General features: G+C 71.6%; 45 protein-coding genes (1 of these 45 cut by a window edge). 32 read left to right on the top strand and 13 right to left on the bottom strand.

Translation table 11 applies throughout. The features are described 5' to 3' along the window. The 3 genes in view from OG607_RS12315 to OG607_RS12305 are tightly spaced (at most 19 nt apart) and all read right to left on the bottom strand, a layout consistent with a single transcriptional unit that may run on beyond the window. Nucleotides 1–672, bottom strand: partial view of an aminoglycoside phosphotransferase family protein gene (locus OG607_RS12315; RefSeq protein ID WP_405722476.1) — the 5' portion only. It extends 240 nt beyond the left edge of the window; 672 of the gene's 912 nt are visible here — the first part of the coding sequence; it begins with the start codon at nucleotides 670–672; its stop codon lies beyond the left edge, outside the window. A gap of 19 nt (nucleotides 673–691) precedes the next feature. Next, nucleotides 692–1,183 (bottom strand): ferritin-like domain-containing protein, encoded by a 492-nt coding sequence (locus OG607_RS12310; RefSeq protein WP_405722475.1) that lies wholly within the window; start codon nucleotides 1,181–1,183, stop codon nucleotides 692–694. Between the two features lie 8 nt (nucleotides 1,184–1,191). Continuing rightward, nucleotides 1,192–1,677, bottom strand: coding sequence for a hypothetical protein (locus tag OG607_RS12305; protein WP_405722473.1), 486 nt, complete (start codon nucleotides 1,675–1,677; stop codon nucleotides 1,192–1,194). Between the two features lie 396 nt (nucleotides 1,678–2,073). Here OG607_RS12305 and rimP point away from each other — a divergent pair, with 396 nt between their 5' ends. The 9 genes from rimP to OG607_RS12260 all read left to right on the top strand — a co-directional run bounded on the left by rimP (nucleotide 2,074) and on the right by OG607_RS12260 (nucleotide 14,189). Next, on the top strand, nucleotides 2,074–2,622 hold the full coding sequence (gene rimP, locus OG607_RS12300) for a ribosome maturation factor RimP (protein WP_405722471.1): 549 nt from the start codon (nucleotides 2,074–2,076) through the stop codon (nucleotides 2,620–2,622). 2 nt (nucleotides 2,623–2,624) lie between these two features. Beyond that, the gene (gene nusA / locus OG607_RS12295; RefSeq protein WP_405722470.1) at nucleotides 2,625–3,620 is read left to right on the top strand and encodes a transcription termination factor NusA; all 996 of its coding nucleotides are present in this window, start codon (nucleotides 2,625–2,627) and stop codon (nucleotides 3,618–3,620) included. 66 nt (nucleotides 3,621–3,686) lie between these two features. After that, nucleotides 3,687–3,965, top strand: coding sequence for a YlxR family protein (locus OG607_RS12290; protein ID WP_405722468.1), 279 nt, complete (start codon nucleotides 3,687–3,689; stop codon nucleotides 3,963–3,965). 157 nt (nucleotides 3,966–4,122) lie between these two features. Beyond that, nucleotides 4,123–7,317 (top strand): translation initiation factor IF-2, encoded by a 3,195-nt coding sequence (gene infB / locus OG607_RS12285; protein WP_405722465.1) that lies wholly within the window; start codon nucleotides 4,123–4,125, stop codon nucleotides 7,315–7,317. Nucleotides 7,318–7,467: 150 nt separating this feature from the next. Beyond that, entirely contained in the window at nucleotides 7,468–7,764 is a 297-nt protein-coding gene (locus OG607_RS12280; protein WP_329311782.1) for a DUF503 domain-containing protein, read from the top strand. Between the two features lie 14 nt (nucleotides 7,765–7,778). Next, nucleotides 7,779–8,249, top strand: coding sequence for a 30S ribosome-binding factor RbfA (rbfA, locus tag OG607_RS12275; protein WP_405722462.1), 471 nt, complete (start codon nucleotides 7,779–7,781; stop codon nucleotides 8,247–8,249). Continuing rightward, nucleotides 8,246–9,112 carry a tRNA pseudouridine(55) synthase TruB gene (gene truB, locus OG607_RS12270; protein ID WP_405722460.1) on the top strand — a complete coding sequence of 289 codons (867 nt, stop codon included), beginning with the start codon at nucleotides 8,246–8,248 and terminating at the stop codon, nucleotides 9,110–9,112. The genes rbfA and truB overlap by 4 nt, the downstream gene beginning before the upstream one ends. A 404-nt stretch (nucleotides 9,113–9,516) precedes the next feature. Further along, entirely contained in the window at nucleotides 9,517–13,134 is a 3,618-nt protein-coding gene (locus tag OG607_RS12265; protein ID WP_405722459.1) for a trypsin-like peptidase domain-containing protein, read from the top strand. 98 nt (nucleotides 13,135–13,232) lie between these two features. Further along, nucleotides 13,233–14,189 (top strand): bifunctional riboflavin kinase/FAD synthetase, encoded by a 957-nt coding sequence (locus OG607_RS12260; RefSeq protein ID WP_405722456.1) that lies wholly within the window; start codon nucleotides 13,233–13,235, stop codon nucleotides 14,187–14,189. Between the two features lie 83 nt (nucleotides 14,190–14,272). Here OG607_RS12260 and OG607_RS12255 read toward each other — a convergent pair whose 3' ends face one another. From OG607_RS12255 to eccE, 3 genes are all read right to left on the bottom strand, one after another. Further along, nucleotides 14,273–16,423 carry a MinD/ParA family protein gene (locus OG607_RS12255; RefSeq protein ID WP_405722455.1) on the bottom strand — a complete coding sequence of 717 codons (2,151 nt, stop codon included), beginning with the start codon at nucleotides 16,421–16,423 and terminating at the stop codon, nucleotides 14,273–14,275. A gap of 376 nt (nucleotides 16,424–16,799) precedes the next feature. After that, on the bottom strand, nucleotides 16,800–17,675 hold the full coding sequence (locus OG607_RS12250; RefSeq protein ID WP_405722453.1) for a hypothetical protein: 876 nt from the start codon (nucleotides 17,673–17,675) through the stop codon (nucleotides 16,800–16,802). Beyond that, entirely contained in the window at nucleotides 17,675–19,024 is a 1,350-nt protein-coding gene (gene eccE, locus OG607_RS12245) for a type VII secretion protein EccE (RefSeq protein WP_405722451.1), read from the bottom strand. Before eccE ends, OG607_RS12250 begins: the two co-directional genes overlap by 1 nt. Before the next feature lie 223 nt (nucleotides 19,025–19,247). Here eccE and eccB point away from each other — a divergent pair, with 223 nt between their 5' ends. The 7 genes from eccB to OG607_RS12210 all read left to right on the top strand — a co-directional run bounded on the left by eccB (nucleotide 19,248) and on the right by OG607_RS12210 (nucleotide 26,633). After that, complete coding sequence (eccB, locus tag OG607_RS12240; protein WP_405722450.1) at nucleotides 19,248–20,882, top strand: type VII secretion protein EccB; 1,635 nt, start codon at nucleotides 19,248–19,250, stop codon at nucleotides 20,880–20,882. Nucleotides 20,883–21,093: 211 nt separating this feature from the next. Next, the gene (locus OG607_RS12235) at nucleotides 21,094–21,417 is read left to right on the top strand and encodes a WXG100 family type VII secretion target (RefSeq protein WP_405722448.1); all 324 of its coding nucleotides are present in this window, start codon (nucleotides 21,094–21,096) and stop codon (nucleotides 21,415–21,417) included. 86 nt (nucleotides 21,418–21,503) lie between these two features. Further along, complete coding sequence (locus OG607_RS12230; protein ID WP_329311768.1) at nucleotides 21,504–21,797, top strand: WXG100 family type VII secretion target; 294 nt, start codon at nucleotides 21,504–21,506, stop codon at nucleotides 21,795–21,797. Nucleotides 21,798–21,939: 142 nt separating this feature from the next. Then, nucleotides 21,940–23,199 carry a type VII secretion-associated serine protease mycosin gene (gene mycP, locus OG607_RS12225; RefSeq protein WP_405722446.1) on the top strand — a complete coding sequence of 420 codons (1,260 nt, stop codon included), beginning with the start codon at nucleotides 21,940–21,942 and terminating at the stop codon, nucleotides 23,197–23,199. A gap of 20 nt (nucleotides 23,200–23,219) precedes the next feature. Then, nucleotides 23,220–23,537: a hypothetical protein gene (locus OG607_RS12220; RefSeq protein ID WP_405722444.1), complete on the top strand. Its 318-nt coding sequence runs from the start codon at nucleotides 23,220–23,222 to the stop codon at nucleotides 23,535–23,537. A 165-nt stretch (nucleotides 23,538–23,702) separates the two neighbouring features. Continuing rightward, the gene (locus OG607_RS12215) at nucleotides 23,703–25,184 is read left to right on the top strand and encodes a hypothetical protein (RefSeq protein WP_405722442.1); all 1,482 of its coding nucleotides are present in this window, start codon (nucleotides 23,703–23,705) and stop codon (nucleotides 25,182–25,184) included. Between the two features lie 90 nt (nucleotides 25,185–25,274). Continuing rightward, the gene (locus OG607_RS12210; protein ID WP_405722441.1) at nucleotides 25,275–26,633 is read left to right on the top strand and encodes a S8 family serine peptidase; all 1,359 of its coding nucleotides are present in this window, start codon (nucleotides 25,275–25,277) and stop codon (nucleotides 26,631–26,633) included. A 139-nt stretch (nucleotides 26,634–26,772) separates the two neighbouring features. Here the strand turns inward: OG607_RS12210 and OG607_RS12205 are convergent, their stop codons facing one another. Further along, the gene (locus OG607_RS12205) at nucleotides 26,773–27,075 is read right to left on the bottom strand and encodes a hypothetical protein (RefSeq protein ID WP_405722439.1); all 303 of its coding nucleotides are present in this window, start codon (nucleotides 27,073–27,075) and stop codon (nucleotides 26,773–26,775) included. A 117-nt stretch (nucleotides 27,076–27,192) separates the two neighbouring features. Between OG607_RS12205 and OG607_RS12200 the strand changes: the two genes are divergently transcribed. Continuing rightward, complete coding sequence (locus OG607_RS12200; protein WP_405722437.1) at nucleotides 27,193–27,759, top strand: dihydrofolate reductase family protein; 567 nt, start codon at nucleotides 27,193–27,195, stop codon at nucleotides 27,757–27,759. 48 nt (nucleotides 27,760–27,807) lie between these two features. Then, nucleotides 27,808–28,125: a hypothetical protein gene (locus OG607_RS12195; protein WP_405722436.1), complete on the top strand. Its 318-nt coding sequence runs from the start codon at nucleotides 27,808–27,810 to the stop codon at nucleotides 28,123–28,125. 23 nt (nucleotides 28,126–28,148) lie between these two features. Here the strand turns inward: OG607_RS12195 and OG607_RS12190 are convergent, their stop codons facing one another. Both OG607_RS12190 and OG607_RS12185 read right to left on the bottom strand, forming a co-directional pair. Beyond that, nucleotides 28,149–29,477, bottom strand: coding sequence for an SUKH-4 family immunity protein (locus OG607_RS12190; RefSeq protein ID WP_405722434.1), 1,329 nt, complete (start codon nucleotides 29,475–29,477; stop codon nucleotides 28,149–28,151). 26 nt (nucleotides 29,478–29,503) lie between these two features. Continuing rightward, the gene (locus tag OG607_RS12185; RefSeq protein ID WP_405722432.1) at nucleotides 29,504–31,486 is read right to left on the bottom strand and encodes an ATP-binding protein; all 1,983 of its coding nucleotides are present in this window, start codon (nucleotides 31,484–31,486) and stop codon (nucleotides 29,504–29,506) included. 180 nt (nucleotides 31,487–31,666) lie between these two features. Here OG607_RS12185 and OG607_RS12180 point away from each other — a divergent pair, with 180 nt between their 5' ends. The 4 genes from OG607_RS12180 to OG607_RS12165 all read left to right on the top strand — a co-directional run bounded on the left by OG607_RS12180 (nucleotide 31,667) and on the right by OG607_RS12165 (nucleotide 39,467). Next, entirely contained in the window at nucleotides 31,667–32,077 is a 411-nt protein-coding gene (locus OG607_RS12180; RefSeq protein WP_405722430.1) for a hypothetical protein, read from the top strand. 111 nt (nucleotides 32,078–32,188) lie between these two features. Continuing rightward, a complete protein-coding gene (locus tag OG607_RS12175; RefSeq protein ID WP_405722428.1) occupies nucleotides 32,189–32,578 on the top strand; it encodes a hypothetical protein in 390 nt (129 codons plus the stop codon). 58 nt (nucleotides 32,579–32,636) lie between these two features. After that, entirely contained in the window at nucleotides 32,637–37,235 is a 4,599-nt protein-coding gene (locus OG607_RS12170) for a toxin glutamine deamidase domain-containing protein (protein WP_405722426.1), read from the top strand. A gap of 51 nt (nucleotides 37,236–37,286) precedes the next feature. Next, the gene (locus OG607_RS12165) at nucleotides 37,287–39,467 is read left to right on the top strand and encodes an SUKH-4 family immunity protein (protein ID WP_405722423.1); all 2,181 of its coding nucleotides are present in this window, start codon (nucleotides 37,287–37,289) and stop codon (nucleotides 39,465–39,467) included. A 20-nt stretch (nucleotides 39,468–39,487) separates the two neighbouring features. On the opposite strand, the gene OG607_RS12160 is transcribed toward OG607_RS12165, so the two are convergent. Further along, the gene (locus OG607_RS12160; protein WP_405722421.1) at nucleotides 39,488–40,537 is read right to left on the bottom strand and encodes a hypothetical protein; all 1,050 of its coding nucleotides are present in this window, start codon (nucleotides 40,535–40,537) and stop codon (nucleotides 39,488–39,490) included. 147 nt (nucleotides 40,538–40,684) lie between these two features. On the opposite strand from OG607_RS12160, the gene OG607_RS12155 reads away from it, so the two are divergent. Beyond that, complete coding sequence (locus OG607_RS12155) at nucleotides 40,685–42,019, top strand: TerD family protein (protein ID WP_405722420.1); 1,335 nt, start codon at nucleotides 40,685–40,687, stop codon at nucleotides 42,017–42,019. A 3-nt stretch (nucleotides 42,020–42,022) separates the two neighbouring features. On the opposite strand, the gene OG607_RS12150 is transcribed toward OG607_RS12155, so the two are convergent. Continuing rightward, nucleotides 42,023–42,865: a pentapeptide repeat-containing protein gene (locus OG607_RS12150; protein ID WP_405722418.1), complete on the bottom strand. Its 843-nt coding sequence runs from the start codon at nucleotides 42,863–42,865 to the stop codon at nucleotides 42,023–42,025. Between the two features lie 121 nt (nucleotides 42,866–42,986). Between OG607_RS12150 and OG607_RS12145 the strand changes: the two genes are divergently transcribed. Continuing rightward, complete coding sequence (locus tag OG607_RS12145; RefSeq protein WP_405722417.1) at nucleotides 42,987–43,577, top strand: WXG100 family type VII secretion target; 591 nt, start codon at nucleotides 42,987–42,989, stop codon at nucleotides 43,575–43,577. An 82-nt stretch (nucleotides 43,578–43,659) separates the two neighbouring features. Here the strand turns inward: OG607_RS12145 and eccCa are convergent, their stop codons facing one another. Beyond that, complete coding sequence (gene eccCa, locus OG607_RS12140) at nucleotides 43,660–47,604, bottom strand: type VII secretion protein EccCa (RefSeq protein ID WP_405722415.1); 3,945 nt, start codon at nucleotides 47,602–47,604, stop codon at nucleotides 43,660–43,662. Between the two features lie 273 nt (nucleotides 47,605–47,877). Between eccCa and eccD the strand changes: the two genes are divergently transcribed. From eccD to OG607_RS12110, 6 genes are all read left to right on the top strand, one after another. After that, nucleotides 47,878–49,362 carry a type VII secretion integral membrane protein EccD gene (gene eccD, locus OG607_RS12135; protein ID WP_405722413.1) on the top strand — a complete coding sequence of 495 codons (1,485 nt, stop codon included), beginning with the start codon at nucleotides 47,878–47,880 and terminating at the stop codon, nucleotides 49,360–49,362. Nucleotides 49,363–49,661: 299 nt separating this feature from the next. Then, entirely contained in the window at nucleotides 49,662–49,949 is a 288-nt protein-coding gene (gene rpsO / locus OG607_RS12130) for a 30S ribosomal protein S15 (protein WP_329311744.1), read from the top strand. A gap of 304 nt (nucleotides 49,950–50,253) precedes the next feature. Further along, the gene (locus tag OG607_RS12125; protein ID WP_405722411.1) at nucleotides 50,254–52,470 is read left to right on the top strand and encodes a polyribonucleotide nucleotidyltransferase; all 2,217 of its coding nucleotides are present in this window, start codon (nucleotides 50,254–50,256) and stop codon (nucleotides 52,468–52,470) included. Next, the gene (locus OG607_RS12120; RefSeq protein WP_405722409.1) at nucleotides 52,467–53,846 is read left to right on the top strand and encodes a M16 family metallopeptidase; all 1,380 of its coding nucleotides are present in this window, start codon (nucleotides 52,467–52,469) and stop codon (nucleotides 53,844–53,846) included. Before OG607_RS12125 ends, OG607_RS12120 begins: the two co-directional genes overlap by 4 nt. 16 nt (nucleotides 53,847–53,862) lie before the next feature. Continuing rightward, a complete protein-coding gene (dapB, locus tag OG607_RS12115; RefSeq protein WP_405722408.1) occupies nucleotides 53,863–54,618 on the top strand; it encodes a 4-hydroxy-tetrahydrodipicolinate reductase in 756 nt (251 codons plus the stop codon). Nucleotides 54,619–54,623: 5 nt separating this feature from the next. Next, nucleotides 54,624–55,076: a hypothetical protein gene (locus OG607_RS12110; protein ID WP_405722406.1), complete on the top strand. Its 453-nt coding sequence runs from the start codon at nucleotides 54,624–54,626 to the stop codon at nucleotides 55,074–55,076. A gap of 3 nt (nucleotides 55,077–55,079) precedes the next feature. Here the strand turns inward: OG607_RS12110 and OG607_RS12105 are convergent, their stop codons facing one another. Beyond that, the gene (locus OG607_RS12105) at nucleotides 55,080–55,610 is read right to left on the bottom strand and encodes a hypothetical protein (RefSeq protein ID WP_405722403.1); all 531 of its coding nucleotides are present in this window, start codon (nucleotides 55,608–55,610) and stop codon (nucleotides 55,080–55,082) included. 171 nt (nucleotides 55,611–55,781) lie between these two features. Between OG607_RS12105 and thyX the strand changes: the two genes are divergently transcribed. Continuing rightward, entirely contained in the window at nucleotides 55,782–56,519 is a 738-nt protein-coding gene (gene thyX / locus OG607_RS12100; RefSeq protein WP_405722401.1) for an FAD-dependent thymidylate synthase, read from the top strand. A gap of 169 nt (nucleotides 56,520–56,688) precedes the next feature. Further along, complete coding sequence (gene dapA, locus OG607_RS12095; protein ID WP_405722400.1) at nucleotides 56,689–57,588, top strand: 4-hydroxy-tetrahydrodipicolinate synthase; 900 nt, start codon at nucleotides 56,689–56,691, stop codon at nucleotides 57,586–57,588. Nucleotides 57,589–57,671: the final 83 nt, after the last annotated feature.

Genomic DNA, 57,671 nt, shown 5'->3' with positions numbered 1-57,671 from the left:
GCCGACGAGGGGTTTGGGGTCGATGGCGAGCCAGGGCGTGCGGTCGGCGGCGAGGACGTTGCCGTGGTGGTAGTCGCCGTGCAGCAGCACGTCCGTGACGGGCTCGGAGAGCGCGCGCTCCCGCGCGTCGAGCGCTTCGTCGATCAGTTGGCGGACGTCGGCCGCCCACGCCTGCTCGCGCCGGGCGCGCAGCGTGGTGGTGAGCCGGGCCGTGTGGTCGGCGACCGAGTCGAAGGGGTGGTCGTCGCCCGGCGGCACCCACAGCCGCTGGAGGAGGGCGGAAGCCTCCAGCATGGCCTTCTGCTCGGGCAGTGACCGCAGGGAGACGTCACCCTGCAGTCGCTCCAGGAGCAGGACGCCGTCCGCCGGATCGGCGTCGAGCAGACGCACCGCGCCGCGGCCGTCCCAGCGGGCGAGGGCGGCGTGTTCGTGCCGGGTCTCGGCGTTGACCATGCCGGCCTTGAGGACGGCGGGCGTGCCGTCGGCCCGCCGGACGAGCACGATCATGCTGATGTGGCCGCCCGGGTTGAAGACCCGCTCGGCCCGCAGCTCCCACCGCCCGAGGTGGTCCGCGACGCGTCCGGGGAGGGCTTCGAGCCAGGCTCGGCCGGCCTCGCCCTCCCAGGCGCTGACGGTGCGGACCAGTCGCTCCGGCGGCTGAAGTTGCGTCATCGTGGCTGTCTTCCCTCCATCAGGCCGGGGACGGGGACGGGGTCGGGGACGGGGCCACGGCCGACGGCGAGGCCGATACCGGGTCCGCCGCCCGTTCGGCCAGCCCCGGGAAGGCTACGCTCTCGCCCCGCCAGCGGACAGCCCGGACAGCGGCCTCGCGCAGCCACCCGGCCGCGTCCCGCCGCAGGTCCGCGGTGGCGGCGCGGACCAGGTCGGCGTAGACGGCCGCGACCCGGTCCTCCAGGTCCGCCGCCAGGCGTACGGCCGCCGCGGAGCCCGGCACCGCGAAGGGCAGCGTGTAGGCGGCCGCCGCCGCGACCGGCGTGCCGCCGAGGTCGGTGGCCGTACGGCGCAGGGTGTCGCGCCGGGCGCGGTGGGCGTCGTACGCCGCGCGCGCCTCGGCCTCGCGGGCGGCCGAGATGCGGGCGCCGACGACGCCGTAGCCGTAGACGGCGGCATGCTCGGCGGCGAGTGCGGCCTGCACGGCCGCGAGCGGCTTCTGCTCTGCCATGCGGGTGTTCAGCCTTCCTTGAGCAGAGTCACGTGCGCGGCGCCGGCCGCCGCCACCGAGGCCAGCAGCCGGGCCAGCTCCGGCGGCGCGTCCAGCAGCGCGGTGGTGCGGGCGTCCGCGAGCGACTTCTCCGCGGAGGCGAGGGCCGCGACGGTGTCCGCGGCGGTGGTGGGCGCCTCGGGCGAGGCGGACACCGGGTGCTCCTGCGCGCCGAACGCCTGCGCGTGCCGGGCGACATCGTCCCGCAGCGGTTCGAGCAGCCGGGCGAGTGCGGGGTGCGCGGCGAGGGCGGCGTCGTACAGGGCCAGCAGCCGTACGCTGTCGCGGCCTGCGGTCGCGCGCAGCGCGGCGCCGTCGGGCGAGGCGGCGCGCGTCGTCGCGCCGACCTTGCGCACGGCGGGTTCGGAGCAGCCACCGAGCAGCGCGGCGGCGGCCGCTGGCATGGCGAGCAGGGCGCGCCTGCGTGGGCCCGCCGGATTCGTTGCGCTGATCATCACAGGTGAGCGTACCTGCGCCCCGCCCTCGTGGGTGGTTGCGGGTGCGCGAGGGCCTGTCTTGTGGATCTCCGTGGCGTCGCGTGCCCTGGCACCAGCGCTCGCGGCCTTGTCGTCGGTCGACAACGTCCCCCAGCTAGACGCTGGGAGGTGCCCCCACCGCGTTGCCTCCCTCCTCCGTCTTGCGACCGCAGGCACCGCAGAGACATCAGCCGCTGGCGCGGCGGGCACCGCTCCTTCTCCCACGGAGATCCACAAGACAGGCCCTGGGCCATCGGCGGGCACGCGGGTGGCCGAAAGGCCCGAATCGCGGTCGCGCTGCCGGAACCGATAGGCTTTGGGCCGACACGCGACGTTCCCCACTACAACAGCACACGCGGCCGAGGAGTCACCCGGATGAGCACCACCCAGAGCGAGAGGCTGCGCGGGCTGCTGGAGCCGCTCGCCGCCAAGGCGGGACTGGATCTGGAAGAGGTCAGGGTGACGTCGGCCGGCAAGCGCCGGCAGCTGCTGGTCGTGGTGGATTCCGACGAGGGCGTGCAGCTGGACGCGGTGGCGGAGCTGAGCCGGGAGATCTCGCAGGCGCTGGACGCCTCGGACGCGATGGGCGACGGGGAGTACCTGCTGGAGGTCAGCTCACCGGGGCTGGACCGGCCGCTGACCGAGCCGCGGCACTTCCGCCGCAACGAGGGCCGGCTGGTCAAGTTCACGCTGAGCGCCGGGGGCGACCTGGTCGCGCGGATGCTCGCGGTGGACGAAGAAGGGATCGATCTGGAGATCCCGGGGGTCAAGGGGCGCAAGCCCAAGCCGGGACGGATCACGTTCCCGGAGATCACCCGCGCGCGCATCGAGATCGAGTTCAACCGCAAGGACATGGAAGACGACGGCGCGGAGGACACGGCTGACGCCGGCACCGACGGCGACGAGAGCACTGAGGAGGCGTAGTCGTGGACATCGACATGAGTGCCCTGCGGGGACTGGTACGGGAGAAGGAGATCTCGTTCGACCTCCTGGTCGAGGCGATCGAGTCGGCTCTCCTCATCGCGTACCACCGGGAGCCGGGCAGCCGCCGGAACGCCCGGGTGGAGCTGGACCGCACCAACGGCCATGTGACCGTGTGGGCGAAGGAAGAGGCGTCGGAGACCCCGGACGGGGAGGCGCCGCGCGAGTTCGACGACACCCCGGGCGGCTTCGGGCGGATCGCGGCCACGACGGCCAAGCAGGTCATCCTGCAGCGGCTGCGGGACGCGGAGGACGAGATCACCTTCGGTGAGTTCGCCGGCCGCGAGGGCGACATCGTCACGGGCATCGTCCAGCAGGGCAAGGACCCCAAGAACGTGCTGGTCGACATCGGCCGGCTGGAGGCGATCCTGCCGGTGCAGGAGCAGGTGCCGGGCGAGGAGTACAAGCACGGCATCCGGCTGCGCTCGTACGTCGTCCGGGTGGCCAAGGGCGTACGCGGCCCTTCGGTGACGCTGTCCCGCACACACCCGAACCTGGTGAAGAAGCTCTTCGCGCTCGAGGTGCCGGAGATCGCGGACGGGTCGGTGGAGATCTCGGCGATCGCGCGCGAGGCCGGGCACCGTACGAAGATCGCGGTGCGGTCGACGCGGTCCGGGCTGAACGCCAAGGGCGCCTGCATCGGCCCGATGGGCGCCCGGGTGCGGGCGGTCATGGCGGAGCTGCACGGCGAGAAGATCGACATCGTCGACTGGTCGGACGACCCCGCGGAGATGGTGGCGAACGCGCTGTCACCCGCACGGGTGAGCAAGGTCGAGGTCGTGGACCTGGGCGCGAGGTCGGCCCGGGTGACGGTGCCGGACTACCAGCTGTCGCTGGCGATCGGCAAGGAGGGCCAGAACGCCCGCTTGGCCGCGCGGCTGACCGGCTGGCGGATCGACATCCGGCCGGACACCGAGCAGGCCGACCAGTCCGGGCAGTAACCATCGAATAACCGTGCGTCGAATAACCCGAAGGGGTGAGACCGGCGCGGGGAGGTAGACTTAACAGTGTCTGGCCGGACGCACAGCCCTGCATGCCCGGAGCGCACCTGCATCGGTTGCCGGGAGCGAACGGCCAAGAAGGATCTGCTGCGTGTGGTGGTGATCGGGGATGAACTGGTCCCTGATGATCGCGGTACGCTGCCCGGTCGGGGTGCCTATGTGCACCCTGCCACCGCCTGTCTCGACCTGGCGGTCCGCCGCCGGGCGTTCCCACGGGCCCTACGGGTCCAGGGGACGCTCGAAACCGCGGACTTGCGACGGCACGTCGAGCAGGCAACACCGTAAGAGAGCACGGAACGCACGGATACACCGTGCGGTCAGGTACCCCGCGAGTTGGAAGTAGGTCGAGATTGCGATGAGCACTCGATGAGCACGCGATGAGTACGCCCATGAAGTAGCGACGGTCCGGCGGACGACCACCCCGGACCTCAGAAGGAGCGAAGTGGCTAAGGTCCGGGTATACGAACTCGCCAAGGAGTTCGGAGTTGAGAGCAAGGTCGTCATGGCCAAGCTCCAAGAACTTGGCGAATTCGTCCGTTCGGCGTCCTCGACGATCGAGGCGCCGGTTGTTCGCAAGCTGACTGACGCATTGCAGGGTCCTGGCGGCGGTTCCGCCGGCAAGCCCTCTGCTGCCAAGCCCGGGGCTCCGCGCCCCGCAAGGCCGGGCGCCCCCACTCCGGGCGCGCCGGCTCGTCCTGCTGCCCCGGGCCCCAAGCCCGCGGCCGCCTCACCCGTCACCCCGGCGGCCGGTCCGCGTCCCGCGGGCTCCGCGCCCGCCCCGGGCCCGCGTCCGGGTCCCAAGCCGGCCCCGGCGGCTCCCGCCGCCCCGGTCACCCCGGCTCCGGCTCCGGCTCCGGCCGCGCAGGCTCCGGCTCCGGCCAGGCCCGCCCCGGTCACCCCGGTGCCGCAGGCGGAGTTCTCCGCCCCGGCTCCGGCGCAGCCCTCGGCGCCCTCCGCGCCGTCCGCCCCGCGCTCCGGCGCGACCCCCGGTCCGCGTCCGGCCCGTCCGGCCCCGGCCGGCGGCCAGCAGGGCGGCGACCGCCGCGAAGGCGGCCGTCCCGGCCAGGGCGCCCCGCGCCCCGGCGGCGCTCGTCCGGCGGGTCCCCGTCCGGGCAACAACCCGTTCACGTCCTCCGGCTCCACCGGTATGCAGCGCCCCGGTGGCGCCCCGCGTCCCGGCGGCGACCGTCGTGACGGCGGCGCTCCCGGCGAGCGTCCCCCGCGTCCCGGCGGCCAGGGTGCTCCCGGCGGTATGCCCCGTCCCGGTGGCGCCCGTCCCGGTGCCGGTGGCCCCGGCGGCGCTCCGCGTCCCGGTGGTGCCCCGCGTCCGGGCGGCGACCGTCCGAGCCCCGGCGGCATGCCCCGTCCGCAGTCCTCGGGCCCGCGTCCCAACCCGGGCATGATGCCGCAGCGTCCCGCTGCCGGCGGTGCCCCCGGTCGTCCCGGCGGCGGCCCCGGCGGCCGTCCCGGCGGTCCGGGCGCGCGTCCCGGCGGTCCCGGTGGCGGCGGTGCCGGTCGTCCCGGCGGCGGTGGCGGCGGCTTCGCCGGCCGTCCCGGCGGTGGCGGTGGCGGCGGCGGTCGTCCCGGTGGCGGCGGCGGCTTCGGCGGCCCCCGTCCGGGTGGCGGCGCTCCCGGCGGTGGCGGTGGCTTCGGTCCCCGTCCCGGCGGCTTCGGCGGCCGTCCCGGCGGCCCGGGTGCCCGTGGTGGCACGCAGGGTGCCTTCGGCCGTGGCCCCGGTGGCCGTCCGGCCCGTGGGCGCAAGAGCAAGCGTCAGAGGCGCCAGGAGTACGAGGCCATGCAGGCCCCGTCCGTGGGCGGCGTGCTGCTGCCCCGTGGCAACGGTGCCGCTGTGCGCCTGCGCCGTGGCTCCTCGCTGACCGACTTCGCCGAGAAGATCGGCGCCAACCCGGCGTCGCTCGTCCAGGTGATGCTCAACCTCGGCGAGATGGTCACCGCGACGCAGTCCGTGTCCGACGACACGCTGCAGCTGCTGGCGACCGAGATGAACTACGTCCTGGAGATCGTCAGCCCGGAGGAGGAGGACCGCGAGCTGCTCGAGTCCTTCGACATCGAGTTCGGCGAGGACGAGGGCGGCGAGGAAGCACTCGTCTCCCGTCCGCCGGTCGTGACCGTCATGGGTCACGTCGACCACGGTAAGACCCGCCTGCTCGACGCGATCCGCAAGACCAATGTGGTCGCGGGCGAGGCCGGTGGCATCACCCAGCACATCGGTGCCTACCAGGTCGCTGCCGAGGTCAACGGCGAAGAGCGCAAGATCACCTTCATCGACACCCCGGGCCACGAGGCGTTCACCGCCATGCGTGCCCGTGGTGCCAAGTCCACCGACATCGCGATCCTGGTGGTCGCGGCCAACGACGGCGTGATGCCGCAGACGATCGAGGCGCTCAACCACGCCAAGGCCGCCGGCGTCCCGATCGTGGTCGCGGTCAACAAGATCGACGTCGAGGGCGCGGACCCGGTGAAGGTGCGCGGTCAGCTGACCGAGTTCGGCCTGGTGGCCGAGGAGTACGGCGGCGACACCATGTTCGTCGACATCTCCGCCAAGCAGGGCCTGCACATCGACAGCCTGCTGGAGGCCGTGGTCCTCACCGCCGACGCCTCGCTCGACCTGCGGGCCAACCCGGAGCAGGACGCACAGGGCATCGCCATCGAGGCCCACCTCGACCGCGGCCGCGGCGCCGTGGCCACCGTGCTCGTCCAGCGCGGCACCCTGCGGGTCGGCGACACGATGGTCGTCGGCGACGCGTACGGCCGTGTCCGGGCCATGCTCGACGACAACGGCAACAACGTCGAAGAGGCCACCCCCTCGACCCCGGTCCTGGTGCTCGGTCTGACCAACGTGCCGGGCGCCGGCGACAACTTCCTGGTTGTCGACGAGGACCGCACGGCCCGTCAGATCGCCGAGAAGCGCGCGGCGCGCGAGCGCAACGCGGCCTTCGCCCGCAAGGGCGTCCGGTTCTCCCTGGAGAACCTGGACGAGGCGCTCAAGGCCGGCGAGGTGCAGCAGCTCAACCTCATCATCAAGGGCGACGCGTCCGGTTCGGTGGAGGCTCTCGAGTCCTCGCTGCTCCAGCTCGACGTCGGCGACGAGGTCGACATCCGCATCCTGCACCGCGGTGTGGGTGCGGTCACCGAGTCCGACATCAACCTGGCGGCGGGTTCCGACGCCATCGTGATCGGCTTCAACGTGCGCGCCGAAGGCCGCGCCACGCAGATGGCCGACCGCGAGGGTGTCGACATCCGCTACTACTCGGTGATCTACCAGGCCATCGAGGAGATCGAGGCGGCCCTCAAGGGTCTGCTCAAGCCGGAGTACGAGGAGGTGGAGCTCGGCACCGCCGAGATCCGCGAGATCTTCCGCTCCAGCAAGCTCGGCAACATCGCCGGTGTCCTCATCCGCTCCGGCGAGGTCAAGCGCAACACCAAGGCGCGCCTCATCCGTGACGGCAAGGTCATCGCGGAGAGCCTCAACATCGAGGGTCTGCGCCGCTTCAAGGACGACGTCACCGAGATTCGTGAGGGTTACGAGGGCGGTATCAACCTCGGCAACTTCAACGACATCAAGATCGACGACGTCATCGCGACGTACGAGATGCGCGAGAAGTCGCGCGGCTGATCCAGCCCGCAGCTTCAGGCCGCAGTTTCAGGCCGGGGCCGGTCGGCGGAGTAAATTCCGTCGATCGGCCCCGGCCGTTGCCCGTACTGTTGTGATTGCAGTTCATGCTGTTCACGACGAGGCCTCACAGGGCGGCTTGCCCTGATGCCCATGTATGTAGGGACACTGTCCTTCGACCTGCTTCTCGGCGACGTACGGTCGCTGAAGGAGAAGCGATCCGTCGTCCGCCCGATAGTCGCCGAGCTGCACCGCAGGTTCTCGGTGAGCGTGGCGGAGATCGACGGTCAGGATCTGTACCGTCGCGCCGAGATCGGCGTGGCGGTGGTGTCCGGGGACCTCGGGCACATCAAGGACGTACTCGACCGGTGCGAGCGCTGGATGGCCGCCCGGCCCGAGGTGGACCTGCTGTCGGTTCGGCACAGGCTCCACGGCGACGAAGACGAGTAGAGAGAAGAGCACGCATGACCGACACCGCGCGGGCGCGCAAGCTGGCGGACCGCATCCGGGTCGTGGTCGCCGAGACCCTCCAGCGCCGGATCAAGGATCCGCGCCTGGGGTACGTCACGATCACCGACACCCGGGTCACCGGTGACCTGCGGGAGGCGACCGTCTTCTACACGGTCTTCGGCTCCGACGAGGAGCGGGCCGCCTCGGCGGCCGCCCTGGAGAGCGCCAAGGGCGTTCTGCGCTCCGAGGTCGGACGGCAGACCGGGGTGCGCTTCACCCCGACCCTGACGTTCGTCGCCGACGCGATCCCCGAGAACGCGCGCACGATCGAGGACCTGCTGGCCAAGGCCCGCTCGATCGACGAAGAGGTGCGCAAGGTCGCCACCGACAAGACCTACGCCGGCGACGCGGACCCGTACCGCAAGCCGGAGGACGACGACGACCTCGTCGACGACGAGGACGAAGAAGAGGACGACAAGGCATGAAGGACGGCCTTGTCATCGTCGACAAGCCGGCCGGCCTGACCTCGCACGGCGTCGTGTCCCGCATGCGCCGACTCGCCGGAACCCGGCGGGTCGGCCATGCCGGCACGCTCGATCCGATGGCGACCGGTGTCCTGGTCATCGGTGTCGAGAAGGCCACCCGGCTCCTCGGCCACCTCGCCCTCACCCGTAAGGAGTACGTCGCCACGATCCGGCTCGGCCAGACCACGGTCACGGACGACGCCGAGGGGGAGGTCACGGCGACCGCTTCGGCGGACGCGGTCACCCGGGAGGCGGTGGACGCCGGGATCTCCGAGCTGACGGGTGACATCCTCCAGGTCCCGTCCAAGGTCAGCGCCATCAAGGTCAACGGCGTACGGTCCTATGCGCGGGTGCGCGGCGGCGAGGACTTCGAGCTGCCCGCCCGGCCGGTCACGGTCTCCTCCTTCACCGTCCAGGACCTGCGGCGCGAGGGCGACCTCGTCGACCTCGACGTCACCGTCGAGTGCTCCTCCGGCACCTACATCAGGGCCCTCGCCCGCGACCTCGGCGCCGGCCTCGGCACCGGCGGCCACCTCACCGCTCTGCGGCGCACCCGGGTGGGGCCGTACGGGATCGGCCTGGCCCGCACGCTGGAGCAGCTCGAGGACTCCCTCGACATCCTGCCGATCGGCGATGCCGCTGCCGCGGCGTTCCCCCGGTGGGACGTCGACGCGGAGCAGGCGGGGCTGCTCTCGCACGGCCGGCGGCTGCCGGCACCCGGCCTGGGCGCCGGCCCGACGGCCGTGTTCGGTCCGGACGACCGTTTCCTGGCGTTGGTGGAAGGCAAGGACGGCGAGTCGAAGATCCTCGCCAACTTCGCCTGACGGGCTGGCCGTTGGCTGCGGTGGGAGGTGCTTCCCCCACCCTGCCCCTTCCCGACCCCAGCCGATTTGCGGCTGGCGCCGCGTGGGGGGGCTCCGCCCCCGGACCCCCGGTCCTCAATCGCTCGGACGGGCTGAAAAATCAGCCCAGCCGAGCGCAGCGAAAACGCATCGATACCGTCCAGCGCGGGCCCGCCCTCCCCCTTGCGACCGGCCCGCGCCGCACGATTCCCCTCCTCCGCTTGTCCCTATCCACATGCCGGGGGCAATTCACCCCATCGGACGGGCGCTCGGAGTGAATTGAGTGGTGCAGGGGGGCGCGTTCGCCGGGAGATCTGTTGTGACGATCACCGGACCTCTACGGTCGATACGGGCGTAACGGGCACTGTGTCGGGGAGGGTGCGCGGATGACGGGGCGTGCCACCGATGTCGACGAAGCGCTGGTCCGGATCTGTGACCTGGCCGGACGGCCGCGCGGCACAGGCTTTCTCGCCGACGGCGCGGGGACGCTGCTGACGAGCCATGAGGCCGTGGACGGGCTGCCCAGGCTCGTGCTGCACGCGCACGGCGACCAGACGATCCTGGTCGACGCCACCGCCGTCACGCCGCTGCCGGAGTTGGGGCTCGCGCTGGTGGCCACGGAGGGGCTCGCGGTGCCGCCGCTGCCGGTGGCCGGGTCGGGGCCCGCGCATCCGGAGGGGAGGGTGCGGTTGCGGGGGCGTACGTGGACGGACGCGGTGGTCGTGGGCAGCACCCCGGTGACGTACACCGCGACGGACCGCTTCCATCTGCTCGAAGAGGCGTACGAGCTGACGCTGGAACAGCCACTGCACCCGCAGGCCTCGGGGACGCCGGTGCTGGACGCCGAGACGGGCGCGGTGCTGGGAGTGGTCGCGACGGCGCTGCAGGCGGGGCACAGGGCGAGCGGGTTCGCGCTGCGGCTGCGGGGGAGCGGGGGGCCGCTGGGGGAGCTGCTGGCGTGCAACGCGGCCACGGTCCCGGCGTACGGGAGGCACCTCAACCTCGCGGGGGCGCTGCAGCTGACGGCTACCTCGGTGGGCTCGGCGGGGGCGCCGCGGGAGTGGTGCGAGCCGGTGGCGCGGCCCGGGACGGCGGAGGAGCTGGAGCGGTTCCTGGCCGCGGGGGCGGGGGAGCCGCTGGTGCTCGGGCTGGTCGGGGACCCGGGCTGCGGGCGTACGACGGAGCTGACCGCGCTCGCCGCCCGACGCGCGGTGGGGGCCCGGCCGGAGCCGACCATGTGGCTGCGGGGGGCCGAACTGCGGCCGGGGGACGGGGGAGTGAAGGACGCGGTGGAACGGTCGCTGCGCACCGCCGCCCGCATCGTGCACGCCGCGGCGGGCGGGACCGGGGAGCCGCCGGCCGCCTCGCCGGATGCCGTCGCCCATCTGGCGCGGGCGTCCGGGCGGCCGCTGCTCGTGCTGCTGGACGGGCCCGAGGAGATGCCGTCCCTGCTGGCGCACGCGCTGCCCGACTGGACCGCCGGGACGGCGAGCTGGCTGCGGGCGGCCGGGGTGCGGCTGGTCGTGGCGTGCCGGCCGGAGTACTGGGAGCGGGCGGGTTCGCTGTTCCCGCGCGGGATGCTGCACGGCGGCGGCGCAGGCGACCGGGGACCTGCCGCGAGCCGGGCGCTGCCGGACTGCGTACGCCTCGGAGATCTGCCCCCGGCGCAGGCCGAGCGCGCCCGGGCCCGGTACGGGATCCCGGCCGGCGCCCTGGCGGAGCAGGACGCGGCCCACCCGCTGGCGCTGCGGCTGCTCTCGGAGGTGCGGGCGGCGCTGCCGGACACCTCGGCGGTGGGAGAGCCGGACCGGGCCGAGGTCTTCTCGGCCTACCTGGACCTGGTGTGCCTGCGGATCGCGGTACGGCTGGCGGCGGGCGGTCCCGTACGGGGCCCGGCGGTGCGGCGGCTGGCCGCCCGCGTGGCGGGGCAGGCGCACGAGGCGGCGCGGCGGTGTCTGGGGCCGGGGCAGGGGGAGCTGGACCGGGAGTCGTTCGAGGAGCTGTTCCCGTGGCGGGAGGGGTGGGCGTCGGCGGTGCTCACCGAGGGCCTGGTGGTGCCGGCGGGGGCCGGATACCGGTTCGCGCACGAGGAGTTCGCGGACTGGCTGCAGGGCCGCCACCTCGACCTGGACGCGGCCCTGGACGCCCTGGTCCACCGCTGGTTCGCCGCCGCCCCCGCGCCGGACGACGAGGAAGCTCCCGTCCGGCTGCCCTCGCGCCGGGCCTCGCCCGCCCGGCACGCCCCCGGCCCGCCGGTCCCGCCCGCCCCGCCGGTGGCGCCGCCCGCCGGGCCCCGGTCGCTGCCGGTGCCCCGGCACCGGATCGGGCCGGTCGTCCAGTCGCTGCTGCTCATGGCCCGCGAATCCGGGTCCATCGAACTGGCCCGCCGCCTGGCGGAGTTGGTCCGGGTCCTGGACCGGGACCGGGAGCCCGGGCCTGCCGAGCCCCGGCAGAGCGATGCCGTCTGGTGGGCGGCGCACCTGCTGGGCGAAGTGCTGCTGAGGGTCCCGGACGCGATGCCGTACTGGGGTGTCCTGCGGCTCCTCGCCCAGCGGATCACCGCCCGCTCCATCGAACGCGGCGGCTTCCAGGACAGCAGTGCCTTCGGCGGACTCGGCCGGTTCGGCCCCTGGTTCTGGCTACGGCTCGCCGTCCCGCTCCCGGACCGCCTGGACCTCCTGCGCCTGCTGCTGCCGGCCGACCCGCCCCCGAACAGCCCCGCCGGGCAACGGTTCCTGACCACCGTCGCCGAGCTGGTCGGCGACCGGCCGCGCGTGGCGATGCCCGCCGTCTGCGGCTGGTTCGACGACGAGCGGCCCCTCCAGACCGCGGCACAGGCCCCGGTCCAGACCGCGGCACAGGCCCCGGCACAGGCCCCGGCACAGGCCCCGGCCGTCACGGTGGCCACCGCCGCCCAGGCACTGCTCCACACCCACCGCCAGCGCGCCGTGGACGACCTCACCGAGGTGCTGGTCGCCGCCGCACATCCCCGCGCCGACGAGCTGCTGGCCGCCCTGGCCGAGGACGAGCCCTCCGCCGTCTGCCGCGCCGTGGACCGCTGGGCCCATGAGGAGCGGCCCGAACGGCATGTCGCGGCGATCTCCTACGGGCTCCGGGCCGCCCCGCACGTCACCTCGGCCGCCGACCGCGAACTGCTGCGCTACGCCGCCCTCGCCGTCCTCGCCCGCCCCGCCGACTGCACCCTGCACGGCGGCGCCCTCGGCCTCCTCGTACGCGACCCGGTCACCCGCTCCCGCCATCTCCCGGACGCGCTGCGGCACTTCGCCGCCGGTGACCCGCAACTGCCGGTGAGCGCCCTGGTCACCGCCCTCACCGCACACCCGGAACCGGTGTTCGCCGCCGTCCAGGCCCGGCTGCGCGAGCCCGGCGAGGGCGCCGGCGAGGTGCTGCGGGAGCTGGCGGAGGTCACCACCCCCGCCCTGGCCCGCCGGGTCGCCACCCTCGTACGCGACCACCTGGAGCACCGGCCCGAAGGGGCCTCACACGTGGCCGCGTACCTCGACCGGCGCCTGGAGCACGGGCCCGCCGCCCGTTCCGTGCTCTTCCCGCTCACCATCGGCCTGCTGCGCGAGCACCCGCCCGAGGTGCGGCGCGCCCTCGCGCCCGTACTCGCCGCGCCCGGCACCCACACCTCCCGCCCGCTGCGCCAGGAGCTCCTCGACGACCTGCTGGACCACGAGCGCGACCCCGGCGTCCTCGACACCCTCCTCCAGGCCGCCGCCGACGGCTGCGCCCGCCGCCCCGCGCCCATGACCCGTGACCTCGTCCACCGGATCGGCCTGCTCCTGGGCCGTACGGCGGAGGGCGCCGCCTCCTTCGACCTCAGGCTCGTCCAGCTGGCCTCCGGCTCGCCCGGCTTCGCCCGCCAGGTGCGCGGCTGGCTCGCCGCGCCCGGCGGCGGCTGGGACGCCGTGATCGGGCCGAGCACCCGCCGCACGTTCGAGCAACTCGATCCGGGTCCGCCTGCCGCGTTAGCGCTGTGACGGTCGGCGCACTGCGGTGGTCGGTTCCCGGCGGGAGGCGGCGGCATGGCAGTCTTGGACCTGCAGATTGCCGAATGGAATGGCGAGGAGCGGTCACAGTGCAGCGCTGGCGGGGCTTGGAGGACGTTCCCAGGGACTGGGGACGCAGCGTCGTCACCATCGGCTCGTACGACGGTGTCCACCGCGGACACCAGCTGATCATCGGGCGGGCGGTCGAACGCGCCCGTGAGCTGGGCCTCAAATCGGTCGTCGTCACCTTCGACCCGCACCCCAGCGAGGTCGTACGTCCCGGCAGCCACCCCCCGCTGCTCGCCGCCCACCACCGGCGCGCAGAGCTCATGGAGGCGCTCGGCGTCGACGCGCTGCTGATCCTCCCCTTCACCGCCGAGTTCTCCCAGCTCACCGCCGGCGAGTTCATCGGCACCGTGCTCGTCGACGCCCTGCACGCCAAACTCGTCGTCGAGGGCCCCAACTTCCGCTTCGGCCACAAGGCCGCCGGCGATGTCGGCTTCCTCTCCGCCATGGGCCTCACCCACGACTACGAGGTCGACATCATCGACCTCTACGTCACCGGCGACGCCGGCGACGGCAGCCCCTTCTCCTCCACCCTCGCCCGCCGCCTCATCGCCGAAGGCGACGTCGAGGGCGCCATGGAGATCCTCGGCCGCCCCCACCGCGTCGAAGGCGTCGTCGTCCGCGGCGCCCAGCGCGGCCGCGACCTCGGCTACCCCACCGCCAACGTCGAGACCCTCCCGCACACCGCCATCCCCGCCGACGGCGTCTACGCCGGCTGGCTCCACGTCGAGGGCGAGGCCATGCCGGCCGCCATCTCCGTCGGCACCAACCCCCACTTCGACGGCACCGCCCGCACCGTCGAGGCGTACGCCATCGACCGCGTCGGCCTCGACCTCTACGGACTGCACGTCGCCGTCGACTTCCTCACCTACCTGCGCGGCATGGAGAAGTTCGACTCGATCGACGCCCTGCTGGAACGGATGGCCGACGACGTGAAGCGGGCCCGCGAACTGGTCGACGCGTACGACGCGGCAGGCTGACTCAGCCCTGCCCGCAAAGCGTTCAGGGGGTCCGGGGGCAGCGCCCCCGGACCCCCTGCGGTTGCTCAGTTTCCTCGGGTTCCTCAGACCGGCGGCGGAGCCGGCGGGTAGCCCTGTCCCGGCGGGGGCTCCGGCGCAGGGGCCTGCTGCCAGCCGGGGGGCGGCTGCTGGCCGTAGCCGGGCTGGGGCTGGGGGTCCTGCGGCGGCTGCTGCTGGTGCGGGGGCGGGGGCTGCTGGCCCCAGCCCTGCTGCTGCTCGTAGGGCTGCGGTTGGGGCTGCTGCGGCGGGTACCCCTGGTGCTGCGGCGGGGGCTGGCCGTAGGGGTCGTACGCCTGTTGTCCGTACAGGCCCTGGGCCTGCTGGGCGCGGAGCATGTCCTCGGCGACCAGGGCGGAGAGAGTGAAGTAGGCCTCGCGGGTCTTGGGACGCATCATGTCGAGGTCGACTTCGGCGCCGGCGGCGAGGTGTTCGTCGAAGGGGACGACGATGACGCCGCGGCAGCGGGTCTCGAAGTGGGCGACGATGTCGTCGACCTTGATCATCTTGCCGGTCTCGCGGACGCCGGAGATGACGGTGATGCTGCGCTGGACGAGGTCGGCGTAGCCGTGCGCGCTGAGCCAGTCCAGGGTGGTGCTGGCGCTGCTGGCACCGTCGACCGACGGGGTGGAGACGACGATGAGCTGGTCGGCGAGGTCCAGGACACCGCGCATGGCGCTGTAGAGGAGACCGGTGCCCGAGTCGGTGAGGATGATCGGGTACTGGCGGCCGAGCAGGTCGATGACGCGGCGGTAGTCCTCGTCGTTGAAGGTCGTGGAGACCGCCGGGTCGACGTCGTTGGCGATGATCTCCAGGCCGGAGGACGCCTGCGAGGTGAAGCGGCGGATGTCCATGTAGCTGTGCAGGTTGGGGAGATTCTGCACAAGGTCACGGATGGTCGCGCCGGTCTCGCGGCGGACCCGGCGGCCCAGGGTGCCGGCGTCGGGGTTGGCGTCGATCGCGAGGATCTTGTCCTGGCGCTCCGAGGCCAGCGTGGAGCCGAGGGCGGTGGTGGTCGTGGTCTTGCCGACGCCGCCCTTGAGGCTGATCACCGCGATCCGGTAGCAGGACATCACCGGCGTACGGATCAGCGCCAGCTTGCGCTCGCGCTCCTCCATCTCCTTCTTCCCGCCGAGCTTGAACCGGCTGGGCTGCGCGTTCGCCCCGGGCTTGCGGGCCTTGGGCTGGTTGCGGATCAGCCGGTCGGACGACAGCTCGACGGCCGCCGTGTAGCCGAGCGGTGCCCCGGCCACGCCGCGGTGCTGGCCCTGGTCCGGCACCGTCGGCCAGCCGCCGCTGCGCGGGTCCACGGGCTGCGGGGGACCGGCGACGGGCTGGGGCGGCTGGGGCTGCGGCGGCTGAGGGGCGTGCTGCTGCTGCGGGATGGGCGCGCCGGGCTGGGGGTAGCCGTAGCCCGGCGGCGGCTGTTGCTGCGGCTGGCCCTGCGGAGGCTGCTGCTGGGGGTACGGCTGCGGCTGCTGCGGGTAGCCGTAACCGGGCGGCGGCTGCTGCTGGGGCTGCTGCTGCCACGCCGTACCGGGCGCGGGCTGAGCGGGCTGGGGGTAGCCGTAACCGGGCGGCGGCTGGCCCTCGGGCTGGGGCTGGGGCTGCTGGGGATACGGCTGCTGCGGATAGGGCTGCTGCTCGGCGGGCTGGTATCCCGGCGGCAGCGGCGGCTGTCCCTGAGGGGGGCCTTGCGGGGGGCCCTGCGGGGGCGGTCCCCAGGGGGCCGCGCCACTGGGCGGGGCGGACTGCGGCGAGGGAGGGCCCGGCCACGGGGCGCCCTGGGCCTGCGGTGCTTGCGGAGCCTGCGGCGGCATGGGCGCGGCCTGCGGCATCGGCGCGGGCTCGGCGGCCGGCTCCGGGGCGGCCTCGGCCACGGGCGCCACCGGGGCGGCCGGCTGCGGGGCGGGCTCGGGGGCGGCCTCGGGCTCGGGCTGCGGCGTCTCCTCGGCCGCGGGCTCCTCGTCGTCCGAGGCGCCCCAGACCGATGCGGCCGGATCCGGCGCCGGGGCGGCCGGAGCGGGCCCCGGAACGGGTGCGGGCGCGGGAGCGGCAGGCGGCTCCTCCGCCGCGTTCGGCCGCAGCATCGGGAACCCGGGCGCACCGGCCGACGGCGTCGCGGGCGGAGCCGGCGCGGGCACCGGGGCCGGCTCCGGGGTGGCCGGCGCGGCCGGGGCGACTCCGGTCAGCGGCACCGGCTGGCTACCGCTCAGGGGCACCGGCTGTGACGCCGGCGGCGGACTCGGCGTGGGTGCGGCAGGCGGCGAGGAGGAGCCGGTATCGCCGCCTCCGCTCGCCTGCGTGTACCAAGCCGGAGGCGTGAAATCGATGCTGAACTCGCTCGTAAGCGGCTCTTCTCCCCGCTCGTCATCGGGCACGTTCACGTCCCGGTCGCTGCTCACTACGCCTCCTGGTCAACACTTGCGTACTCCCGGGATCCCGGGGCGTGAACCCCGAACCCGTACCCCGGTCCCCCGTCATGAGCCTAATCGTGCGGCGTGCCGTCCGGGTTGGGGCAGGACGTCCACCGTGTGGAACGCCTGCACACAACCCTGCCAGCCCGCGGCGCCGTCAGTCCATGCGGCGTGGAGCGCCCAGCAGCCCGGTCTCCGCGTCCGTCGGCTGCGTCATGACGAACTGCTGCCGGTCCTTCGTGCACCAGAGCAACACGTTGTCGCCCAGCGTCGGCAGCGCCGCCGCGACCTGCCGGGGCAGCCGCAGCACGCGCGTGACGACCTCGGTCTCCTCCGGCGACAGCCGCTGCAGGCCGATCAGATCGGCCCGCCCGAGCAGCCGGGGCGCGTCCGGTCCGAGGAAGGGAAGCAGCGTGAGCAGGGACTGCCAGGGGCTGGGCGCCAGCAGGCTGCGCGGCGGGCGGGCGCCGCAGTCGCGTACGACGAGGACCGGGCTGGTCACCGAGGGGCCCTGCGGCGCGAGCTGGCGCACCTCATGGACCGTCACCGACTGCTGGCCGCCGCCCGCGGCCTGCGCCATGGGCGCCCAGGCCGGGGGCCGGGCCGTCTCGACGGCGACGCGGGCGCCGACGGCGACCGTACGCAGGGCGACGAGCTGGGCGATCCACATGCTGCCGACGACGACCACATCGAGCGGGGTCGGCCGGGCGATGCCCAGGACGGCGGGATGGTTCTGCGGGTCGACGCCGATGACGACGCCGTCGTCGCCGACCGGGACGGAGAGCGCGCCCAGCGAATCGGCCGGCAGCACATGCCGGTCGCGACGCGGGCCGCGCAGCCCGAAGCCGGGGCGCAGCCGACGGGGCGGGCCCTGCAGCTGCTCGTCGGGGCCGGGGCCCTGGCTGGGCAGGTGCGAGGGCCGGCCGGGCATCTGGCCCGGCGTCTGGCCGGGGAACTGCCCTGGCCCGGGGCCCTGCTGGCCCGGGCCCTGGTTCCAGCCGCCACCCGCCGGGGCGTACGTGGGCGTGGACATCAGCGCGTACCTCCGAGGGGGAGCGTGGCCAGCAGGCCGGGAAGCTGCTCGCGGTCAAGGCGTACGAGACCGGCGCGGGCGGTGCCGCTGCGGCTCTCCAGGACGCGCCGGGCGGCGACGAGTTCGTTCTCGCTGCGGGCCGCCAGCCGTACGTACCCGGTCAGCGCGGGGGAGTTGAGCGCACCGCGCGAGGCGGTCAGCGCGAAGGTGGTCGCCATCACCGGCGTCGAGGTCAGCAGCGCCGTCAGATCGGCCAACTGCACCGCCCCCGGGCCCATTTGCGGCCAGTTGCCGACCCAGTACGTGGTGTGCCAGCGGTCGTCGCAACGCCAGGCCCGCACCGACTCCTGGGTGCGCCGGGCCGCCCGCCCGTCGCGGGCCGCCGCACCTCCGTTGTTGGCGCGAGGGTTGACGCAGGAGGCGATGCCCACCGCTGTCACGATCTCCCGCTCGTCCAGCACGCTCGCCCGGAATCCCAGCCCCGTCAGCCTGCTGGCCAGCTGGTCGGCCGCCCGCAGCAGCGCCCGCTGGGCGCCGCCGACCCCGCCGCCGCGCGCCGCCACGGCCTCCGCGCACAGCTCCGGGTCGAGCTTGAGCGCGACCCAGGTCAGCCGGACCGCCGGCGTCTGCGACTGGGCCTGGATCGGCGCGTAGGAGCGTACGGAGACGGCCTGTTCGGGCACATGCGGGGCCGGGGCGGGCTGGGTGTACTGCACCAGCTGCACCGACTCCAGGTGGATGTCCTCGACGTCCATCGCCGCGTGCAGCAGGTCCAGCGGCAGCGGCCGCGTCCCGCGCTGCGGGCGCAGCGGCTCGTCGGGCGCCTCCACCTGCACGATCGCGGTCAGGAAGGTCCCGTCGCCGACGAAGCCCACGGTCCGCTCGTCGCGGTCGGCGTAGGCGTACGTACGCAGCGCCGGATCACACTCCACGGCCGGTGCGAACGCCGGGTCCGTGCCGTGCGGCGCCGGCTCCGCGTACCCCCTCTTGCGCCGCTTCATGGCCTGCACGGTGGCCATCCACTCCGGCATGGGGCGCTTGCGGCGCCGGCCGAGCCCGAAGACCAGCAGCCCGACCGCGACAACGGCGGTGACCCCGAGGGCGATCGGGTGGATCACCCAGCCCACCAGCAGCAGCGCCGCCGCCAGCTCCACGTACACGAGCTGCTGCACCCGCATCCCGCCGACACTGCCGGCGCGCGTGCGCAGCCTGGGAGCCACCGGCCCGACGCGGGCCGGCTGCTGACCCGGCTGCCGCTGCTGTGGCACCTGCTGCTGCCCCTGATGTGCTGTTTCCCGTGCCGCCTGCTGCCTGCCGTTGCGGCTTCGGGCCCTGGTAGCGCTGGACATCCCCCGGTTTGCTCCTCTGCTGTTCGGCCGCGCGCGATATGTGGTGGCCGTGAAGTCCTGCTCGGCTGGCGGACGCGCTCGCGGTACCCGTACCGTACGGGTCGATCACCACAGGGCATAGTAGAGGGCCGCCCGTTGCCGCAATGGCCGAGGGCGGGCCCGGAATTGGCCGGGGTGGCACCGAGAAAACGGGCATTACGGGATACGGGGAGACAAGGCAGCAATGGCAGCACGACGGGATGAACTCAATGCCTACACATTCGCCCGCAAGCGGACGGTTGCCGCGTTCCTGAAGCCGCAGCAGAACGGCTCGGCCGAGGACGCGCCCCGCCCGATGAAGGCGGTCATGCCCAGCCTCATCGTCGGGGCGCTGATACTCGTGGGCTTCGGCGGCTACGGCATGATCAAGCCCAGCGCGCCCAGCGGCTGGAACACCCCGGGCGCCAATGTCCTTGTCGGCAGCAAGTCCACCACCCGTTACGTCTACCTGGACTCGGGCAAGAAGGACAAGGCCGGCAAGGAGATCGACCTCCTGCACCCGGTCCTGAACCTCGCGTCCGCCCGACTCCTGCTCAGCCCCGACAAGTACCAGGTGCTCAAGGTCGACGAGTCCGTCCTGGACAACCCCAAGATCCTGCACGGCCCCACCATCGGCATCCCGTACGCCCCCGACCGCCTGCCGGAGAAGGACGAGGCGGCCAAGCCCAAGGTCTGGGCGCTGTGCGAGCAGCCGATCGGCGGCAGCAGCGGCAGCAGCGGGAGTGGCAGCAGCGGCAGTGGCAGCGGCGGCAGTGGCGACACGTCGAACACCGAGAAGATGGTCTTCGTGCTCGGCGGCGAGGACAAGAAGGACGTCGAGGAGAGCAAGAACCAGCTCAAGCCCAACGAGGGGCTGTTCGTCGAGGCGCCCGGCGGCGGCTGGTACCTCGTCGACAACCAGGGCAAGGCCTACGCCATCGGCGCGATCCCCGGCACGGACGCCCGCGGCAACCCCGTGCCGCTGACGGCTGACGAGAAAGCCGTGCGTATCAAGCTGAGCCAGGCCCTGTTCGGGGCCTCCCCCACGCCGCAGGACGTCACCTCGGACTTCATGGGCACGCTCAAGCAGGGCGCGCCCATCGCCTTCCCCCAGCTCGACGGCGTGGGCACCCCTTCCTCCGCCGCGGGCGTGCCGGCCAAGCACAAGACCATCGGCATGGTCATCCGGGTCGTCACCGGCGACGGCCCCCAGCTGTACGTCGTCCTGAAGGACCGGCTCGCCCCGATCACCGACTTCACCTCCCGGCTGCTCCTCCAGGGCCCCGACGCGACCACCGTGTACGGGAACGCGAAGGCCGAGCCGCTGACGGACAACCTCGCCGACATCGAGATCGGTGCCCGCTACGACGACAAGAAGTGGCCCGCGGCCGGCCCCACGCAGGTCAACACCCCCGGCGGTCGCAAGGTCTCCTGCAGCGTCTTCAACGGCACCGCGGACAGCGGCGGCAACGCCGTCCAGAGCACCTGGGCCGGCACGAACTACCCCGAGGAAGTCTCCGAGGGCGGTACGAGCGCGTACGTCACCCCCGGCAGCGGCCTCCTGCTGCGCCGCGTCTCGTCCCTGAACAACACCATCGGCTCGGTCTTCCTCGTCACCGACACCGGTCTGCGCTACTCGGTGCCCTCCAACGGCGACAGCGACAAGGCCGCCGCCGACACCGCGTCGGCCGACCCCAACCAGGCCGCCGACGACGGCCCCCAGAAGCGGCTCGGCTACGACGGCGTCACCCCCGTCTCCGTCCCCAACGCCTGGGCCGATCTGCTGGCGGCGGGGCCGACGCTGGACACCACGAGCGCCAAGCAGCCACAGAACCAGTGACGTTGGCTGATTCCGGGCGGTCGTTGGCGAGTTCTGTGAAGGCTTGTTGTGGCTCTGTCACAAATGGGTTCCCCCATTGGGTCTTGTCACAGCGGATCGCTAGAGTGGCTTAAGGCATCAGACGTAGATGTCGGCCGTACGTGCGGTTCCCGCGCTTGCCGGGAGAGCCTGTACGGACACGGGTAACGAGTCTCATGGGGGACGCTGGCTTATGGCTGGACAGCAGTACACGACGACCGAGGAGGAGATGGTTGCGTTCAGCAACAAGATCTCCACGGTCAACGGACAGATCCAGGGTGAGATCAGCCGTCTGCAGACGGTGATTGACACGATCACCTCGGGCTGGAAGGGCGCGGCCGCCACCTCGTACAACAACCTGCAGTCGCAGGTGAACGAGGACGCGACCAAGCTCAACCAGATCCTGGGCGAGATCAAGGACGCGATCGACACCACGACCAAGAACTACTCGTCCTCGGAAGAGGAGCAGGCGGCGTCGATCAGTCAGGTCTCGGCGCAGTCCTCGCCCTTCGGATGATGCGGCCCGCGCACGTCCGCGTGCGCGTGCGCTGAACCACCCAGGACCCGCAGGACCAGATCACACCAACTCCCCGAGGAGACACCATGTCCGGCCAGATCCTCGTCAATTTCACGACGATCTCCCAGGCCGCCTCTGATGTTCGGACGACGGCCGGCAATGTGCGCAGCCAGCTCGACGACCTTGAGGCCGGCGTCAAGCAGATCGCGCAGAGCTGGGAAGGCGCGGCCCAGGAGGGCTACCAGGCCAAGCAGGCCGAGTGGGACAAGCGTGCGGCTTCCCTGCACGCCACCCTCGAGGCCATCGCCAAGGCCCTCGACACCGCCGCCCAGAACTACCAGAGCACGGAGCGTCAGAACGCCTCCATCTGGAACACCTGACCGAGCCGCCGTACCACCGGCACTCCGTATGAACATCAAGGGTGGGCGCGCCGCTTCAAGGTGCGCCCACCCTTACGCGTCACCCGCATTACCAGTCGTATCCGCACGCATCTGTACGCATGTAAACAGGGGGAACCAACCCGTGGGATCTCGCGCCGCACAGTCCGCCGCGACAGCGCTCTGTGCCCTGAGTCTCGTCGGCCTGTCAGGCCTGGCCGTCGCCACGCCCGCCGCCGCGGACACCGCCGCCGACGACCCGAGCATTCCGATCGCCAACGCCTCCTGCAACTTCGCCGGCGCCAACATCGCGGGCACCCCCTGGTCACTGCAGCGCCTCCTCCTCGACGAGATGTGGGAGAACTCCCGCGGCGCCGGCGTCAAGGTCGCCGTCATCGACACCGGCGTCGACAACGACAACACCCAGCTCCGGCAGGCCATCGACCCCGACGTCCGCGGCAAGGACTACATCACTCCCGGCGGTGACGGCACCGACGACCCCGTCGGCCACGGCACCAAGGTCGCCGGCATCATCGCCGCCCGCCCCATCGCCGGCACCGGCTTCGTCGGCATCGCCCCCCAGGCCACCATCATCCCCATCCGCCAGAACGACGCCGAGGGCAGCGGCACCGCCGGCACCATGGCCGATGCCATCGACTACGCCGCCGAGCACGGCGCCGACGTCATCAACATCTCCCAGGACACCTCCCAGGCCCTCCAGCCGGGCTCGGACCTGGAGAAATCCGTCGAGGACGCCATCAACGAAGGCGTCGTCGTGGTCGCCGCCGCCGGCAACGACGGTGCCTCCGGCCAGAAGAAGCTGACCTACCCCGCCTCCTTCCCCGGTGTCCTCGCCGTCGCCGCCTCCGACCGCAACAACGAGCGCGCCTCCTTCTCCCAGCCCGGCGACTTCGTCGGCGTGGCCGCCCCCGGCGTCGACATGGTCTCCACCGTCCCCAAGGGCGGCCAGTGCATCGACAACGGCACCTCCTTCGCCGCCCCCTACGTCGCCGGCGTCGTCGCCCTCGTCCGCTCCAAATACCCCAAGTGGACCCCGGCCCAGGTCATCGCCCGCATCGAACAGACCGCCGAGCGCACCGAAGCCGGCCACAACGCCCTGGTCGGCTGGGGCGTCGTCGACCCGGTAGCCGCCCTCACCGACGATGCCCCGCCCAGCGACAAGGCCACCGAGGACCCCCAGTCCACCCAGATCCAGAATGCCGGCAACTCCATCGTCCCCGGCGTCCTGACCATCGGTGAGACGGCGGAGGAGCGGAACACCCGCTACGGGATATACGTCGTCGGCGGCGGGGTCCTGATCATCGCCGTCGTCGTCGGCTCCGGCATCGCGATGCGCGACTGGCGCCGCAAGCATCCAATCAACACACACGGGGAGGCCCTGTAATGGCCGCTAGCCAATACGGCGTGGATCTGAGCGCCCTGGACGAGGTCATCACCGCCTTGAACAACGTCCTGCGGGACATGGGCGGCACGAAAGGCAAAGCCGCGAACAACACGTACCTTCCGGCAGGCGCATTGGGCAAGAACTTCTCCGAGGAAGAAGAACTGCGCAATGCCCACGCCGTGATGAAGGACTACATCGAGAACACCATTCTTGCTCAGATCGAAGGCCTGGTCGACGACTTCGGCAAGAAGACCAAGAAGGCCAAGGATCAGTACGAGGAAGCCGAGCACGCAAGTACCGTCACTTCCGCTTCCGGCGGCTCGAGCATGGGAGTCTGAGCGGTGACTGGCGTAGAACCGATGGGTATTGGGGGCTAGCGGATGTTGGCAGCAGATGGCGGTGGCGGTGGCGGCAGCTCCAGCAGGCTCAAGCCGGACACTCCTTTCAATCAAAAGGGGCTGAAGGACCTCAAGGAGATGCTGGAGGACGCCAGCGTCCAGACAGTGGAGGACGTCGCCCAGAACTGGCTTGACGTCCATGACCTGTTGGTGGGCACTGACGGCACCGGCGGAATCCTGAAGCAGTTCACGGATGCCGTGAACAAGGTTCTGGAAACTTGGCATGGCGAGTCCGCCATGGGATTCGCCTCTCAGGCGAATGTCATCGCGCAGAACTTCAGCAACGGTGCTCCGTACGCGAAGAACGTCTCAGATGTGATGTTCAGCTCCGCGAAGAGCCTGCAGGACGCCTACGGCCAGGTCATGGCGATCCAGGAACCCAGCTTCCTAGACAGCAGCCTGGACTTCATCGGAAACACCGCGACCTCCGGCGCGGGAGCGCTGGGCCTCGTCTCCAACACCATCCTCCCGGGAAGCGGCGGCGTCACCGCGGCCATCGGCGGCATGTTCGGCCTGAGCACCGGCCGTGACGAGACCCAGCTCAACGCGGACCTGGCCAACCCCAACATCAGCACCGCCCAGGCGCTGGAGAACAACAGGGGTGAGATCTCCGAGGAGAAGGAACGCTCGCTCGAAGCGGCGATCCCGATGGAGCAGCTGGCGCTCACCTACAAGAGCAACGCGTCACGGCTGGTTTCGCCCAAGTCCGTCGGTGTCGATGAGAAGCTTCCTGATCAGGGAAGCAACGGCGACGGCAACGGCAACGGCAACGCAAATGTCGGGGCCATCGCGGCAGTGCCGACCGCAGTCACTACCCCGAGTTCCAGTTCCTACAAGGGTTCTACGTCCTCGACCGGGTCCAGTTCGAAGTACACCCCCATCACGGACCAGTCGCCCCGATCCGACGGCTTCACCGGTGGTATCGGCAGCAGCGAATCGTCGAGGCCGTTGACCGGCTCCAATCTCACTTCTCCCTCCACCGGCAGCTCAATCGGAACGGGTCTGGACGGCTACACCTCAGGCTCCACCACATCGGCGGGCACGGGCCTCGGTTCCGGAACCGGTACGAGCGGCAGCTATGGCGGGACCGGATCCCTGGGCGGGACGGGCTCCAGCAGCCTGGGGGCCACGGGCAGTGGAACCTCCGGGACTTCCGGAATCGCCGGCGCCTCGGCGTCGAACCTCGGCAGCGGAGCCGCAGGCCGCACCGGTTCCGGCATGGGACGCTCCGGCATGCCTGGCGCAGCCGGGGCGGGTGGCGCAGGTAAGGGCGCGGGCGGCGCCGGTGCGACCGGCCGTGGCGCCCTCGCCCGGCAGAAGGGCGGCGTCGTCGGCGGCGCGGGTGCCAAGGGCGGCAAGACCGGCGGCGGATCCCAAGGCGGATCCGGCCTCCACCGCAGTCGCGGCGGTTCGCAAGCGGGCACGACCGGCAGCAAGAGCGGCCGGGGCATGGCAGGCGCGCCCGGCTCGCACGGTCGCGGCCGGGGCGAGGAGGAAGGTCGCGAGGGTCAGCGTCCGGACTACCTGATCGAGGATGAGGAGACCTGGACTCCCGAGCGTAATGTGGCTCCCCGAGTCATCGAGTAGGCCGATGCCGAGTCTGTGACCGGCGGAAGCGCGAAGGGGCCCGCAGTCTCCGGGCTGCGGGCCCCGTTCACGTAGGAGAGGTGTAACAGCATGAGCTTCACGCGGACGCTGCGTGCGGTGGGCGGCGCGGTGGTGGCGGGAGCGCTGCTCTTCGGAACCGCGCCGGTCGCTTCGGCAGACAGCATCAGGCAGAGTCAGTGGCCGCTGACTGCCTTCGACGCCGACAAGGTGTGGGAGCAGTCAACGGGCAAGGGCGTGACCGTAGCCGTGATCGATCACGCAGTGGACGGTACCCATCCAGACCTTGCCGGGAATGTACTGCCCGGCAAAAGCTTTGTCACCGGTGGGACGGCGAACCGCAATGTGAAAACACCGGACGCCGATAGCCACGGCACTGCGATGGCATCGCTCATCGCGGGACACGGTCACGGAGCTGGCGATTCTGAGGGAGTAAAAGGTCTCGCTCCCGACGCCAAGATTCTTCCGGTTGAAATCGACATGGACACGTCGACCGGTGGCGGTACGGAATGGGCTGATGCGCTGCGGTATGCCGTGGACCAAGGTGCCTCGGTAGTGAACATGTCTTTCGATCATGGCATCGTCTATACCGATGACGAGAAGCAGGCCGTGGCCTATGCGGCCGAGAAGGATGTCCTCCTCGTCGGTGGTGCAGGAAACACCGGCGCCAGCAGGGTGTCCTTTCCTGCCGGCGCGCCAGGGGTCGTCGCTGTTGGGGCTGTCGGCGAGGACGGAGTGGTGTGGGAACGCTCCAACTACGGTTCCGCGCTGATGCTCACGGCCCCCGGCGAGTACATCAGGTCAGCGGGTAACGGCGGTGGTTATCGCCTGGCTGAGGGAACCTCTGACTCCACCGCCTACGTCTCCGCCACCGCGGCTCTCCTTCGCTCCAAATACCCGGACCTCACCGCTGGCCAGATCGCCAACAGGCTTGTGAAGACGGCGGGTCTGCCTTCTTCCAAGAGCGGCATCTCCCTTCCGGACAAGCACTACGGTTACGGCTTCATCCGCCCCTACCACGCTCTGGTAGACGACATCCCGGCCGGCTCCAAGCAGGGTCCGCTCAAGTCGACCGGTGCCGACTCCTCGGCGTCCGACTCTCCCTCGTCCGCCGCCACGTCGGGGGGATCGGACGCGGCCAACTCCTCCGCGTCGTCGGACTCCTCGGGCCTCAGTTTTGGTGTCCTCCTCGCCATCGGTGCCGTCGTCCTCGTCATCGTGATCATCCTGCTCATCGTCCTGTCCAAGCGCGGCGGTCGCCGTAACGGGCCGGGGTCCGGTCCCATGCCGCCGCCGGGTGGCGGCTGGCAGCAGCAGCCGCCGGCGGGCTATCCGCCGCACCCGGGCCAGGCTCCTGGGCCGAACCCGTACCAGCAGCAGAATCCGTACGCCTCGCAGCAGCAGCCACCGAACCAGTGGCCCAATCAGTAAGACGTACCGCATGAGTGGTGAGGGGCCGCAGTCTTCGGACTGCGGCCCCTCGCTTAGTGCCGGGGAGCAACTGGCGCGCTCTGCACGGAGGAACGGGTGGGGCTGGCGCGGAGGGGCGATCAGGTCCCTCAGGGCCGGGTCAGGGCAGTAGCAGCCAGTCCGTGGCCAGCGCTGCGGCGACGCCGAGGACGAGGAGCCAGGTGCCGAGGCGGGTACGGCCGTTGCGGCTCAGCTGGATGACGGTGCCGCAGAGGGCGAGGGCGAGGCCGTAGTCGGCGACGACCAGGAAAGAGGTGCTGGCCGCGAGGCGGATCACCAGGAGGACCGCCATCACGGCCATGAGTACGGAGGCCAGGATGACGCGGATGCGTCGCGCCTGCCGGGGAGTGAGCCCGGTTCGGGGTTGGGTGGTGATGTCGGGCTCGGTGTCGGGGCCGCTCATGTGCGGGATCGTAACCGGCCGGGGGAGCTCGCCTGCGAGGGAGGGTCCTTTTCGAGCCCGACGGCGAACAGGACAGCGGACAGGACAGCGAACCTGACGAACCTTGCGAGGACCGTGATGAGAAAGATCATCCTGATGATGTCGGTGTCCCTGGACGGGTTCATCGAGGGGCCGGAGCGCGAGATCGACTGGCACCTCGTCGACGAAGAGCTGCACAGCCACTTCAACGAGGAGCTCGGGGCGATGGGCGGCTTCCTCAGCGGACGCGTCACCCATGAGCTGATGGCGGAGTTCTGGCCGACCGCGGACGCCGACCCGTCGATCACCGGGCCGATGGCCGAGTTCGCCGGTATCTGGCGGGAGATGCCCAAGACCGTGTACTCCCGGACGCTGCCGGCGGGGCGGGCCGGGTGGAACACCACGGTCGTGCGGGAGGTCGTCGTCGAGGAGGTCATGGCGCTCAAGGCGCAGCCGGGCGGGGATCTGGCGCTCGGGGGCGCGGATCTCGCGGCGGCGTTCATGGAGCACGGGCTGGTCGACGAGTACCGGGTGTACGTCCATCCGGTGCTGATCGGGCGGGGCAAGGCGCTGTTCCCGGCGGCGGACGCACGGACGGCTCTGGAGCTCGCCGGTACCCGGGCTTTCGGCAACGGGGTGGTGCTGCTCCGCTACGCCCGCCCGTGACTTGTAGGGTGGTCACCCGCGACAACGGGGAAAGTACGGGGATATCTCATGTCCGACGGATTCGGTATCAGCCACGCGGAGGTCGCGAAGCTCGGCAGGAGTTTCGCGACGCACGCGTACGACCTGGAGCAGTACGCCAGGACCTTCGAGGCAGCGGCGGGCTTCAGCGAAGCGCCCGAGGCGCGCGAAGCGGCAGCGGATTACGCCGAGTTGGCCGAGCACGCGATGTCGGCTCTCGAAGGCGTCCACCGCCGCCTCGACGCGATGGGCGGCGCGCTCGTCAGCAGCGCCCGGGACAGCGAGGCCACGGACGACGCCCTGGCCCGGCTGTTCGCCCCGGAAGGTGCTGACGGGGAGGGCAGCTGAGCCAGGGCGTCGGCTGAAGCGGGTCAGAACAGCCCGTGCCACATCTGCTCGACCACGACCGTCCACCAGTTCTCGACATCGCCCAGGGCCGTCGGGTCCAGGGCGGCGAGCTTCTCCTGGAAGGCGGCGACGGCGGCGCCCGCCTCGGCGGGGTTCATGCCGTCCATCGCCTCCCGGGTCTCGACGAGCAGGGCCAGCGAGCGGTCGAAGGCGGAGACGGACCGGTTGATGAAGCGGCCGGTGCCGGAACGCGGGTGGACGGCCCAGACGGAGCCGACCCAGCGTTCGGAGCCGCGGCACTGGACGGTGATGGCGCAGAGGCCGTCGGAGCCGATGCGGACGTGCCCGGCCAGGGTCTCCAGGGCCTTGGCCGAGGCCTCGGTGCCGCGCTCGCGCAGATGCGTGGCGGCGTCCGTGAAGAGCCCGCCGGGCGGGGGCGCGTCGGGGCGGTCGGCGGCGAAGAAGAACGGGATGTCGGCGGGCAGGCCCGCCCAGGTGAGGGTGGCGACGGCGGGCTCGGGGAGCTCGGTGCCGGCGAGATCGTCGGCGTCGTAGCGGCGTACGCCGTCGGGGCCGAGAGCCTCGACGAGCTCGCGGCCGAGAGCGACATCGCGTACGGGCTCCGCCGCGGCGACGTCCGACGGCACGGGGAGGCGGTGCGGGCGGGGAGGGGGCTGCTGGCCGGCCGCGCGGTGCATGGACTCGACGCTGTCGATGAGCGCGGCGATGCCCTCGGCGCGTTCCTCCGGCCGCATGCCGTAGTCCTGGGAGCAGGAGAAGGAGGCGTTCGGGAAGGCGCTGAGGATGAGGTCTCCGGTGTAGCCGCCGGGAAGCAGGCTGGGCCGCAGGTCGGTGTGGACGGCGACGACATTGCCGGCCGGGACGCCCATGCGCTGCAGCTCGGCCCAGGCCTGGTACTCGGCGGGCGGCTGACCAGGGGCGGAGGTGCGGAAGAGGGTCGACTCCTCGCCGTTGGCCGGGTCGACGTAGGAGAAGACGGCGGTGTTGCCCGGGCCGGTGACCGGCGGGGCCTGGGAGGCGTCGGCCCCGGCGCCGTGCTTGGCCTGGTACATGCGGATGACCTCGTCGACCGGTACCGAGGGCCACACGGTGAGCTCGCCGGTGCGCCGGTCGACGACACCGGAGGCGTTGCCGAAGTCGGCGGGCGGCCGGCGCTGCCCGGTCACCGGGTCCACCTCGACGGGCGGCGGCACCGCCCACACCACCCATCCGAGGTCGAACTCCTGGATGCCGATCCGCCGGTGCTGCTCCTGCGGGGCGTGGCCGTTGAGCCAACGTTCGGCGGTCGCGAGCGCTTGCGCCTGGCTGATCACGGGGAGGGGCTCCTTCACACGGTTTTCCACGGATACGGATGAGGCTATCGGTTGATCCGCAGGGCCCGGGCCCCGCGCTCGGTGGCCAGCAGCAGGACGCCGTCGGGCGAGAGATCCGCCCCGGTGAACGGCACGTCGGAGATCAGGGCCGCGACGACCTCTTCGGCCGCGCGGTCCCAGACCCGTACGTAGTCCGCGCCGCGGCTCAGCGCGAGCGGCGCGGCAGCCCGCTCCTCCTCGTCGGGGCGGACGACGGCGGCCGGGTCGACGGCGCCGAGGGGGGCCGGGCCGTCGAGCCCGTGCACCAGGACGGCCACGTCCTCGCCGAGCGGCAGTGCACCCGGCGTTCCGGCGGGGACCACGAGGACGGCGACGGGCACCGGCTCGGCCTGCGGCACCGGCTCGGCCTCGGGCACGGGCTCGGCTCCGGGCTCACCGCTTTCACCGGATGTTTCACCGGATGCCGGCGGCAGCGCCCCCACGGTCACCGCGCTCACCCCTGGCACCGTCACGCTCCACAGGGTCCGCCACGGCAGTGGCAGCCCCAGCGCGTGCATCGCGTCCGCGTAGTCCGGCAGCCCGTCCTCCACGAAGGCCGTCTCCAGCAGCGCGGCCCGGAGCAGCTCCGGAGCCTCGCTGCGGGTCAGCAGCGGCGCGAGCCTGCGGTACGTACGGGCCGGGGCGCCCAGCGCCTCCAGCGGCACCGCGTCCACGGCGGCCCGCAGCGCGACCGGGTCGGCGTAGGTGAACAGGGCCGGGTCGGTGAGCAGCTGGGGCAGCAGGCCGGCGGCCAGGGCATGGCCGGCGACGTAGTCGCGGACGTACGGATCGGCCTTGGCCCAGTTCTGCTCGGGCACCTGCTCCAGCAGGGCGACGGCGATCTGCGCCTGGGCCGCGCGTCCGCTGTCGGGGAAGCCGGAGCGGATCTCCGTGGCCAGCGCGGGGTGCAGCAGCTTCAGCAGCGTACGGTCGGCATCCCCTTCGGCGTCCTCTGCGTCGTCCCCTGCCTCGGCCGCCTCGACGGGTATGACAAAAGGCCCGGCCAGCGCCATCGCCCCCGCGATCGCCTCGGCCATCTCCCGCCCCGCGACCGCGCTCGCCAGCGGCGCCCACAGAGCCAGCGGCAGCCCCTCGCCCTCGGCGAAGGCCAGTGGCGCGAGGATCTGCCGCAGCAGTTCCGGTTCCGCGCCCAGCCGGCGCGCGTGCAGGTCAAGGGCCTCGCCGATGCCGCTGGGCAGCGCCTTGTCGTCGGACGGGTCGAAGCCCTCCGGGTGCATCAGGATGCCGTTCACGGCGAGCTGTACGGTCAGCCGGCCGGCCCCGGCGCGGCGTGCGATCGCCTCCGCCAGCGCCCGCCTTGCCGCCGGGTCCGAGGTGAACGGCAGCGCCGGCGCGCCGAACCGGGGGTCCAGCAGCGCGTCCGCCTGGAGCACCAGCCCTTCCGGGTCGGCCCATTCCGGCTCGTCCAGGTCGATGACCTGCACCGTCCCCGACGGCAGGGCGGCGGCCAGTTCGGCGGCCAGCGCGCGCGGTACGTCCGCGAGCAGCCGTACGGTCTCCGTCGCCGCCAGCGGCAGCAGCATCTCCCGCACCAGCCGGGCAGGTTCGTCCACCACCCGCAGCGCCCCGGCCCGGTCCACGTCCGGCACGACAACGGTCACCGGCACGTCCAGCGCGGCCAGTTCGGCGTACACGTCGTCGGCCCGCGACGCCTTCAGCCCGAAGTGGTCCGCCAGCACCCACAGCACCTGCGCCGCCGTCAGCCCCTCCGGTCCCGGCACGGCGGGCGCGGGCAGGTCCGGGGGCACGATCGCCGGGTCCAGCCGGTCCAGCGGCAGCTGCTTGCGGTACTCCGGGTCGCACAGCATCAGAAAGCCGACCAGCAGCCGTGACACCCCGCTCCCCGGACTCCCCGTCAGCAGCACGCATCTGGGCGTCCCGGGCCACTCCATCCGCCACGCGGCCAGCGCGCGCAACGCGGCCGTCCGGCCGCCGATGTGCGGATGCGGTTCGTACTGGCCGCCCATGGCCCTGCCGCCCTTCGCTGAAGCAATTCGTCGATTCCGTGCGTGCGATACGCGCGGTACGCGCGTCGCGTGCGGTGCGCATGCGCTACTTACGGACGCTGATCCTATGGCCATGGTTTCAGGCCCCGGACGCCTGGCACTATGGCATGCGCACGTACTTTTCGAGACGGGGGCGCACCCATGAGCATCGAGCGCAACGAGCGCGAGGTCACCGACGACGACCTGATGGAGGACGCCAAGGACCCGGTCCAGGCCGCGCGCCTCCACAAATCCCTGCGCACGCTGCGCGACAACCCCAACGTGCCGCCCCAGCTCCAGCAGATGGCCCGCGAGGTCCTCACCGGCCGCCTCAGCATGACGGATGTCGCGAAGGGCGGGACGTACCTCGACGCCCTGGGCGACAGCATGATGAAGATCAAGCGCGCGGCGGAGAACATGACCCCCGAGGAGGCCGAGCGCAACCGCGAGGCCGCCGAGCGCTACCGCCGCGAGCAGGAGGAGGCCGAGGCCCGCGAGCAGGCCGAGCGTGACGCCCCCACCCAGCCGCAGCCCGACACCCCGCGCCCGCGTTCGCGCCGCGGCCGTATCTAGATCTAGAACAAACCTGTGACATGTGCGCGACCAGGATGCACCGGCAGCCGTCGGTAAGCTGCCGGTGCAGCCAGTGCGCCGACTGTAAACAGCTTGAGAACAGGGGAAGTTGTGGGACAGGACGGGCTCAAAACCGCAACCGACGTCCTCGATTCGGAGGGCTCCAACTTCAAGACCATCGGCCAGTCCTTCGGTGAGGCGCTGACCCGTCTCCAGGACAACCTCACCCGCCTGGAGGGGTCCGGCACGCCCCCGTGGGGCGATGACGACATCGGCGAGAAGTTCGGCGTGGTCTATACCGGCGTGCGGGATGGCATGTACCAGTCGATGGACTATCTTTCGACCAAGCTCGGCGACATCGGTGACGCCCTGCAGGCCATGGGCAAGAACCATGACTCCAACGAGACGTTCAACAATGCGCTCATGGAGCAGGAGCAGGCGAACGAACAGGTCCAGGGCGGTCTGATCAAACGGCTCGCGCCGCCGACCACCGCCGCCTGACTCCGCATTCGATCGCTCGTAGTCCGACAACACAGCACACCCACGGGGGAGTTACCGCATGTCCATCATGCTGCCGGACTGGCTTGAGTGGGTCCTCAACGAGATGCTCGGCATGGACTGGCCGACGGCGGACGAGGACAAGCTCATCGAGTCCGCGGAGCACTGGCGGCAGTTCGCCCAGGACGTGCAGCAGCTCCAGTACGCGGGCGTCTCCTCGGCCGGCAACGTGATCTCCGAGAACTACGGCGACTCGATCGACGGCTTCAAGGGCACCTGGGACAAGTTCTCCGGGAACGGCTCCGGTTACCTGGACGACGCCCAGACGGTGGCCCTGGTCGTTGCCGGCGTACTGGACGCGGCGGCCGCCATCGTGATCGCGGGCAAGGCCGCGGTGATCGTGCAGTTGGCGATTCTGGCCGCGGAGATCATCGCGGCACAGGCGGCCGCACCCTTCACGTTCGGTCTGTCCGAACTCGGGGTGGCGGGGATGACGCAGGCGACGAGACTGATCGTGCGCCGGATCCTCAAGGAGCTCAAGGAAGCCCTGATCGAGGCGGTCGTCGAGGCGATGAAGGAGCCCGCGATCTCCGCCCTCGAAGCGATGATCACGGACCTGATCACCCAGTCCCTCAACGTCAACTTCGGCGCCCAGAAGAGCATCGACGTCGGCCAGACGGTCAAGACCGGCGCCGACGCGGCCGTCGAGCAGATCAAGAACACCCCGCAGACGATCGCCGAGGGCCTCCGGGACGGCCTGGGGGAGCGGGCCGGGCGCCACGTGCACAACGCGGCCGGCCACGGGTCGGACGGCGAGGGCGGCGACAGCGGTGACGGCGACAGCGGCAGTGCCGACAGCGGCAGCGCCGACGGGTCGGACTCCTCGTCGTCGAGCAGTTCGAATACGAGCCCGAACAACACGAGCCCGAATGCGAACGCGAGTCAGAACGGCAATTCGAGCCCGAGCCCGAGCTCGAACGCGAACACGGATACGAGTTCGAGCCCGAACAGCAACACCAACACGTCGCCGGACTCGACCCCGGGCAACAACGGCTCTTCGAACTCCTCGAACTCCTCCAGCCCGACCACCCCGGACTCGACGCCCACCACCACACCCGCAGGGTCGAACTCCCCGGACAGCTCCCCGACAGCGACACCGTCGCCCGCGGTCGCGAGCACCCCCGACAGCTACACCCCCAGCCCGTTCGATCCGCCGGCGGCAACGACAACGGCAGACCCAGGCACACCGACGCCGACCCCGAGCACCGGCAGCGGCGTAGCGTCGTCCCCCATCCAGCACAGCTCCTCCGGCGATTCGTTCTCCGGGCCCAACCCGACCACGTACACACCGGCTTCACACACCACGGGAGCGTCCGACTCCTCCAACGTGCGTACGGTCTCCGACAGCTTCACCGGGCCCGACCTCAGCCAGACCTACACCCCCACCCACCAGAGCCCGGACCCCGGCTCCACCAGCCACACATCCTCGTCGCCCGCCTCCGGCATGCCCTCCAGCCCCAACCTGGACAGTGCCGGCCCCGCCACCTCCCGGCCCACCACCACCGCCACGAGCGCACCGACGACAACCCCCGCAGGCAGTACCCCGGTCAGCAGCCCGAACGTGACGTCCGCGGGCACCCCCTCCCCGTCGTCGTCCCCCTCGACGCCGCCCCGGACGCCTGCCCCGGCGAGTAACCCGGTCACCGGCCCCAACCCGACCGGCGGCTCCAACACCGGTACGGGCACGGGCACGCCGAGCCGGAGCACGCCACCGAGTGCGACGCCGACGACGACCCCCGGCACAAGCCCGAGCACGAGCCCGGGTACGCCGAACCGGGACACCTCCCCGGCGGCGACGCCGACCACGACGACGAGCGCGGCCACGACCACCAGCCCGAACCCGACCGGCGGCACCAACACGCCGACCGGGAACACGACGCCGAACACGACGCCGAGTACCACCCCGGGCACGAGCCCGAGTGGGAGCCCCGGCACGCCTTCTCCGACGTCGTCCTCGACACCGACGCGTACCCCCACCCCGGCGAGCAACCCGGTCACCGGCGCGAACCCGAGCGGGAACACGACGCCGAGCACGCCGAGCACGCCGACCCGGGCGACGACGCCGGTCACGACGCCGACGGCCACCCCCAGCCCGAGCACGAGCCCGAGCAGCTCCCCGGCCTCGACGCCCAGCACTACCCCGAGCACCACCCCCAGCAACGGCACCGGCTCCAACTCGGGCGCGAGTACGAGCACGACCACCCCGCCGAACCCCAGCGGCACCCCGGGCCGAAACGCCCCGCCGAGCGCAACGCCCGCGCCCGGCACGACCCCCGCACCCGGCACGACTCCCACGCCGGGGACTCCGCAGACCCCGTCCGCGCAGACCCCGTCTGCGCAGCCTCCGGCCCAGCAGTCGCCGCCGAACCCGTCGAGCCCGCCGAACTCGCAGACCGCTCCGGCCTCGCAAAACCCGTCGAACCCGGCCAACTCGCAGAGCCAGCACACCGTCCCGCCCCCCGTCCACCTCCACGCCAGCATCCCGGCGCAGAACACGGGCGGCCACCCGCAGCAGAACCAGCCCGCCGGCACCCCGCAAGGGCCCCCGCGCCCGGCCTCCGACTCGCGCCCGTACGACCAGCCCGGCGGCGTCGAAGGCCCGCGTCCCGACGACCAGGACAACCTGGAAGCCGTCGTCCCCAAGGACGAGAACGGCGACCCGGTCCGCCACCCCGATCCCAACGACGGGACCTGGACGCAGAACATCAACGGCACCGACCCCAGCGAGCCGGGCCGCAACAACAACTGCGTCGACACCGCCCTGTCCACCGTCGACACGTACTCCGGCAACCCGACCGCCGCAGCCTCGCGCACCCCCGACACCGACGCCGACGGCAACCCCTCCGACCGGGGCGAGACCGGCGGCCGGGACCGTATCGAGGACACCCTCGGCGCGAAGTTCTCCGACATGGGCAACGGCAAGGACGCCTTCACCAACCTGGAATCGACCCTCCGCGACTCCGGCCACGGCTCGCAGGCCGTCATCATCACCTCCGATGCCAACGGCCGCGCCCACGCCTGGAACGCCGTCAACCACAACGGCGAGATCACCTACATCGACTCCCAGACCGGCCAGCGCTCCAACACCCCCCTCCACAACGGCGACAACGGCGTCTTCGCCATCCCCCTCGACCCCGACCGTCGCCCCGTCAGCCCCTCCTCTCCCACCCCGTCCGCCGGAACCAACCGGCCCGCCGACAGCCGTCCCGCGACCACCGACCGCCGTCCGGACGCCACTCCGGCCGGCGGCCCGAAGCGCAAGGAACCGGACGATACGTCCACGGACGGGGACAGCAGTCAGGACGGCCAGGACACCGGCGAGCCCAGCAGGAAGAAACGCCACACGGAGCAGGACGCGGACGGCGACATCACGATGGCCGACCCGCCGTCGCAAGCGCCTCCGCGTGACAGCGACAACGGCACGACCACGGACGGCGGGACCGACCCGGACTCGGACGGCCTGTCGGACCGTGACGCCGATGGCGAGACGGACCCCGGTGACGACCTGACGGACCGTGACGCGGACGGCGACACGGACAACGAGGACGACGCCGACTCCGGGCAGCCCCATCGGGAAGGGAAGGACGAGCTTCGCGACGGCCTTCCGCCGGACGCCGGCCAGTCAAGGGTCCGCGTAAGCAATCCCGTACAGCGGATCGAGGACCACACCAACCTCGACAACCACATGCGGCAGTGGGCCCAGGACGGCAGCTTCGCCCACGTGCTGTCGGTTGCGGCCGGCGATGCCGCGAACCCCGGCACGCACCCGGACCGGCCGACCACCTTCACGGCCGATCAGCTGGGAACGGCCCTGCCGGGCTTCAACAACCTCAGCCAGGGCGAGCGGCTGGCCGTCGTCGCCACGCTGGGGCGGATGAGCCACACCTTCCACCAGGAGTACGGGGTCACCTCGCACCCGCATCGGACCGACGCCACCTCCGAGGGCGCCCGGCTGCATCACAACCGCGGGAAGAACGATCTCTCGGGGCTGCTCAAGACCGTGACCGGGGCCGATCCGCAAGGCAACATCACCAAGCACACCCCGGACCTGACAGGCCGCAACTACGCGGTCGTCGAGGTTTCCGGCCCCCATGGCACCGAGTTCATCGTGGACTCGTCGTATCCCTCTCCCTCATCGGGCGGGGTATCCGGGAAGCACTCCGAGCAGGCGCTGCTCGACTGGGTGAACGAGGTGAACAAGGAGGCGCGGGCGTCCGGCAGGCAGGAGTACACCCCGCAGGCGCTGTACACCGAGCGGGAACCCTGCGGCACCAAGAAGGGCGGGAAGGGCAAGGGCAACTGCGCCGACCTCATCCACAACAACCTCAAGGGCATCCCGGTCCACTACAGCACGACGTACCGGATCGACAAGGATGCGGTCGACGCGAGGAACAAGATGAGAAACGACCTCTACAAGGAAGAGCGCAAGAATCTCCCCAAGGGCGAGCGGAAGCTGCCCAAGGACGTGAGGGACGCCGTCAACGACCGGGTCGACCAGGCGCATCCGCTCTCCGCGGCCGAGGCGGAGATGGAGCGGCAGATGCAGGCCCGCGTAGACTTCACCGAAGAGGTGTGGCGCACCGTCGCGCCGCAGTTGTAGCCCGCAACCGGCAATCCGACGGTCCGCGTACGGAAGGACTCCAAGGACTACATGGATCTCCCCGAAGCCGCGTACGAGCCGGTGCCCGCGCAGGCAGCAGTCGCACGGCTGCTCGCGTGGCGGAGCGAGGACCGCGACCGGTGGGTGGCGGAGGTGGCCGGAGCCCCCGGCTCGGGGCGCAGCGAGATCCTGCTGCGCACGGCGGAGGCGCTGCCCGGATCGGTGACCGTGGACGCCACCGGTCTGACGGCGGAGGAGATCCTGGCCCGGGTGCTGAGCGCCGCCGGACTGCCGCAGGACCGGCTCCGGCGGGCGAACTGGGGACCCGCCCTTGCGAAATCCGGCCTCGGCGACGGCCCGGTCGTCATCCTGAACGCCCACAGGGCTGGCGCCACCCGCCGGTCCTCGCAGCCCGGCCGGGTCGTCCGTGAGCTGGCCGACGGCCTCGTGCGGCAGGGCCGCGTCAAAGTGATCGTGGAGACCGAGCCGGGCGAGCGCCGCCGTACGGACCGGCTGGCGCTCCTGGTGACACCAGAGAACGGCACCGGGACCCCGGAGGAGGATCCACTGTCGGCCCCGGATGCGGCCGTCCGCGTTCTGGCTCTCGCCGAACCGCGTCCGGTACCGCTCACGGTCTGGCGGGCTCTGCTCCGCGCCGCCGACGGTCCCGACCTGCCCGAGCGGGAGCTGGCCGAGCTGGCCCGCCGCTCGCCACGGAGTTTGGCACTCGACGGTGAGCTGGTCCGCTTCGGCGACGAACGTGACGCCGGGCGGCTGCGCACGGCGTACGCGCCCGATGAGGCCCGCCGCATCCACGACCGTCTGCTGACCTGGCTGCTGGAAGCCGCCGGAGCCTGGGAACACCCGGCGGGCTGGGCCGCCGCGGGACCGGCCGGCCGGTACGCCGCGCACGGCCTGGCGATGCACGCCGTCCAGGCGGGGCGCTTCGACGCCGTGCAGCGGGACGGCAAGGTGGTGGCGCAGCTCGACCAGGTGGCCCTCCTTGACGCGGCGGCCTGTCACTACCGCGAGGCCGCACTGGCCATGGACACCGAGACCGCCTCGGGTGACGCCGCGAACCTCTGGCTCAGCGGCGTGGACTCCCTCGGTCAGGGCGAATGGGCCTCCTGGCTCCACCTGATGAGCACCGCCCGCGGCGACCACGCCCTGGCGCAGGACATTGAACTCTCCGGCCTCGCCCTGCCCTGGCGCACCCGCTGGACGCGCTGGCGGCCACCCGGCGGAGTCCGGGCCGGATACCTGCGGCCCGGCGCCGTCCAGAAGGTCTCGCTCACTCCCGTGCCCGGCCGCAAGGCCGTCGTCTCCGAGGGCATGTGGGACACACGTTTCCATCTCTGGGACGCCCGCACCGGCGAACTGCTCGCCGGCCCGTGGCCCGGCGCCGTCCCGGAACCGGGCCAGGCGCAGCCGCAATGGCCCGTCGGCGAGGCCACCGGCGCCACGCAGCCCTGGGTGCAACTGACCGCGTACGGCAATGTGGAGCCGGCCTTTCTGACCGCCGCAGTCCGCTTCGACGACATGGTCGTCCAGGCCGGGATGGGCGGGCTCTTCGCGATCGAGCCCGCTGATCCGTCCCGTTTCCAGGAGATCGTTCCCATCCACGGCGAGCCGTTCCTCGCCGACTTCGGGACGGCGGTCGAAGCGACCCCGCAGACCTGGAGCACCCCGGATCCGGACGTCCTCACCACCGTCTTCGGGGCCGGCGCGGTCCGGCGCGTACCGGAGCCGGACCTGCCCGACGGGCTCCGCGACGCAGAGGCCCGCCGGGTGCTGGCCGAGATCGGCCTGCCCGCCTTCACAGGGGCGGAGATGTCACTGCCCCCGGCCGACGAGCTGGACTGGGCCGAGCTGACCCTCGACGACCTCTGGGGTGACGCCGACGAGGACGTCATCCCCGATTCCGCCGGTGACGGCCCGTACTTCCGGCTCGGCATCTGGATGGGCGGCGCGATCGTCCTCGACGGCGAGGAGGGAAGGGTCTACCGCGCGCCGGCGGACGAGTACGACGACCATGACCCCCTGGTCGCCGCCGGCCTCGGCACGTTCCTCGCGATGCTGCAGAGCTATGTGCCGCTCCGCTGCCTGCTCACCATGGCTTCCAGCCGGGCCGAGCGGGACGAGCTCAGGGAACAGATCGAGACCGAGCTGGACTGGGTCGACGAGGAAGGGGCGGTGTCCAGCGTCTGGACGAGCGCCCTCCAGGACGAGTGACCGGGCGACGACCCGATCCGTCAGCCCCAGTCCTCGTCGTCCCCGTCGTCCCCGCGCATGTGGCGCCAGTCCGCGAAGTCACTGATGGCCTGCTGCGCCAGTTCCGCGGCCTGCTTCGGGCACGTCCACTGCCCGAGGGTGAAGGGGCCGCCGGGAGCGTCGAACTCATCGGCGGCGTAGGTGGCGTTGAGGGCGGTGATGGTGCCGTCCACTCCGCCGGCGTGGTGGGCCGCGGCCCAGGGGTGGGTCTCACCGTCGTGGGCGCAGGGGGCGTCGAGTGGGGTGAGGTCGACCGTCCTGACCGCGGCTTCCAGTTCGCGGAAGAAGGTTGTCGGCATGCCCTCGTGCCACGCGAAGACGCAGGCGCACATGGCGAGGTAGAGGCCGAGTCGGTCATCGGCGGCGCCTTCGCCCGCAATCCAGCGCCGGGCGGCCCACAGGCCGGCTTCCGCCGATTCCTGGTCGCTCCTCCACCGCTGGACGATGGCGCGGGTGAGCGCCGGGAAGTCGACCCGGCCGTCCTCGGGCCGCACATATCTTGCGTCGAGATGCCCGGTCTCCCGCTCGCCGAAAAGATCCTCGTACCCTGACCGGAGCTGCCCGATCGCCTCGTCGGCCAGCTGCCCCAGGAACGCCGGGCAGAGCCAGACCTTCAGCGGGGTGTCGTCCATGAACCGCTCGTCCTCGTCCTGCTCGTAGGCCGCCCTGCCGCCCGGACTCAGCAGATACGCGCCCACGGTGACGGCGTGCTCCAGCGCGTTGCCGAAATCGGGGTGCGGATGCTCGCAGGCGGCGGCGTCGTCGAGGTCCGGCAGACCGGACCGGGCGGCCACGAGCGCCTCGGTCATCCTCTGCAGCACCTTGCCCGAGCCGATACGGCCGGAAGAGGCGTACCAGCAGGTCGCGTTGAGAATGATGACCAGCCCGCCCCGCTCGTCGCCGTGCGGATCGCCGGCGAGTCGCTCCGCGCAGTCGTCGAGCGTCGCGGCGGGATCGCAGTAGGGGTAGTCACTGACGATCGAACGGAGGTCGGCTGCCAGTTCGACGTCGTGGGGATCAGGATCGTTCATGATCCAGGTGACGTCCGGGCGGTCCGGGCAGTTCCCGGCGGACCCGGGTGGGAGGGTGCGGCAGGCAGCTTGCGACCCGATGCTGCGCGCGCGGGCGACGGCGGGGAGGATGGGCGGTAGAGACCGCCGCTTACAGGGGAAGTGCTGATGCTGATTCAGAAGGGCATGAACGTGCCGGTGCCCGCGCCGGTCGTGCGCGTGGAGCTCGGCTGGGGCACGGGCCCCGGCGTGCCGGATGCCGACGCGTCGGCGCTGCTGCTGGCGGGCGGGAAGGTGCGCTCGGACGCGGACTTCGTGTTCTACAACCAGCCGTCGGACGCCTCGGGCGCGGTACGCCATGAGGGCAAGGCCCCGTCGCCGGCGGGCGGGATCACGGACGCGCTGACCGTCGACCTGGCACGGCTGGAGCCCGCCGTGGAGACGGTGGTGCTGGCGGCCTCGGCGGACGGCGGGAGCTTCGGGCAGGTGCCGGGGCTGCATGTGCGGGTCCTGGACGCGGGGAGCGGGGCGGAGATCGCGCGGTTCGACAGCGCGGACGCCACGGTGGAGACGGCGTTCGTGCTGGGGGAGCTGTACCGCAGGCAGGGCGCGTGGAAGTTCCGGGCGGTCGGGCAGGGATACGAGAGCGGGCTGGCCGGCCTGGCGACGGACTTCGGCATCACGGTGGAGGACGAGCCCCCGGTGCCCCCGCCCGCGCAGCCCGCGGTGCCCGCCCCGTACTCCCCGCCCGCCCCGCCCGCGATGCCGGCCGGCCCGCCGCCGCCCATGCCGATGGCCCCGCCTCCGCCGCCGCCACCAGGGCCCCCGGCCGCGCCCGTCAGCCTCAGCAAGATCACGCTGACCAAGCACGCGCCCTCCGTCTCGCTCACCAAGCAGGGCGGCACCTCCGGCGCGATGCGGGTCAACCTCAACTGGCAGTCCGCCCAGCAGTCCCGCCCCGGCTCCTCCGGCGGCGGCTGGATGCGCAAGCTCGCCAAGGTGGCGGGACCCGCGGCGCCGCCGCCCACGACGGACCTCGACCTGTGCGCGCTGTGGGAGCTGAACGACGGCCGCAAGGGCATCGTGCAGGCCGTCGGCGGCAACTTCGGCTCGCTGGACGGGATTCCGTACATCCATCTCGACGGTGACGACCGCACCGGCGCGGTCGCGACCGGCGAGAACCTCACCGTCAACCTCGACCATGCCGCCGAGTTCCGCAGGATCCTGATCTTCGTGATCATCTACCAGGGCAGCGGCGGCTTCGCGGGCCTGCACGCCACCGTCACCCTCCAGCCGCAGTTCGGCGCGCCGGTCGACTTCTCGCTCGACGAGTGCACCGTGCCCGCCCGGGTCTGCGCACTCGCGCTCATCACCAATCACGGCGGCGATCTGGTCGTGCAGCGCGAGTCCCGCTATCTGCCGCCGCAGCCGGGGATCAGCATGCAGCAGACGGCGGACATGGCGTACGGGTGGGGCCTGCAGTGGCACCCGGCCCGCAAGTGACGATCACCAGTGCGCCGGGCGGGTGAGCCCCGGCGGCAGCCTGGTGTCCGCGTCGCCCTTGGCGGCGTTGAGCTGGGACTGGGTGACGAAGACGGCTCCGGTGAGATCGGCGCCGCGCAGGTCGGCATCGCGCAGGTCGGCGCCGATCAGATCGGCCGTCCGCAGATCCGCGCCGCGCAGGTCGGCCGCGATGAGGCGGGCCCCGCGCAGGCTGGCGCCCCGCAGGTTCGCACCGCGCAGCCGGGCTCCGATGAGGTCGGCTCCGCGGTGGTTCCGCCTGTGGCCCGGGACGGCTGCCCGTACGAGTTCGCTCGCGCGCACCAGCGACTCGTTGACCTCGTGGCGGAGCGCCGCCATGTCCAGCCCGGTGAGCGCCTCGGGGCTGCTGCGCGTGTGGCGGTCCAGCTCGTCGCGCGCGCTGCGCAGGGCGCCGTGAACCGGGGCGGCCGGCGGCAGCGCGAGCGCTTCGGTGACGTACCGGAGCAGCTCGTGCAGCATGCGCATGACGGGGAAGACGTCGAACATCTGCCGCGCTGTGTCCGGGGCCTGCCGCCAGTCCTTGCCGCCGAAGGTGATCTGGGAGACCTTCTGGCCCGCGCCGAAGCAGTCGAAGACCGTGCAGCCGGAGAAACCGCGCTCGCGCAGACGGGTGTGGATGCCGCAGCGGAAGTCGGCCTGCAGATTCCCGCACGGCTTCCCGGCGGCCTTGTCGACCGCGAAGTCGGCGGAGGCGGCGAAAGGCAGCGCGACACAGCACAGCCCGAAGCAGTTGGAGCAATCGGCCTGGAGTTCTTTCGCGTCGGTCACCCGGCCGATTGTCCGGTACGCCGTGTGCGGACTGCGCATGGGCCTTGTGGATGCCGCTTCACAGCATGCGCGTGACGTGCGAGCGTGGCCTACGACAAGCTGATGATCGACGACACGATCGACGACACGATTGACCACACGGGGACGAACGGGGAGCGCGGTGACCGCGGAAGCGCTGCGGGAAGCGGCAAAGAGCTGGCGGGCCATGGGGAAACACCTGGAAGGGATCACCCAGGACCTGGACCAGCGGGTGCGCGACACCCGCGAGACCCACTGGCGGGGGCCGGCCGCCGACGCCTTCGGCGAGCAGTGGACCCGCCTGAAAGGCTCTGTGGACGAGGCGGTCCCGGTCTTCGAGCTGGCCGCCGCAGGCCTGGACGACGCGGCGGACCGGGCGGACCGGGCGGAGCGCACCGACGCGGCCGACACCGGCGGCGATGAGGCGGCACCGGCGGCCGACAACACCCAGCTCATCATGCAGATCGCCTACGCGGGGAACATGCTGAGCCAGCTCGGCGCGCAGCTCGGCGGCAGCCGGAAGAAGCAGGGCTCCGGACGCGGCAGGCCGTCGGCGCCGACGGGCCCGCTGCCCGCCGCCGAAGGCGCCCACCTGCCGAACGGCGTGATCGGCGTCCCCGTGGCCACCGTGCCCGCCAAGGAGAAACCCAGCGGCGGCCTCGGCATCGCCGCCGGGGCGCGTACGCCCGCACCCGGCGGGCCCGACACCGCGGGTTTCGGCGCGTTCGGCTGACCGAGCCCGGGCCCAGGCCCCGAAACGAAACCGAGAGCGGCGGCGCCCACCGGGCACCGCCGCTCTCGGCTTCGTTCAACCGTCAGTTCGTCGGCAGCCAGCCGGTCTGCACCAGCTGCGCGCCCTTCTTGCGGGTCACGAACTGACCGCGGCCCTGCGGCATCCGTGCGGCCTTCGTACTGCCGACCAGCGGCCCTTCCTGCGGGTCGCCAGACATGATGAGCGCCTGCGCGCCCAGCTCCTTCATACGCTGCATGACAGGCTCGAACGACGCCCGCGACGCGCCCTGCGAGCTGCGCGCCAGGATCAGCCGCAGCCCCAGGTCACGCGCGAACGGCAGGTACTCCAGCAGCGGCTGCAGCGGGTTGCCGCTGCTCGTGGCGACCAGGTCGTAGTCGTCGACGATGACGAAGGCGTCCGGCAGGTCGTACCAGGACCGGTTGCGCAGCTGGTCCGGCGTGACGTCCGGGCCGGGCATACGCCGGCCCATCGAGCCGGCCAGCCCGGTGATGACCTCCTGCAGGGACGGCGCCGCGGCGCAGTACTTGTACAGGTGGCTGTCGGGGACCTCGCCCAGCAGCGCGCGCCGGTAGTCGGAGACGACCAGGAGCGCCTTCTCGGCCGGGTAGCGCTCCGCGATCTGCTTGGAGAGCAGCCGCAGCAGCGAGGACTTACCCGACTCGCTCTCGCCGTAGATGATGAACAGCGGGTCGGTCTCGAAATCGATGAACGCGGGCTGCAGCGTGGTCTCGTCCACGCCGAAGGCGATACCGCGCTCCGGGTAGTCGTTGCCCTTGGGCAGCTCGCTGACCAGCAGCCGGGTCGGCAGCATCCGCACGGGCGGGGCCGGGGGGCCCTGCCAGTGCTCGGAGACCGTCTGGACCAGGTGCGCCATGCCGTCGCCGAGCGAGTCGGTTTCGCTCACGCCGTCCAGGCGCGGCAGGCCGGCCAGGAAGTTGAGCTTCTCCGGTGACAGACCGCGGCCCGGCATGCCCGCGGGCACCGCCTCGGCCTTCTTGCGGTCGAACTCAGACTCCATCGCGTCGCCGAGCCGCAGCTCGACCCGGTTCAGCAGCTGGTCGCGCAGCGCGGGCCGGACCTCGGTGTAGCGGGAGGCGCCGAGCACCAGGTGGATGCCGAAGCCGAGGCCGCGGGCGGCGATGTCCAGGATCACCGGGTCCAGCAGCTCGTAGTCGGTCTTGAAGGTGCCCCAGCCGTCGATGATCAGGAAGACATCGCCCCAGGCCTGGTCCGGGTAGGCACCGGCCGCCCGGCGCTGCCGGTAGGTGTTGATGGAGTCGATGTTGTTGGCCCGGAAGAACTCCTCGCGGGCGTTCAGGATGCCGGTGACCTCGGCGACCGTACGGCGGATCTTCTCCGCGTCCAGCCGGGAGGCGACGCCGCCGACATGCGGCAGACCCTCGAAGGCCAGCATGCCGCCGCCGCCGAAGTCCAGGCAGTAGAACTGCACCTCGACCGGGGTGTGGGTCAGCGCGAAGCCCGCGATCATCGTCCGGATCAGCGTCGACTTGCCCGACTGCGGACCGCCGACCACCAGCCCGTGACCCGCCGAACCCGAGAAGTCCAGGTACATCACGTCCCGGCGCTGCTCGAACGGCTTGTCCACGATCGCCACCGGCACCACCAGCTTGCCCAGCAGCGGGTACTCCGGCGCGTGCGCGCCCCGCTCCGGGGTCGCGGCCAGCGCAGGCAGCAGCTGGTTCACCGTCGGCGACTCCGACAGCGGCGGCAGCCACACCTGGTGCGCGGGCGGGCCCTGGCCCTGCATGCGCTGCACGATGACATCGAGCACCGTGTCGGCCAGCGCGTCGTCGGTCTGCGGGACCTCCGGCTCGTAGTCCGCCGGCTCCTCGATCATCCGCATCTCGACCGGCGCCGCCGTGAAGGGCACCGGCAGCCGGTCCGTCCGGCTCCCGCCGACCCGGCCCCCGCCACCGCCCGGCCGGTAGGCACCGGAGACGTACGCCGCCTTGAACTGCACCATCGTCTCGGTGTCGTACTTCAGGATGCCCGAGCCCGGCACATTGGGCAGGTGGTACGCGTCCGGGACACCGATCGCCGTACGCGACTCGGCCGCCGAGAAGGTGCGCAGACCCAGCCGGTAGGACAGGAAGGTGTCCAGGCCGCGCAGCTTGCCCTCCTCCAGGCGCTGCGAGGCGAGCAGCATGTGCACACCCATGGAACGGCCGATCCGGCCGATCTGGATGAACATGTCGATGAAGTCCGGCCGCGCGGTGAGCAGTTCGGAGAACTCGTCCAGCACCATCACCAGCGAGGGCAGCGGCTCCAGCGCGGCGCCGGCCGCACGCGCCTTCTCGTAGTCCGTGATGTTGGCGTAGTTGCCCGCCGTACGCAGCAGTTCCTGACGGCGCTGCAGCTCACCGGTGATCGAGTCGCGCATGCGGTCGACCATCGTCAGGTCGTCGGCGAGGTTGGTGATGACCGCCGCCACGTGAGGCATCTCCGACATGCCGGCGAAGGTCGCGCCGCCCTTGAAGTCGGCGAGGATGAAGTTGAGCGTCTCCGAGGAGTGCGTCACCGCCAGCGCGAGCACCAGCGTGCGCAGCACCTCGGACTTGCCGGAGCCGGTCGCGCCGACGCACAGGCCGTGCGGGCCCATACCGGCCTGCGAGGCCTCCTTGATGTCGAGCATGACGGGCTGGCCGTCCTTGTCGACACCGATCGGCACCCGCAGCCGCTCCGGCAGCGAGCGCGGCCGCCAGGTGCGGGACACGTCCACCGCGCCGGCGTCGCCGATACCCATCAGGTCGGTGAAGTCCAGGTTGCCCAGCAGCGGGTCGTCGCCGTCCGCCGAGCCCATCCGCAGCGGCGCGAGCTGACGGGCCAGCGCCTCGGCCTCCGCCACCGACAGCACGTCCGGCACGCCTGTGTAGACCGCGCCGCTCGCCGACTCCAGCCGCAGCCGGCCCGGGTAGACCTCCACCGCCAGGCTGCTGCGCATCTCGTCCAGGTCGCCGGGGACGACCTCCAGGATCGTGACGCCCTGCAGGCCCTCCGCGCCGGCGATGACCGAGTCCTCCGGGACCCCGCCGCCGTCGAGCACGATGACGATGTGCGGCACGTCCAGGACCGGCGGCGCCTGCGTGTTGAAGCGGCCGCGCCCGTCCAGGACGTCCGCGATCAGCTCCTCGACCTCCATCAGGTCACCGACGATGAGCCGCTTCGTACCGGCCCCGTCGTGCGTGGTGTCCTGCGCGTGCGGCAGCCACTTCACCCACTCCCACTCCGGGAGCGCGCCGGGCGCGGCGACCACCGCGACCAGCAGGTCCTCCGGCGACTGCAGCGCCACCAGCTGGGCGATCATCGCGCGCGAAGCGCCGTACACCGTCTCCGGATCGCCGGAGACCGTCAGGTGGTAGAAGGCCCGCAGCGACACCGCGAGCGGCAGGTTCTCTATCGAGCCGTGGGAGCTGAGGAACTGCTTCATCGCGTGCGCGGTCAGCGGCTCCAGCTCATCGACCGGAGCGGTCTCCGGAGCCGCCAGCGGAGTCGCCAGCTGCTGCGGACCGAGGCCGAGCCGAACCTGTGCGAAATCTCCATCGGTGGCCCGCCGTTCCCACACGCGGCGGCCCTCGGCGACGAGCGACCACAGCTGGTCCGGGCTCGGGTGCAGGTAGAACTGGGCGTCGCGCTGCTTGCGCGCGGTACGCCGCACCTGACGCCGCGTCTGGGACAGGTACTTCAGGTAGTCGGTGCGCTCCTGGGCCATCTGCCCCGAAGGCCCCTGCCGCGCCTTGATGATCTGGGCGATCGCCATCGCCAGCGTCGAGGCGACCATCAGACCGCCCATGATCTTCATGAACGGCTGCCCGCCGACGAAGAAGAAGGCCGCCGAACTGCCCATACCCAGCATGGGCAGCAGGTTCATCAGGAGGCCCTGGTCCTCCTGGCGCGGCAGCTCCGGCGGCGGTTCGAGGCGTACCTCCTCACCGCTGACATCGGGCGGCAGGGCCCGAGGCGGGCGCTTGACGATGACCACGCTCACCGAGGCACCAGTCCTTCACGCAAATCGCAGAGAGATAGGGCCGCCCCCGTTTTTGACGGTCCCCCCGGCCAATTCACTTGCCGTTGGCGCTGGCGACGATCCTACTGACAGGCGTCAACCCAAGGGCCGGGTGGGGCAAGTGAGAAACCAGCGGTACGCTAACGCACCGCCGCCCTACCGCTGTACGCCGAGCTGTACGCCGACGCGTACGGCGGGCCATGCGGCGGCCAGCCCACCCACCACACCAGACGACGGGGGAAACGCCAGGTGAGCATGACCGCAGCGACCGGCTTCTGCAGGGTCACAGTCGCCGCGCCGGAGGCACGGATCGACGTCGCCCTGCCCGAGGATGTCGCACTCGTCGACCTCTACCCGGAGATACTGCGGCTCTCCGGCCAGTCCCAGCCCGAAGGCGCCCCCACCGGCTACCACTTGGTACGCCGCGACGGCACCGTCCTGGACGCAGGCCGCTCGCTCGCTGAGCAGCGCATCCTGGACGGCGACCTGCTTCTGCTGCGCCCCTTCGCCCAGTCACTGCCCTCGGCGGTCTACGACGACGTCTCCGACGCCATCGCCTCGGCCGTCAGCCGCGACCGCCGCCGCTGGACCGACGACCTGATGCAGGCCGCGGGCCTCACCGCCGGTGTGCTGCTGCTGGTCATGATGGCCTTCGCGCTGTGGTTCGCGAACCCCGTCAGCCGCGACATGCACAGCCTCCCCGGCGTCATCGCCGGCGCCACCGGCATCCTGCTGCTCGCGCTGGCCGCCGTGCGGGCCCGGGTCTACGACGACCGCGCGTCCTCCATCGCGCTCGGCCTGGCCGCCCTGCCCCACCTGCTGCTGGCCGGCTCCGGCATCTTCCCGGTCGACCGGCACGAGGGCCCCGGGCGGCTGCACTTCCTGGTCGGCTGCGTGGTCGTGCTGATCGCCTCCGTACTGCTGGTCGGACTGCTGCCGCAGGGTGACTCGCCCTTCGTCGCCGCCGCCTTCCTCGCGGTGATCGGCACGGTGGCCACTTTCGCCGCCGTCCTGACCGACGCCGCCGTCCGCGAGGTCGCCGCCGTCACCGTCGTCGCCGCGATCGCCGTCGTCGCCTGGCTGCCGTCGCTGTCCGCGCGATTCGCCCGGCTGCCCATCGGCTTCCGCTCGCCCGACCAGATCGCCAAGGGCCGCGACTGGGGCAACGGCGGTGCCGGCTCCGCCCCCGGCAGCCGGATGCCCGAGGACGAGGCCGTCGACTTCGAGCGCATCGGCGCCCAGGCCCGCCGCGGTCACGAACTGCTCCTCGGCCTCGTCGCCGGCTGCTCCGCCGTCGTCGTCGGCTCGGCCGGTGTCGTCCTCGGCTTCTCCGACAACTCCTGGGCCCAGGCCCTGGCCCTGGCCGCCGGTGTCGCCACCATGCTCCGGGCGCGGCTCTTCCACTACACCTCGCAGGTCGTCTGCCTGCTGGTCGCCGGAATCCTCACCCTCATGGGCCTCATCCTCGGCCTGGCCCTCAACCCGCCGACCGCCGCCCTCCTGGCCTTCCTCCAGGGCGACGGTTCCCAGCTCGACATCCGCACCGTCTGGTTCGCCGGCAGCATCGCCGCCGGCGCCGCCCTCCTCGTCGCCGTCGGCCTCATCATCCCCCGCAAGGGCGTCTCGCCCTTCTGGGGTCGCCTGCTCGACATCTTCGACGCGACCGTGCTGCTGTCTCTGATCCCGCTGGCCCTGGCCGTCCTGGACGTCTACTCGATGGCCCGCGGCATGACGAGCTAGGGCCTGTCCGGTCGATCTTGGTCGGATAGGCCGCGACGCCTGGCGCGGCACCTCGCGGCGTTGCCGGAGCGCCCTCAGGAAACCACCCTGAGGGCGCTCCGGCGCCTTGCGATGCACCACACCAGACGCCGCGGCCTATCCGACCAAGATCGACCGGACAGACCCTAGGACCCCGGGGGAGCTGGTAAAGAGGGCCATCCGGCGCTGGTACGCTGGGTGACGCCTCCCGAGTCATCGAAGACTCCCCTGTGACCTAGACCAGGGGCGCTCGGAGGGCGCTCAGACATCAAGGAGTCCGTATGCCGCTCGACATCGCGACGAAGAAGCAGATCATCGCCGAGTTCGGCCAGAAGGAGGGCGACACCGGCTCCCCCGAGGTGCAGGTGGCCATGCTTTCCCGCCGCATCTCGGACCTGACCGAGCACCTCAAGACCCACAAGCACGACCACCACTCCCGTCGTGGTCTGCTGATCCTGGTCGGCCAGCGCCGCCGTCTGCTGCAGTACCTGGCCAAGAAGGACATCCAGCGCTTCCGTGCCCTCGTCGAGCGCCTCGGCATCCGCCGCGGCGCGGCGGGCGCCCGCTAAGACGCCATGAAGGGAGCGGTTCCCGACCCGGGAGCCGCTCCCTTCGCGTACGTACACGTACACGGACCGGACCACCCGCAGCGCGTCATATGTGCGCAAGCTTTGTAGTCTGGTGCCATAACCGAATAACGCATGAGGAGGAGCGTCCTCTGACATCGCCACATGAGCCGGTCCTCGGTAGTGGCCCCCGGGCGGACAATCCCGGTGGCTTCGATCGAAGACCGGCCCCGGCAGGCAGGACGCCCTCCAACCGACGGTCCTGCGGGAAACGCCCGCGAGGACACGAACGAGGAGAAACTCCATAGTGGAGAACGAGACCCACTACGCCGAAGCCGTGATCGACAACGGTTCCTTCGGCACCCGCACCATCCGCTTCGAGACGGGCCGCCTGGCCCGTCAGGCCGCCGGCTCCGCCGTGGCCTACCTGGACGACGACACCATGGTGCTGTCGGCCACCACCGCTTCCAAGCACCCCAAGGAAAACCTCGACTTCTTCCCCCTCACGGTGGACGTCGAGGAGCGCATGTACGCAGCCGGCCGGATCCCCGGCTCGTTCTTCCGCCGCGAGGGCCGCCCGTCCGAGGACGCGATCCTCACCTGTCGCCTGATCGACCGCCCGCTGCGCCCGTCCTTCAAGAAGGGCCTGCGCAACGAGATCCAGGTCGTCGCCACGATCATGGCGCTCAACCCGGACCACCTGTACGACGTGGTCGCGATCAACGCCGCGTCCGCCTCCACCCAGCTCGCGGGCCTGCCCTTCTCCGGCCCGATCGGCGGCGTCCGCGTCGCGCTGATCAACGGCCAGTGGGTGGCCTTCCCGACCCACTCCGAGCTGGAGAACGCGGTCTTCGACATGGTCGTCGCCGGCCGTGTGCTCGAAGACGGCGATGTCGCGATCATGATGGTCGAGGCCGAGGCCACCGCCCAGACGATCAAGCTCGTCGAAGGCGGCGCCGAGGCGCCGACCGAGGAGGTCGTGGCCGCAGGCCTCGACGCCTCCAAGCCCTTCATCAAGGTCCTGTGCCGCGCGCAGGCCGACCTCGCCGCCAAGGCCGCCAAGCCCACCGGCGAGTTCCCGGTCTTCCTGGACTACCAGGACGACGTCTTCGAGGCGCTGCAGAACGCGGTCACCGACGAGCTCGCCCAGGCGCTGACGATCCCCGGCAAGCAGGCCCGCGAGGCCGAGCTGGACCGCGTCAAGGGTCTGGCCGCCGAGAAGCTGCTCCCGCAGTTCGAGGGCCGCGAGAAGGAGATCTCCGCCGCGTACCGCTCGCTGACCAAGAAGCTGGTCCGTGAGCGCGTCATCAAGGACAAGGTCCGCATCGACGGCCGCGGCGTCACGGACATCCGTACGCTGGCCGCCGAGGTCGAGGCCATCCCGCGCGTGCACGGCTCCGCGCTGTTCGAGCGTGGCGAGACCCAGATCCTGGGCGTCACCACCCTCAACATGCTCCGCATGGAGCAGCAGCTGGACACGCTGGCGCCCGAGACGCGCAAGCGCTACATGCACAACTACAACTTCCCGCCGTACTCCGTCGGCGAGACCGGCCGCGTGGGCTCGCCCAAGCGCCGCGAGATCGGCCACGGCGCGCTCGCCGAGCGGGCGATCCTCCCGGTCCTGCCGACCCGCGAGGAGTTCCCCTACGCGATCCGCCAGGTCTCCGAGGCGCTGGGCTCCAACGGCTCCACCTCGATGGGCTCGGTCTGCGCGTCCACGATGTCGCTGCTGAACGCCGGTGTGCCCCTCAAGGCCCCGGTCGCCGGTATCGCCATGGGCCTGATCTCCCAGGAGATCGACGGCCAGACGCACTACGTGGCGCTGACCGACATCCTCGGCGCCGAGGACGCGTTCGGCGACATGGACTTCAAGGTCGCCGGCACCAAGGGCTTCGTCACCGCCCTGCAGCTGGACACCAAGCTCGACGGCATCCCCGCGTCGGTCCTGGCCGCGGCCCTCAAGCAGGCCCGCGACGCCCGTCTGCACATCCTCGACGTGATGATGGAGGCCATCGACTCCCCGGACGAGATGTCCCCGAACGCGCCGCGCATCATCACCATCAAGATCCCGGTGGACAAGATCGGTGAGGTCATCGGCCCCAAGGGCAAGATGATCAACCAGATCCAGGAGGACACCGGCGCCGACATCACGATCGAGGACGACGGCACCATCTACATCGGTGCCGCCGACGGCCCGGCCGCCGAGGCCGCCCGTGCCACGATCAACGGCATCGCCAACCCGACGATGCCCGAGGTCGGCGAGCGCTACCTGGGCACGGTCGTCAAGACCACGACCTTCGGTGCCTTCGTCTCCCTGCTCCCGGGCAAGGACGGTCTGCTGCACATCTCGCAGATCCGCAAGCTGGCCGGCGGCAAGCGCGTCGAGAACGTCGAGGACGTTCTCGCCGTGGGCTCCAAGGTCCAGGTCGAGATCGCCGAGATCGACCAGCGCGGCAAGCTCTCGCTGATCCCGGTCATCGAGGGCGAAGACGCCGCCGACGACAAGGACGAGCAGACCTCGTGACGACGAGCTCAGCCCGTGTGACGGCCCGCCCCTCCACCAAGGGGCGGGCCGTCCGCACGCAGACCCTCCTCCCCGGCACCATCGACGGCATCGGCACCGTACGGCGCAGCGTCCTGCCCGGCGGCCTGCGCGTCGTCACCGAGACGCTGCCCACCGTGCGCTCCGCCACCTTCGGCATCTGGGCCGCCGTCGGCTCCCGCGACGAGACCCCGACCCTCAACGGGGCCACGCACTACCTGGAGCACCTGCTCTTCAAGGGCACCAGCCGGCGCAGCGCCCTGGAGATCTCCTCGGTGATCGACGCCGTCGGCGGCGAGATGAACGCCTTCACCGCCAAGGAGTACACGTGCTACTACGCACGCGTACTCGACAACGACCTGCCGCTCGCCATCGACGTGGTCTGCGACATGCTCACCGGCTCCCTCATCCGCCAGGAGGACATCGACGCCGAGCGCGGCGTCGTCCTCGAAGAGATCGCGATGACCGAGGACGACCCCGGCGACCAGGTCCACGACCTCTTCGCCACCTCCCTCCTCGGCGACTCCCCCCTGGGCCGCCCGGTCCTCGGCACCGTCGACACCATCAACGCCCTCACCCGCGACCAGGTCGCCCGCTTCTACAAGAAGCACTACGACCCCACCCGCCTCGTCGTGGCCGCCGCCGGCAACATCGACCACGCCACCGTCGTACGCCGCGTGCGCAAGGCCTTCGAGGACGCCGGCGCCCTGCGCGACCCGGACGCCACCCCGCTGCCCCCGCGCACCGGCGCCCGTACGATCCGCAGCGCCGGCCGCGTGGAACTGCTGGAACGCCGCACCGAGCAGGCCCATGTCGTCCTCGGCATGCCCGGCCTGTCCCGGCACGACGACCGCCGCTGGGCGCTCGGCGTGCTCAACACGGCGCTGGGCGGCGGCATGAGCTCACGGCTCTTCCAGGAGGTACGGGAGAAGCGCGGGCTGGCCTACAGCGTGTACTCGTACACCTCGTCCTTCGCCGACACCGGCCTGTTCGGCGTCTACGCGGGCTGCCAGCCCAAGCGCGTCGACGAGGTCCTCAAGATCTGCCGCGACGAGCTCAACCAGGTCGCCGAGCACGGCCTGAGCGACGAGGAGCTCAGCCGGGCCATCGGCCAGTTCTCCGGTTCCACGGTGCTCAGCCTGGAGGACACCGGCGCGCTGATGAACCGGATCGGCAAGAGCGAGCTGTGCTGGGGCGAGCAGATGTCGGTCGACGCCACCCTGGAGCGGATCGCCGCCGTCACCCCGGAGGAAGTGCGCGCGGTCGCCCGCGATGTACTGGGGCAGCGGCCCTCGCTGGCCGTCATCGGCCCGCTGAAGGAGAAGCAGGCCGCCCGCCTGAACGAAGCAGTCGCATAAAGAAAGCGAGGACGACGTGAGCGAGCCGCTCCGCGTTGGAGTCATCGGCGCCCGTGGGCGCATGGGCACCGAGGCCGTCAAGGCCATCGAGGCCGCCCCCGACCTGGAGCTGGCGGCAGCCATCGGCAGCGCCGACAAGCTGGAGGCGCTGGCCGAGGCCGGCGCCCAGGTCGCCGTCGAGCTGACCAACCCCGGCGCCGTCATGGGCAACCTCGACTTCTGCCTCCGGCACGGCATCCACGCCGTCGTCGGCACCACCGGCTGGACCGACGAGCGCCTCGCCACTCTGCGCGGCTGGCTCGCCGACTCACCCGGCACGGGTGTCCTCATCGCCCCCAATTTCGGCATCGGCGCCGTCCTCACCATGCGCTTCGCGCAGCAGGCGGCCCGCTTCTTCGAGTCCGTCGAGGTCGTCGAGCTCCACCACCCCGACAAGCACGACGCCCCCAGCGGCACCGCCGTCCGCACCGCCCAGCTCATCGCGAGCGCCCGCCGGGCCGCCGGCCTCGGCGACCAGCCGGACGCCACCAGCACCGCCCTGCCGGGCGCCCGCGGCGCCGACGTGGACGGCGTCCCGGTGCACGCCGTACGGCTGCGCGGCCTCATCGCCCACCAGGAGGTCCTCTTCGGCGACGCCGGGGAGATCTTCACCCTGCGCCACGACTCCATGAACCGCTCGTCCTTCATGCCCGGCGTGCTGCTCGGCGTACGACGCGTGGTCTCCACCCCGGGCCTGACCTTCGGCCTGGAACACTTCATGGACCTGGACTGAGCCGCATGCGCGCGAAACTGACCTACTTCACCCTGGCCGCCGTCCTGGTCGTCTACTTCGCCCTGGTCGGCACCCGCGGCATCTGGCTCATCGAGGACGGCCGCCCGGTCACCGTCGCCTTCGGCGTCGCCGTCCTCGTCCTGCCCCTGCTGGGCCTGTGGTTCCTCTGGCAGACCACATCCTTCGCCCGCAACGCCAACCGCCTCGCCAAGGAGCTCGAAGCCGAAGGCGGCCTCCCCGTAGACGAGCTCGAACGCACCCCCTCCGGCCGCGTCGTCCGCGACTCCGCCGACGCCGTCTTCGCCCGCCGCCGCGCCGAGACCGAGGCCGCCCCCGACGACTGGCGCTCCTGGTTCCGCCTAGCCATCGCCTACTTCGACGCCCGCGACACCCCGCGCGCCCGCAAAGCCATGCAGCGCGCGATCGCGCTGCACGACGGCAAACCGGTGCGCGCTTAGGGCCTAACGAAGCGCCGCGGCCCACGCCTCTATGGCGTCGGCCGCCTGGTCGAACGCTTCCGTACGGTGCCAGAAATCCGCGTTGTGGTCGGTCAGCAGCGGCCGCAGCGGGTCCCCGTTCGACCGCGTCACGACCACCGCCTGCCCCATCACCGTCCTGGGCAGCCCAAGCACCTTCACCGGCTGCTGCGCCGTGCGCACCGACCCGACCCGGTCCCACGGCACCGTCACCGTGTAGAACAGCCCCACCTGGCGCAGCCCGCGCCCGCTCACCCAGAAGCCCACCCGCAGTATCCGCAGCGCGCACACCACCAGCAGCGCCGTGATCCCCAGACAGGTGCCGGCCCCGTGCGTGTTGCCCGCGATCCCCATGATCCCGGCCGCCACCAGCAGATACCCCACGAAGACCAGGGCCATCGCGGCCATCGCCACGCGCAGCGGCCCGGGCCGGTACGTACGCATCCAGGTGTCCCGCGAGGCATACGGGAGGGCTTCGTCTTGGGCGCCGTCCGAGGCGAGGAAAGGCAGAGACACGGCTCGGTTCCTATCAGGGCAGGGGATCGCTCTGAGCGGTGAGGCTATCTGTCCGCTGTGGCAGGAGCCAGCCTGGACATGGTCCAGGCGCCGATTTGCCCTGTGTGCGGCGATGTCAGTGCCAGGCCATAGGCTTGTCGCCGCCCCAATCCTCCAGAGGAAGGACCTCCGGTGACCGACACCACCACCGAGACGGCTGTCCACTTCCGCAGTGACGTGACCGTCGAGCTGGTCAAGCACAGCGCCGCCGACTCGGACGTGCTGTGGGCGGCCCGCGTATCCACGGCCGGAGAGCTGTCCCTGGAAGAGCTGGCCAAGGACCCCGAGCGGTCGAAAGGCCTGATCAACTACCTGATGCGGGACCGCCACGGCAGCCCCTTCGAGCACAACTCCATGACCTTCTTCATCAGCGCCCCGATCCTGGTCTTCCGCGAGTTCATGCGCCACCGGGTCGGCTGGAGCTACAACGAGGAGAGCGGCCGGTACCGCGAGCTGGAGCCGGTCTTCTACGTCCCCGGCCAGGACCGCAAGCTCGTCCAGCAGGGCCGCCCCGGCAAGTACGAGTTCGTGGACGGCACCCCCGAGCAGCACAAGGCGACGGCCACCGCCATGGAGGCCTCCTACCGGCAGTCGTACGAGGCGTACCAGGAGATGCTCGCTGCCGGCGTCGCCCGCGAGGTCGCCCGCTCGGTGCTCCCCGTCGGCCTCTTCTCGTCGATGTACGCCACCTGCAACGCCCGCTCGCTGATGCACTTCCTCGGCCTGCGCACCCAGCACGAGCTGGCCGCCGTGCCGTCCTTCCCCCAGCGGGAGATCGAGATGGTCGGCGAGAAGATGGAGGCACTGTGGGCGGGACTCATGCCGCTCACCCACGCCGCGTTCAACGCCAATGGCCGGATCGCGCCCTAGTCAGGGCACCGCTTGTGCGAAAAGCCCGAATTGCGGGTATTCGTAAAGTTCATCTAAGCTGCAGAAACGGATTCCGGTGCTGCCTGAACCCCCGAGCAGGCAGCACCGGAGTCCTCTTCGCAGGTCCCGAGGGGATGACCTCACCCGCGCACCGAGTAGCTTTGTACCCATGGCTCCGACCTCCACTCCGCAGACCCCCTTCGGGCGGGTCCTGACCGCAATGGTCACGCCGTTCACCCCGGACGGTGCTCTCGACCTCGATGGTGCCCAGCAGCTCGCCGCCCACCTCGTGGCCGCAGGCAACGACGGCCTGGTCGTCAACGGCACCACCGGCGAATCGCCGACCACCAGCGACGCGGAGAAATCGCAGCTCGTACGGGCCGTACTGGAGGCCGTCGGAGACCGCGCCTTCGTCATCGCCGGTGTCGGCACCAACGACACCCACCACAGCATCGAACTGGCCAGGCAGGCCGAGCAGGCCGGCGCCCACGGCCTGCTCACCGTGACGCCCTACTACAGCAAGCCCCCGCAAGAGGGCCTGTACCGGCACTTCACGGCCATCGCCGACGCCACCGCGCTGCCCGTCATGCTCTACGACATCCCCGGCCGCAGCGGCGTCCCCATCCAGACCGAGACTCTCGTCCGGCTCGCCGAGCACCCGCGCATCGTCGCCAACAAGGACGCCAAGGGCGACCTCGCCGCCGCGAGCTGGGCGATAAGCCGCAGCGGCCTCGCCTGGTACAGCGGCGACGACATGCTCAACCTGCCGCTGCTCTCCGTAGGCGCCGTAGGCTTTGTCTCGGTCGTCGGCCACCTCGTCTCGCCCGAGCTGCGCGCCCTCCTGGAGGCCCACCTCGCGGGCGACGTGGCCAAGGCCGCGGAGATCCACCAGCGGCTGCTCCCCGTCTTCACCGGCATGTTCCGTACGCAGGGAGTCATGACCACCAAGGCCGCGCTCGGCCTCCAGGGACTGCCCGCCGGACCGCTGCGTCTCCCGCTCGTGGAGCTCACCGACGAGGAGACGGCACAGCTGAAGAAGGATCTCGCCGCAGGCGGGGTACAGCTCTGACAACAGACTTCACAACTGAATACCGAAAGCACCAGAAACCAGAAATCACGCACGATATCGCGCGCGCCATGTGTTCCCCGACA

It is taken from the genome of Streptomyces sp. NBC_01537, from assembly GCF_045040445.1.
In the GTDB taxonomy this organism is placed as follows: Bacteria; Actinomycetota; Actinomycetes; order Streptomycetales; family Streptomycetaceae; genus Actinacidiphila.
This window is presented reverse-complemented; position numbering and strand designations above follow the sequence as displayed.

Coding starts and splice junctions, on each gene's coding strand:
- OG607_RS12310 (WP_405722475.1), bottom strand. CDS start 1,183: ATGGCAGAGCAGAAGCCGCTCGCGGCCGTGCAGGCCGCACTCGCCGCC.
- OG607_RS12305 (WP_405722473.1), bottom strand. CDS start 1,677: ATGATCAGCGCAACGAATCCGGCGGGCCCACGCAGGCGCGCCCTGCTC.
- rimP (WP_405722471.1), top strand. CDS start 2,074: ATGAGCACCACCCAGAGCGAGAGGCTGCGCGGGCTGCTGGAGCCGCTC.
- OG607_RS12280 (WP_329311782.1), top strand. CDS start 7,468: ATGTATGTAGGGACACTGTCCTTCGACCTGCTTCTCGGCGACGTACGG.
- rbfA (WP_405722462.1), top strand. CDS start 7,779: ATGACCGACACCGCGCGGGCGCGCAAGCTGGCGGACCGCATCCGGGTC.
- truB (WP_405722460.1), top strand. CDS start 8,246: ATGAAGGACGGCCTTGTCATCGTCGACAAGCCGGCCGGCCTGACCTCG.
- OG607_RS12265 (WP_405722459.1), top strand. CDS start 9,517: ATGACGGGGCGTGCCACCGATGTCGACGAAGCGCTGGTCCGGATCTGT.
- OG607_RS12250 (WP_405722453.1), bottom strand. CDS start 17,675: ATGTCCACGCCCACGTACGCCCCGGCGGGTGGCGGCTGGAACCAGGGC.
- eccE (WP_405722451.1), bottom strand. CDS start 19,024: ATGTCCAGCGCTACCAGGGCCCGAAGCCGCAACGGCAGGCAGCAGGCG.
- eccB (WP_405722450.1), top strand. CDS start 19,248: ATGGCAGCACGACGGGATGAACTCAATGCCTACACATTCGCCCGCAAG.
- OG607_RS12235 (WP_405722448.1), top strand. CDS start 21,094: ATGGCTGGACAGCAGTACACGACGACCGAGGAGGAGATGGTTGCGTTC.
- OG607_RS12230 (WP_329311768.1), top strand. CDS start 21,504: ATGTCCGGCCAGATCCTCGTCAATTTCACGACGATCTCCCAGGCCGCC.
- OG607_RS12210 (WP_405722441.1), top strand. CDS start 25,275: ATGAGCTTCACGCGGACGCTGCGTGCGGTGGGCGGCGCGGTGGTGGCG.
- OG607_RS12205 (WP_405722439.1), bottom strand. CDS start 27,075: ATGAGCGGCCCCGACACCGAGCCCGACATCACCACCCAACCCCGAACC.
- OG607_RS12200 (WP_405722437.1), top strand. CDS start 27,193: ATGAGAAAGATCATCCTGATGATGTCGGTGTCCCTGGACGGGTTCATC.
- OG607_RS12195 (WP_405722436.1), top strand. CDS start 27,808: ATGTCCGACGGATTCGGTATCAGCCACGCGGAGGTCGCGAAGCTCGGC.
- OG607_RS12185 (WP_405722432.1), bottom strand. CDS start 31,486: ATGGGCGGCCAGTACGAACCGCATCCGCACATCGGCGGCCGGACGGCC.
- OG607_RS12180 (WP_405722430.1), top strand. CDS start 31,667: ATGAGCATCGAGCGCAACGAGCGCGAGGTCACCGACGACGACCTGATG.
- OG607_RS12170 (WP_405722426.1), top strand. CDS start 32,637: ATGTCCATCATGCTGCCGGACTGGCTTGAGTGGGTCCTCAACGAGATG.
- OG607_RS12165 (WP_405722423.1), top strand. CDS start 37,287: ATGGATCTCCCCGAAGCCGCGTACGAGCCGGTGCCCGCGCAGGCAGCA.
- OG607_RS12160 (WP_405722421.1), bottom strand. CDS start 40,537: ATGAACGATCCTGATCCCCACGACGTCGAACTGGCAGCCGACCTCCGT.
- OG607_RS12155 (WP_405722420.1), top strand. CDS start 40,685: ATGCTGATTCAGAAGGGCATGAACGTGCCGGTGCCCGCGCCGGTCGTG.
- OG607_RS12150 (WP_405722418.1), bottom strand. CDS start 42,865: ATGCGCAGTCCGCACACGGCGTACCGGACAATCGGCCGGGTGACCGAC.
- eccD (WP_405722413.1), top strand. CDS start 47,878: ATGACCGCAGCGACCGGCTTCTGCAGGGTCACAGTCGCCGCGCCGGAG.
- rpsO (WP_329311744.1), top strand. CDS start 49,662: ATGCCGCTCGACATCGCGACGAAGAAGCAGATCATCGCCGAGTTCGGC.
- OG607_RS12110 (WP_405722406.1), top strand. CDS start 54,624: ATGCGCGCGAAACTGACCTACTTCACCCTGGCCGCCGTCCTGGTCGTC.
- dapA (WP_405722400.1), top strand. CDS start 56,689: ATGGCTCCGACCTCCACTCCGCAGACCCCCTTCGGGCGGGTCCTGACC.